Source organism: Novosphingobium resinovorum (genome assembly GCF_027922145.1).
Lineage (GTDB): Bacteria > Pseudomonadota > Alphaproteobacteria > Sphingomonadales > Sphingomonadaceae > Novosphingobium > Novosphingobium resinovorum.
In genome coordinates this window covers 1-55,815 of the sequence record NZ_BSFC01000006.1, presented here as the reverse complement: position 1 = coordinate 55,815, position 55,815 = coordinate 1, and the positions used below count along the sequence as shown (strand labels likewise).

The window sequence follows — 55,815 nt, the reverse complement described above, 5'->3', positions numbered from 1 at the left end:
TCATCGCCTGATCTAGTGAGATTGGCAGACCCAACGGTGGAGTTGAAAGAATTAGTATGAATTTGTTCGATAAGATCCTATCTTCTTCGAGCCTGCTGTCACTTGCATCTGCAAGCCGGGCTGCCAACAGGGTTGGATTACTAAAAGAGGTATAAAATGCTGATAAACCAGACGGTTATCGGCGAAGTTTGCCGGACACCCTCTCCGCCAGTCTTGCTGGCTTCCCGCTTATCGATTTTCTCGTCATCCTCTGCTTCCTCGACGTCGGTTCGTTGCCATAAATTTAGTGGAAATTAGGCTGCGACTGCTTGGTGCCAAGTATTGATGGAAGCGAGCCCCCGCAACCAAACTCCCTAAAAATCTTATAGAAATCAGAATCTTGCTGAGATGTCTATTTGGGCGGAAATTCCTCGTCTCAATAAAATCAATGACTTGGCTTATTGGGTTCAATCGGGGGCGCACCCCGCAACCAACTTCCGCTTCTCCTCGCGGAGATAGGTAAAATCTCGAAAAAAAATGATTTTTTGCATAGTTACTTCCAGAAGCGTCGGCCCTCGCCGCCGGACCCTTGATGCTCAAAGCGGCTCTCTACGCCCGCTACTCATCCGATCTGCAGAATGTGCATTCCATCGACGACCAGTTGCTGGTCTGTCGGGAACTTGCAGCACGCGAACGCTGGGAGATCGTCGCTTATTATCACGACGAGGCGCGAGCATGCGGGGCGAACAGGCCTGCTGCAGCTTCTGGCTGATACCAGGGCAGGGCAGTTCGACATGCTGTGTAGAAACCTCGATCGCATATCCCGCGATCAGGAAGACATCGCACACGTCGATAAGCTACTACGCTTTAACGGCATCACGCTGCACAAAGGGGACGATGAAAACTCAGGCGCATGCTCGGGCCGATTAAGGTGATGCCCGCTCTGGCACGAGCGCAATGGCCCTTGAGTGGAATGAAGAACCAAATCTGAGCCAGGCAACACGATAAAAATCCTGAAGCCGCTGGCAGCAGATGGGACTTTGTGCACGGTCTGCTTCCGAGCGCGAGGCAGGCGATTCCGGACGTCGGGTGATTATAGCATGATATTCACTGGGCTGTTCATACCAGCCTTTCGCGGCTCGGGATGTTCGAGATGAATGGGCCCATCGATATCACTGATGAAACGGTGACTCACAGCTTCTCGCGCGCCGTCTAGGAATTGGGGATTACGCACGGCGCCGTAAGCTAATGTATCCGTGACATCGAAGAACGGCAAGGAGCCTCCATGTTCGAACGCAGAGGCAATAGCATTAGGCCCATCGCCGCTGACCGCCAGATGCTGCCGGTGGTGCAGCAAATCGCTCGATTTGATTGCCAGCGTTTTCCACGCCCGCCGATGCTGGATGTTGCCGTGCCAGTCTATGGCATCGACTAGTGCGCGAGCTCAATTGCCCAGATACAAGGCTTCGAGATTTTCGCTCGACATCATAACGCCAGACGGACCCGTCGCCAGAATTCGTCCGCTTCTTAGAACATAGGCACGGCTGGAAAGGTTAAGTGCCAAATCGGCCATCTGATCGACGATGAGCATCGCCATGCCTTCATCTCGAAGCAGCGTTAATTGATCGAACAGGTCCGATGTCATCTGCGGGGACAGGCCCAGTGAAGGCTCGTCCAGTAGCAGGATATGGGGCGAGGACATGAGTGCCCGGCCGATCGCCAGCATTTGCTGCTCACCGCCAGAGAGCAGCCCCGCCCGGCGCTGCTGCATGTTGGCAAGGCGCGGGAAACGCTCCAGAATCGAGGACATGCGGGCCGCCGCATCCTTGGGTCGCACATAAGCACCCAGACGCAGATTGTCGAATACCGAAAGCTCGGGAAAGACCTGCCGCCCTTCCGGGACGAGTGCCAGCCCCTGACGCACGCGAGCGGGCGCATCCTGTGCCGTGATCTGCGTACCTTCCAGTCTGAGGTGCCCTGAACCCGGTTCCATCAGACCGGAGAGAATGCGCATCAGCGTGGACTTGCCAGCGCCGTTCGCGCCCAGCAGGGCTACGGCTTCGCCGGGACGTACCTCGATGTCGATGCCGTGCAGCACGTCGATGGCGCCGTAGCCTGCATTCAGCGCGTAGGCGGCAAGGCAGGGTTCGCCGCCTTTGGCGATGGCCACGGCCTGCCCGCCCATGCGCCTTTCGCCAAGGTAGGCCTCGCGCACCAGCGGGTCCGCCTGAACTTCGGCCGGGCTGCCCTGTGCGATAAGCTCGCCGGTGCGCAGGACCGCAACGCGGTCCGACACGCCCATTACAAGGCCCATGTCATGCTCCACCAGGCCGACACCGATACCTGCCTCGGCGATCTGCCGCAGCAGGTCGCCGAGCACCCGTTTCTCAGTCTGGGAAAGCCCAGCTGCCGGTTCGTCGAGGAGCAGGGCGTCCGGGTCCGTCGCGAGCGCGCGCGCGATTTCTACCAGCCTCCGGTCGACGTGTGCCAGAGCGCTGCAGCGGGTCGATGGCGGCCCGGCAAAGCCGCAGGCCCGCAGCAAGGTGCGCGCATGGTGCACATCCTTGGGGCTGCGGTTCAGGGCGGCCCCGTAAAGCATGCCGGGCTGTCCCTTGCGCATGGCGAGCAGGACGTTGTCCTCCACGCTCATGCTGTCGAACAGGGCAGAGGTCTGGTAGGTGCGCGCAATGCCGACCCGCGCCGAAAGCCACGGCTTGCCAGCGGCCAATGGAGTGTCTCCGACCAGACGCTCCCCTTCATCGGAGCGATAGAAGCCGCTCAGGATGTTGATGACAGTCGATTTCCCGGCACCGTTCGGGCCGATCAGCGCCGTCACGCTCCCAGCCGGGATTGCGATGTCGAGATCGCCGATCGCGCGCACGCCACCAAACCGGATACCGAGGCCGCGCCCCGACAGGGTATTGCGGCGGCGTTTCGCCAGAAGCGAGGCAATAGCAGCGGCATCCTCTTGGGGGGCAGCGCTGTCTGCCTCAGGCAGGCGCAGCATTCCGGCAATGCCGCCGGGAGCTATCCACAGCACCAGTAGTACCAGCGCCGCATAGGCAAGGATGCGATAGGCCTCGAAAGAAGACAGCAGTTCCGGCAGCACGCCGATGACGATCGCCCCAACCACCGGGCCGGGCCGCGATCCGATGCCGCCGATCACCACCGTCAGCACCAGCAGGATCGAGAAGTTGAGGCCGAAGGACTGCGGCGTCACGAAACTGTTGAGCGGCGCCGACAGCCCGCCCGCTAGCGCGCAGCACCCGGCCGAGACCATGAAGGCGACGATGCGTGTGCGCGTCGGAGAAATGCCGATGGAGGCGGCAGCGTTCTCGGAATCGCGAACCGCGCGCATCGCCTGCCCCCAGCCGTTGGCCGACAGCATGTGATAGGCCGCCATCACCAGCGTTGCCGCCGCGATGGCCGCGATCGCCATGGCCCGGTCGCCCAACACGATCCCGGCCAGCGACAGCGGCGGGATTTGCAGGATGCCGCTCTGGCCGCCGGTCAGGCTTTCGGCTTCCACCAGCGTCTGCTCCACCACCAGGCCGAAAGCGATGGTCACCATGGCAAGGTAGGGCCCTTTGACTCGCAAAGCGGGCAAGGCGAGGAGAGCGCCGATGCCGACCGCAATGGCTACGCCCAGCGGGCATGCCAGCCAGAACGGCAGATAGCCGTGAGAGGTGCAGATCGCCACCGCGTAGGCACCGATGGCGTAGAATGCGGCATGCCCGAAGCTGAACTGGCCGCTCAGCCCGATCAGCACGTTGAGGCCGATGCCGGCGATTGCCAGCAGCGCGATCTGGCCAATGACGAAGGCGTAATAGCCGTTGAGCAGCAGCGCTCCGGCGATGCTCGCCGACAGGCACACGCCCCACAGTGCAGGTGCGGCGATTCGATGGGATAGGGCGTTCATACCTTGCGCACCTGTGCTCGGCCGAGCAGCCCGTCGGGGCGTACGGCAAGGACGATGATGACCAGCATGAAGGTCACGATCTGGGTATAGCCCGAGCCGACGCCGAGCGTGACGAGGGCCTCCACCAGCCCGAACAGCAGCGCGGCCACCACGACGCCTCGCGCGTTGTCGAGGCCTCCCAGAATGGCGACAGCGAAGGCCTTGAGGCCCAGCGTCACGCCCATGCCGGTCTCGACATGGGAAAGCGGCGCCACCAGCATTCCCGCGATGCCGGCAAGGGCCGAGGACAAGCCGAAAGCAGCAGCAATGACCCGGCCCACCGGAATGCCCATGATCGCGGCGGCGTCGCGGTTCTGCGCCACGGCGAGCATGGCCACGCCGTGCAGGGTGCGGCGGCGGAACAGGTCGATCCCCCCCGCCAGTGCCAGCATCACCAGCGGGATCAGCAGGTGCAGCGGATAGATGCCAAGGTCGATGCCGCCCACCCGCACGGCGTCTTGCGCCAGCGGCGAGGGCAGCGAACGCGGCTCGGCGCCGAACACCAGCATCACGCCGTTATCGCAGACCAGCCCCAGCGCCACCGTTGCCATCAGCCAGGCATCGGACTTGCGCATCAGGAACGGGCGGATCGCCGCGCGCTCGACGATCAGGCCGTAGAGCGCGCAGGCGGTAACGGCGATCACCACCGCAGCGGGGACCGGCCATCCGGCCTGCGTCAGCATCCAAAGCAGCACCGCGCCCAGCATGGCGCTGGACCCTTGCGCGAAGTTCACTGCGCCGCAGACCGACGCGGTGATGTGAAAGCCCAGCGCGATCAGCCCGTAGATGGAGCCAAGCGCAAGGCCGGTGAGCAGGGCGGGAAGGACTTCCATAGCTCAGGCCGCCTTTGACGGCATGGTGCCGGGCAAGGGCAGCGGCACGATGCGCCCCCCGTCGAACTCGGCCCAGACGTAGTCATGCTCGTCCAGCGCGTCCTGGCCATGGGCGAAGGGAGCGTCATACGTCTTGATCAGGCCTTCATAGCGGCCAATCCGGATGAAGCCGCGCCGCACTGCCTCGCCGTCCTGCGACCCGGCGGCTGCGATCGCCAGTCCGGCCAGATGCATCGCATCATAGGCGTTGGCGACACCGACGGCCGGCGTCACGTCCTGCGGTCCGGTGATGTCGGGGTACTTCGCCTTGAGCGCAGCAAGAACGCGGGCTCTCACCGGGGTATCGGCGCCGAAGAAACTGTATGTCTGCACGAATTTCACCCTGTTCGCGTGCGAGCCAGCCAGTTCGGAGAAGCGCCCGCCGGCCGGTCCCCAGTGCGACACGATCGGCACGTCCCAGTCCATCTGGTCGAGCGACTTCACGACCTGCGCCGAAGGACCGACAGTGGCCACCATCAGCAGGCAATCCGCTCCGGCAGCGCGCAGGCGGCCAAGCTGCGGGGTAACGTCGAGGTCGGAATGCTCGAACTTCTCCGACCCCGCCAGCGGCAGCCCGGCTGCGGCGAGCGCCGCCTTCAGACCTTTTTCGTTGGACTGGCCCCATGCGGTGTTCAGCAGGATCAGGCCGGGGCGGCGCACGGCGTAAGTGCGCCGGGCAAAGGCGACCATCGCCTTGTCGACCAGTTCGTCCACCGCTGATACGCGGAACACGTAATTGGGATCGGTGCCATTATGGGTGATCACCGTGCCCGCCGCCCACGGCACCACGAAAGGCGTGCGCGCGGCAGTGGCGATCGGCACGATGGCGCGCGCGACGGGCGTATCCAGCCCGCCGAACAGTACCGCCACGCCTTCTTTGTAGAGCAATTCGCGGGCGGCGATCACACCTTTGGCGGGACTGCTTTCGTCATCGCGGCGGATCAGTTCCAGCTTGCGGTTCAGGAGGCCGCCTGCCGCGTTGATCTCATCGATGGCGATAGTGATCCCGCGCGAGATCGCCTCGCCGGACTTGGCCGACTGCGCGGTGAGGGCGGTGATGAGGCCCACGCCTATCCGATCGCTGCTGCGAGAGCATCCGCCAAGGGCCGCCGCGGCGCCGCCGATCATGCCGGCAAGGATGGTGCGCCTGGGAACGAGAATCGCCATGGTCCGCCTTCATTGAGGTTCGCAAGCTGGCTATCACGAAGACGAAACAATTCAATACAAAAATCGTCAACGATTTATATTATGGATCGTTTATGATTGTTCTTGCAAAATTCGACAAATCTGGTGCAAAGCGAATCCGGGGCATCCATCGCGTGTTTCAGAGTGGAGCTTCGGTGAGTAGGGTGGTTCCGGCTGGGCTGTGATGGCCGTGCGGGGTGTTGGAAGGTGGTTTTGGATCATGAAGCAGGGTTTCGCGATGTCGGACGATAATGCCAGTGCCGCTTCCGCCCCCCGCCGGGCGCGCAAGGCTGAGGCTGCGCCGGACCTGGGCGTGGCGGCGGCGGCCAGCGGGGTCGATGTCGAGCAGCACATCTACGAGACGGTGTTCGACAGCGTGCTTAACCAGCGGCTGACGCCCGGCACCAAGCTGCCCGAGCCGGCGCTGTGCGAGCTGTTCGGCGTGTCGCGCGCGGTGATCCGCAAGGTCCTGCAGCGGCTGGAACATGAGCGCATCGTCGAACTGCGGCCCAACAAGGGCGCCGTCATCGCCGCCCCGACACCCGAGGAAACCCGCCAGATCTTCGAGGCGCGCCGGGCGCTGGAAGTATCCATCGTCGAGATCGCCGCACGGCGCCACACCCCGCAGGACTTGGCCGATCTTCGCCGTCTGCTGGCGCACGAGCACGAGATTACGCATAACCCTTACCAGCCCGCCTGGGCCGCCTGCGCGCGCGAATTCCACCTGCGCATCGCGGCGGTCGCGGGCAACCCGATCCTGACCGCGTACCTGACCGAACTGATGACGCGCTGCTCGCTGATCGTCGCGCTCTACCAGCCCAGCGGCAACGCCGCGTGCGAGCATGCCGAGCACGGCCGCATCGTCGACTACATGGAGAAGGGCGACGTCGCCTCGGCCCGCGCCGAAATGGGCCGCCATCTGCGCGCGCTGGAGGACAATATCAGCCTCGATCGCGGGGCCTCGACGCAGACGCTTGCCCAGATGTTGAATCTGGGATGAGCGGTTCTGACGCCACCTCCGCCGAGACGACCCACGTCGATTTCGACGCGATCGGTGCCTATCAGCGCTACAAGTTGATGGCGAGCCTGATCGTCCCGCGCCCGATCGCGCTGGTCACCACGGTCAATGCGCAGGGGGTGGTCAACGCCGCGCCGTTCAGCATGTTCGCCATGCTGGGCGAGGATCCGCCGCTGGTGATGATATCCATCAACCGCTTGCAGGATGGTGCGCTCAAGGACACAGCCGCCAACGTTCTGGAATCGCGGGAATTCGTGGTCCACATGGCGGACGAGGCAATCGCCGCGCAGATGCACGACTGCGGCACCACGCTGCCGCCCGACCAGAGCGAGTTGGACCTCGTCGGCTTCACGTCGATCCCTTCCGCCGGTGTGAAACCGCCACGCATCGCCGAGGCGCCGATCGCCTTCGAATGCCTCCTGTGGGAGACGATCGAGACAGAGAGCCGGTACATCTTCCTCGGAAAGATCCTGCATCTTCATGCCCGCGAGGGGCTGGTCGACACCGACCTGTGGCGGGTGAACCTGCAGGACTATTTCCCCGTCGGCCGCTTCGGCGCCAGCTTCTACACCCGCACGCGCGATCGCTTCGCCTTGCAGGGCGAAGCGCGGGAAACCGCCATCGACCGGATCTGAGCGGCGGAGTTTTGGGGCGTATGAGGTTTCGCTGTGCGGCCCTGGATTGCTTCGCTGCGCTCGTAGTGACGACGGGAAATGGACGTGGCACCCACGGCTTGTCATTGCGAGCGTAGCGAAGCAATTCCTCGTCAGCGCTGTGTCGTTTCCGTCTAGCGCGTTTCGCCATTCCCCCTTCCTTCCCTCTTTCCTGCCTGCACAGCGCGACGGCAGGGAGATGAAGGTGGCGCGTCCCGCCGATGTTCGAGGCGCACACGACCGTGCACTGAACTGAACCTAGCGATACCCAAAAGAGCAAGAGCGCGCGTTGGCGCGCACTAAGGCGCATTCGCATGGCCCATTCCGATACCGGAACCATCGAAAATATCGTCAACGATTCGATTCCAAATTGCTGCGCGGCGCGATCGTCAACCTGCACTAAACTCTAACATACCGCGCCGCAGCATCCAAAAATCGCAGAAACACAACGTTCTCGAAAATTTATTATATCGTTGACGATTTAATGTTGGATCATCGACGAAGTTCGACATATGACTTGATTCGCAACGAGCGATCGGGTCGCCGGGTGTCGGCAGGACAAAAGTCCGCCGCACCCCTGCCGGTCGCCTTTTCGGACAACATGAGGGTGACAATCATGCGCTTTGCGAAACTGGCTGCCGGACTTTCTCTGGGTGCGATGGGGATCGCGCTCGCCGTTCCCAGCGCGATCCACGCGCAGGTCATCACCGGGGCCATCAATGGCCGCCTGACTGATCCGGACGGCAATCCGGTGAGCGGCGCTCCCGTCACCATCGTCCATGTCCCCTCGGGCACGACCACCACCGCGACGACCAGCGCCGACGGCGTCTACGCCGTGCGCAACCTGCGTCCCGGCGGCCCGTACCGTGTCACCGCGACTTCACCCGACCTCGGCACCAAGTCCGTGAACATTCCCGCGATCAACACCGGCGACGCGTTCCAGGCAAACTTCACGCTGGGCGAGATCAGCGAGATCGTGGTGAGCGGCACGACTTATGGCGGCGGCGACCTCAAGACCGGGCCGAGTTCCAACTTCTCCGCGCAGAAGATCGAGGCGGCGCCTTCGATCAGCCGCGATCTCAAGGATCTGGCGCGGATGAACCCCTTCGTGGCGGTCGATCCCAGCAACAGCGATGCGCTGGTCTGCGGCGGCGCCAACAACCGCACCAATTCGCTGACCATCGACGGGGTGCGCCAGAACGACGACTTCGGCCTGCAGGCCAACGGCTATCCCACGCAGCGCTCACCGATCTCGATCGACGTGGTTGAGACGCTGGGCGTGGAACTGGCGCCTTATGACGTGAACTACGGCGCGTTCGGCGGCTGCACGCTGAATGCCACCACCAAGTCGGGCGGCAACAGCTTTCACGGTCAGGTCTTCTATGAATATACCGGCGATGCGCTGCAGGGCGGCCGCTTCGGCTACACCGATTTCCAGGACGGATCGAAGCAGGACCGCCGCCTGACCGGCAAGTTCTCCGAAAAGACCTTCGGCGCGACGCTGACTGGCCCGATCATCAAGGACACGCTGTTCTTCACGCTGAACTACGAGAAGTTCGAGCGTTCGGAGCCGTCGCTGGTCGGCCCTTCGGGTTCGGACTTCGCCAATCAGGTGCCCGGCGTCAGCGTGGCACAGGCCAACGAAGTGCGCCAGATCCTGAAGGACCGCTACGGCTACGACCCGCTCGGCTACGAGGCGACCAAGCTGCCTTCGCGCGACGAGAAGTTCTTCGGCAAGCTGGACTGGAACATCGCGCCGGGCCACCGCGCCACGGTTTCGTACCAGCGCACGCGCGGCTCCTCGATCTCGGCCAACGGCAACACGCTGACCGGGTCGAGCACGTCGCTGGGGCTGCTGTCGCAGTGGGTGGAGCGGCAGAACAACCTCGACGTCTACAAGGCGCAGGTGTTCTCCGACTGGACCGACAATTTCAGCACCGAAATCAGCGCGTCCTACAAGAAGATGGACAACCCGGGCTTCCCGCTGGCGGGCAACGATTTCGCGCAGTTCCGCGTATACCTGAACGGGACGACGACCGGCCCGAGCGTCTATGCGGGCACCAATGCCTCGTATCAGGCGAATGAGCTGACGACCTATCTGCAGCAGTACCGCGCCAAGGCGACCTATACCGCCGGATCGCACCGCATCACCGCCGGGTACGAGCGCGAGGCGCTGAAGATCTGGGATCTGTTCGTGCAGAACGCCAACGGCTCCTACGTGTTTAACTCGCTGGACGATCTGCGCGCGGGCAATGCCTCCTCGGTCAGCTATGCCAATGCGGGCAGCAACCAGAAGGCGGATGCGGGCTTCACGCTGCACACCACGACCAACACGCTCTACCTGCAGGACGAATGGGCGGTGCTGCCCGAACTGACGATCAAGGCGGGCCTGCGTTACGACTTCTTCGAGCAGTCCGACCGGCCGGACGAAAACCCGGTGGTGATGGCGCGCTACGGGATTTCCAATACCGAGAACCTCGACGGCAAGCACCTGCTGCAGCCGCGTTTCGGGTTCAACTGGAAGCCCGACCCGACGCTGACGGTCTATGGCGGCGTCGGCCTGTTCGGCGGCGGCTCGCCCACGGTGTGGACGGCGAACACCTTCTACAGCACCGGGCAGATGTTGGGCAACGTAACCTGCAGCCGGAGTGCCACGGCGAGCGCGGCGTGCCTTGCGGGGCTGAGCAACGTGGACGGGTTCAACGTCAACCCGGCGCTGCAGGCGGCCAATACCGCCAGCGCGGCGCGCGGGCAGGGGCTCATCAATGCGCTGGACAAGAACTTCAAGCCGCAGTCGACGTGGAAGATGTCGATCGGGGCGCAGAAGGAGTTCGATCTGGGCGCGTTCGGCAACGGCTGGCGCGTGGCGGGTGAGTTCATCCACTCCGAAGTGCAGAACGCGGTGGCGTGGTACGAATTGTACGCAGGCGCCAATCGCGGGCCGGATGCGCCGGACGGGCGACCGACGTATCTGCCGGGGCGCGAGAACCGTAACGATATTCTCGTGACCAACACCAAGCAGGGCTATGCCAACCAGCTAGGTCTGGCGCTGGCGAAGACCTGGCGTGAAGGGCCGCTGGACGGGCTGGAGGCGATGTTCTCGCACACCTACATCCGTTCGAAGGACGTCAATCCCGGTATCACCACGGTGGCTGCGTCGAACTACAGCGGGGTGGCGACTTCGGACCCGAACGATCCGGCGCTGGCGACCTCGAACTATGAGTTCCGCCATCTGTCGAAGCTGTCGGTCAGCTATTCGCATGCCTTCTTCGGCGACAACCGCACGCGCCTGACGCTGTTCGGGCAGAGGCGCTCGGGGCAGGTGTTCAGCTATACTTTCGATGTGGGCGCCAACGCCAACATGGCGGCCGACATGCTGGTGGGCGAGAACGGCGCGCTGGCGACGCGCAACCGCCAGCTGCTCTATGTGCCGCAGACGAGCGGCGGGCAGGTGACGGCGACGAGCGATGCGATCGTTACTTATGCGCCGGGCTTTGACATCGCTGCGTTCAACGCCTTCCTGAAGCAGAACGGGCTGCTCAAGTACGCGGGCAAGATCGCGCCGCGCAATGCCTTCACCGCGCCTGCGCTGACGACGATCGACATGCGGATCAGCCAGGAAATCCCGGGCTTCTTCCCCGACGGGGCGAAGGCGGAAATCTATCTCGATATCGAGAACCTGGGCAATCTTCTCAACCGCAAGTGGGGCGTGCTGCAGCAGATCCCGTCGCCTTATGTGTCGGCGAACGTGGTGGCGCGCAATTGCCAGATCGCCGGGGCTTGCCCGACGCAGGGCAACTTCTACCAGTACGACAGCTTCGTCGGCCGTGCGGCGACCAGCTTCAACACGCAGTCGGTCTGGCAGATGAAGATCGGCGCGCGGTTCAAGTTCTAAGGCTTAGGGAAGGGACGACGATGATGGATCGCAATGACATGCAGCTTTCCCGCCGGGGTATTCTTGCCGCCGCCCTGGTGGCGGGGGCGGCCGGGGTCGCGGCTCCGGCAATGGCGGCGAAGACGAAGCCGGCCGGGGCGAAGGGCGCGAGCTTCCTGCTGCGCGGCGTGACGCTGGAGACAGGCTACCGGCGCGAGGGTTCGGAAGTGGTCGGCACCGAGACTGCGAAAGCCTCGGTGCTGGTGCGCGGCGGAAAGATCGCCGCGATCCTCCCCGCCGATGCGCCTGCACCGATGGGCGTGGCGGTGCGCGATGCGAAGGGCATGCTGCTGCTGCCCTCGTTCCGCGACATGCACATCCACCTCGACAAGACCTTCTACGGCGGCCCGTGGGTGCCCCCGCGCAAGCGGACCGAAGACATTCGCGGGCAGATCAAGCTGGAGCAGACGCTGCTGCCGCAGCTCCTCCCAACGCTGGAGGAGCGCGCGGGCAAGCTGGTCGATCTGCTGCAGTCCAACGGCACCACCTTTGCGCGCAGCCAGTGCAACGTCGATCCGGTGGTGGGGACCAAGCACGTCGAACTGCTCAAGCACGCGCTCGACGGCCGCGCCGACGGTTTCGGGCATGAGATCGTGGCGTTCCCGCAGCACGGTTTCGTCAGCGCCGACCTGATCCCGACGATGCGCGCGGCGATGGCGGCGGGCGCGACGCATGTGGGCGGCATCGATCCCACCGCGCTCGACGGCGGCATGGAGAAGTCGGTCGATGCGATGATGCAGGTTGCGCTCGACATGGACAAGGGCGTGGACATCCACCTGCACGAGCCCGGCGCCAGCGGCATCGCCGCGATCCGCCGGATCGCCGACACGGTGGAGCGCGAGCGCTCACTGAGTGGCAAGGTAACGCTTAGTCATGCGTTCTCGATGATGTCGATTTCCGAAGGCGAAATGGCCGAACTGGCCGCTCGGCTGGCTTCGCTTGATGTTTCGGTGGCATCCACCCTGCCGTTCGGCACGCGGATGATGCCGATCCCGATCCTGCTGGACAAGGGCGTGAAGGTCTACACCGGCACCGACAGCGTCGAGGATCACTGGTCAGTGTTCGGCAGCGGCGACGTGCTGGAGAAGGCAAAGCTCGCTTGCCAGCTCTACGGCTGGAGCGACGAATACGGGATCTCGCAGTCCCTGAAGATCGCCACCGGCGGGCCGACCCCGCTGGATGCGGCGGGCAAGCAGGTATGGCCAAAGGCCGGCGACGCCGCCGACATGGTGCTGGTCCCCGCCAGCTGCTCGGCCGAAACGGTCGCGCGCCAGACCCCGCGCAAGGCCGTGTTCCATGCCGGCAATCTGGTAGCGGGAGTGCTGGACGCCGCCTGATTGCACGGCCGGATTGTGGCGCGGCCATGCTGAAATGCTGATTGTTCCGGCGCGATACCCTCGCGCAGGAACTTTCGGTAATTCTGTTTCGATACCTCCCGGCATTTGGCCGCCGCCGCCATGAGGCGGCTTTGAAACCGGGCGACTCAGGGCCCGGCTTCTCCGTGATAGCCACCGCCCCGCTTCCCAGGGTATGGGGCGGCGACTTCGCTCGTTTGACAGTAAAATTCGAAGATACCGGGCCTGTCGGCGTGGTCCTGGTGGTGTGAGCGGCACGATCGGGCCGCTGCCAGCTTACTTTGCCTCCAGCTCCCGGATACCGGCCAGTCTGCACCCGGGAAGCGAAATTGCAGCGCTGAACGACCGGGAAGGGGCGGTCACCGTAGCGTTGCGATCAAGCCCAAACCGGGTGAGGTACTTGCGCAGGCGGTCGGCATCGTTGGTGCTGGCCCGGCGTTCGCGGGAGGCAGCAAAGAGGCGGCGACCGGCTTCGGAGAGGGAAGGACTTTCTCGGCAAACCCGTGCGACGTACGCGAGTTGGACGCGGTCGAAGGGATCGATCTCGGCCAGTTGCGCGGCGCTCAGGACCGTTTCGAGGCCGTCACTTCGATTGCTCCCGTCTGACCAGAGGCGCTCGAGCCGGACGACCTCGCCGTCCACCGTCGCCACGTCGATGCGGCCCTTGGGTGCGAAAGTCGCCATGCGGGTGATGCTGGCGGCTAGATCGCGGAAATTACCGTTCCAGGTTGCGCGCGGCGACGTGGCGAAATCAAGGAAGCGGGCGCGGGCCTCCTTGTTGAACGAGACGCGCATACCCTCGCGCTCGGCATGGCGATCGAGTTCGTAGTCGAGGTTGGGCGCAATGTCCTCGCGCCGGGCAGCAAGGCCGGGAAGCGCAAAGGTCCACAAGTTGAGGCGGGCGTAGAGGTCTTCGCGGAAGGTGCCTTCTGCGACGCAGCGTCCAAGGTCACGGTTGGTGCCGGCGATCAGCTGGAAGTCGCTCTTCACTTCGGCGTCCGCGCCTATCGGCAGGAAGCGCCGGTCCTCGATCGCGCGCAGGATCATCGCCTGCTCGTCGAGCCCGAGTTCGCCGATCTCGTCGAGGAACAGCATGCCGCCATCGGCGCTGCGCAGCAGGCCGGGACGGTCGGTGGCCGCGCCTGTGAAGGCGCCCTTGCGATGTCCGAACAGCGCTGACATCGCGCCGTCGCCGCGCAGGGTGGCGCAGTTGACCTCGACGAACGGCCCCGCGACCTGCCGCTTCACCTTCTTGAGATCGTGGATGCGCCGCGCCAGCTGGCTCTTGCCTGCACCGGTCGGTCCCATCAGCAGGATCGGCGCGCGGGTGCGCGAGGCGACCTGCTCGATCTCGTCGATCATGGCGTTGAAGGCGGGGTTGCGCGTCTCTATCCCGGACTTCAGGAACGAAGTGCCCTCGCGCTGGTCGGCGGCGAAGCGGGTGGCGATGGAATCGTAGCGCGACAGGTCGAGGTCGATGACGCTCCAACTGCCCGGCGCAGTGGCGTCGGCGCGGCGGATCGGCTGCGTCTGGGGCAGGCGGCCGGGCAGATAATGCGCCTCGGTCAGCAGGAACAGGCAGATCTGCGCGACGTGGGTGCCAGTGGTGATGTGGACCAGCACGTCCTCTGCCTCGGTGTCGAGCGGCAGGGTGCGCGTAAAGTCGAGCAGCTTGCCGTAGACTTCCTCGAAATCCCAGGCGCCCACGAAGTCTATGACATGGCGCTCGACCGTGGTTTCCGGGGAGACATCGGCGATGTCCTCGCTGACGTATTCGGCGAGGCGGCGATGCGCGGTGCCGTGAATCCGGGACATGGGAGATCCTTCGGTTCAGATCGACGATTGACGAGGCTCTGGTTGGCGGCGGAATAGCGCTCGCCCACCAGTTCGATGGCGGCGAGTGCCGAGCGGATACGGACCAGATCCGGCTCGCTCAGTTCGACCGCAGCAGCGCCGAGGTTTCTTCAAGCCGGGGATGTCCGCTTCAGGCCGGGTATTACGGCCGCGCTTTTGTTGGGCGTGACCCCTTCCATCTTTTCATTTGATTGAAATGATCTGGCGGGCATTCACTTCATGAAATTGTCCGCCAGATTGTATAGATATTCATTCAGAATCGAGCCCGCGCTGTTCGATCGGGAAAGGAAGGCTGTTCGTGACATTCCACACCATCACTGCAGGTGGGCTTGCCTTGGTACTGGCTGGACAGGCCGCATTGGCTCAGGCTCCGTCAGAACTTTCCGATCTCGTGGGCTCCCGTGCGCCCGGCGCTGAAACCCAGATGAAGGCGCGTGGCTACGACCTTGTGAATACGCAGAAAGGCGATGATCGCAGCTACACCATTTGGTGGAATGGCGACAAACGCCAGTGCGTTACCGTTGCGACGATGAATGGACGTTACGATTCGATCACCGATACGCTGCCTGCCGATTGCGGTCACAGTACCGGTCATACCCGATCGGATGCGCGCGACGGGGATCGCGACCGTGGGTATCATCCAGACATCGGTTATGCTCGGTCAACCGCCGGGCAGCGCGAGTCGCCAAGCTATGTCGAGGACCGGGCTCGCTTTCAGGTAAACGATCAGAATGTCGATCTGGGGCTCGTGTGCTTTGGAGACGGTCAGCGTAGTAGTGTTTCGACGACGTATGGCTGGTCATGGAATGCGCGGACCAATCGCTATGACTATGGCAACCGCACCGAGATGACCGGACAGCAGTTCGATGCCTCGCTGATGCTTCAGTTCTGGGAAGGTGGCGGGCGCATCCGACTGCCCAAGAAGCTGGTTCCCCCCATCAACAGCCGGGGTAATGACGGGTGGTGGGATCTTTATGATGTGGACATGGGGCCGGACGTGATCCGGGCCAAGTACCGTCTCAATGGTCTCAACAAGCCTTTGGTCACGATCAACCGCCGCAGTGGTCAGATCAGCGTCCAGGGCACCGCTTCTTATGCATTCCGTGGAACCTGCGACCTGATCGAGGGGCGGGAGCATCGGCGCTTTTAAGATCGCGCGCCCGGCCCTGCCTTCCCTCGCGTTACTTGGGTCGGGCAGCGGTGCGTCAGGCTGTAAGTAATCGTTCCGTCCTATCGGCTTTACATCCCGCCCCAACTCTATGGGAGCATTTCTATGGTTACGAGGCAGGCAATGTTGAGCGCGGCTGCGGCTATCGCAGTGTCCGTTCCCGCCGTTGCGCAGGCGCCCGTCCGCAGCGAGCGCGTGCAGTTCGCGCGGGGCGCAAGTTCGACACTCCTGCGCGGGACGATCAAGGGCTACCAGACCATCGACTACCTGCTCTCGGCCAGGGCCGGGCAGACGATGACGGCGTCGCTCAGCAGTTCCAATCGTTCCGCCTATTTCAACGTGCTCCCGCCGGGGTCGCGCGATGTGGCGATCTTCACCGGATCGACGAGTGGCAATCGCTTTGTCGGCCGCCTGCCGTCGAATGGCGACTATCGGCTGCGGGTCTATCTGATGCGGGGTGCGGCACGGCGCGGCGAGCGAGCGGACTTCGGCCTGTCTGTGGCGGTGACGACGCGGCCGGGGGCGGGAGCGCCGGGGCCGGGCCCTCGTCCCGGGACTGGCACCGGGCAGCCTGTCGCACCGGGCAACATGGCCGCTTACTGTCGCGGCGAGGCATCGGCGCAGTATGGCGTCAGGCCCGCCTACATCGCCACCGCGCGTCTGATCCGCGGGCGTAACGGCGGCAGCACGATCGACGGCACCGCCGATCAGGGGCGGAGTGGCATCAAGCGCTTTCGCTGCCGCTTCGATGCGCGCGGGCGTTTCATCGACGTAATGGCGCTCACCCGCGATGGCGAGTGAGCCCGGACGATCGGGATTCAGCCGGTAACGTTGTATCCGGCATCGACGTAGATCGTCTGTCCGGTGATCGTCGGCGCGCGGGGTGAGAGGAGGAATGCGGCCATCTCGCCCACCTGCTCGATGGTGACTAGCTGGTGCATCGGCGCGGTCTCGGCGGCCTTCGCCATGAGATCGTCGAAGTGCGACAGGCCCGAGGCGGCGCGGGTCCGCACCGGGCCGGTGGAGAGCGCGTTGACGCGCACGCCCGAAGGGCCGAGTTCGGCGGCAAGGTAGCGCACGCTCGCCTCCAGCGCGGCCTTTACCGGCCCCATGATGCCGTAGCCGGGGATGACCTTTTCCGAGCCGTAGAAGCTCATTGTCAGGATCGAGCCGCCTTTCGTCATCATTGGCGCAGCGCGCGCGGCGAGGCGGATGAGCGAATGGCACGAGACGTCCATGGCCGCCGCGAAACCCTCGGCCGAGCAATCCAGCACGCGGCCCTGCAAGTCCTCCTTCGGCGCAAAGGCGATCGAATGGAGCAGGAAGTCGAGGCTTCCCCATTCCGCCGCGATAGCATCGAACAGGGCGTCGACCTCTTCGGGCCGCGTCACATCGAGAGGCAGGAAGATCGGCGCTTCCACTGCCTGCGCCAGTGGCTCGACATGCGGGCGCGCCTTGTCGTTGAGGTAAGTCAGCGCGAGCGTCGCGCCCTGAGCGCGCAGTGCCGAGGTGCAGCCCCAGGCGAGCGACTGGTCGTTGGCAAGACCGACGATGAGGCCTTTCATGGCATTGACTCCAACTGGGTCTCCAGCAAGGCACGGGCATGGATCGCCATCATGCGCTCCTCGTTGGCGGGGATGACGAGGCTCTCGACAGGTCCGAGGAAGGCCAGGCGTTCGAGGACGGCGCCGCGCAGGCCCGGTGCGTTCTCGCCGATGCCGCCGGTGAAGACGACCGCGTCGATCCCGCCCATCGCCACCGCCATCGCGCCGACATACTGCGCAACGCGGTACGTGAAGCAGTCGAGCGCGAAGGCGGCGCGCGGATCGTCGCTGGCGACGAGCGTGGCGACGTCGTTGGTCAGGCCCGACAAGCCCTTGAGACCGGACTCCTCGTAGAGCATGTGGTCGAGCGCGTCTGCGTCGAGGCCGAAGCGGCGCATCATGTATGTCACCGCGCCTGCATCCAGCGCGCCGCTGCGGCTGCCCATCGGCAGGCCGTCGAGCGCGCTCATGCCCATCGTGGTGTCGAGGCTGCGCCCGCCGCGAAGCGCGCAGAGGCTGGCGCCGTTGCCCAGATGGGCGGCGACGACGCGGCCTGCGGCAAGGTCCGGCCGCTGCTCGGCCAGCATGCGCGCGATCCATTCGCAGGAGATGCCGTGGAAGCCGTAGCGCCGTACGCCCGCCTCGCGCATCGCTTGCGGAAGGGCGAAGCTGTGGACCACCTCGGAATGTCCGGCATGGAAGGCGGTGTCGAAGCAGGCGATGTCCTGCGCATTGGGCGCGAGGCGGCCGGACGCGGCGATGCCGGCAAGGTTGTAGGGCTGGTGCAGCGGGGCCAGCGGGCAGAGCGTCTGCAGTTCGGCCATGACTTCGGGCGTGACGATGACGGGCGCGGTGAAGGTCGCGCCGCCGTGGACGATGCGATGGGCGAAGGCGTCGATGCGCCAGTCGTCGTCATGTGCATCGATGCAGGCGATCACGGCGGCGAGGGCGGCCTCCTGGTCGGCGCCGGGCAGTTCATGCGTGATCTGTGCGCCGGTCCCGGTGACTTTCGCGTTCATGCGGCAGTCGGTGCCGATGCCCGTGACTTTGCCGGCCATCAGCAGGTCGAGACTGGCACGCGCGAAGATACGGAACTTGAGGCTCGACGATCCGGTGTTGAGGGTGGCGATTGCGGGAGTAACCGGCGCCGCGATCACAGGATCGCGCCCGAGGTCCGCGCCTGCGCCAGCAGCACGGCGATGGCGCAGGAGAGCAGGCGTGCCCGCTCGCTGTCGGCGCGGCTGGCCAGCATGACCGGCACCCGCGCGCCCAGCACGATCCCGGCCGCTTCCGCCCCGCCGAGGAAGCTGAGTTGCTTGGCCAGCATGTTGCCCGCCTCGATGTCCGGCACGACGAGGATGTCGGCCTCGCCCGCGACCGGGGAGACGATGCCCTTCTCCCGCGCGGCCTCGGGCGAAACGGCATTGTCGAAGGCGAGCGGCCCGTCGATCACGCAGTCGGCGATCTGCCCGCGGTCGGCCATCTTGCACAGCGCGGCGGCGTCCAGCGTCGCCTGCATGCGCGGGTTCACTGTCTCGACGGCGGCGAGCACCGCGACCCTGGGCTTCGCCTGCGCGTCGAACAGCACCCGCCACAAGTCCACCGCGCTCTGTACGATGTCGGCCTTGGCGGGAAGGTCGGGTGCGATATTGACGGCGGCATCGGTGATGATGAACGGCTTGGGGTAACTCGCGATGCTCATGACGTAGGCATGCGACAGCCGCCGTTCGGTACGCAGGCCGGCCTCGGGTTTGAGGATCGCACCGAGCAGTTCGTCGGTGTGGAGGGAGCCTTTCATGATGGCAGCCACCTTGCCGGTTCCGGCAAGCATCGCGGCCTGTGTGGCGGCTTCGTGGCTGTGTTCGGTATCGATGATGGGCCATTGAGTGCCTTTGAGTGCCGCCTGGTGCACGGCTTCCTCGATGCGCGAACGCGGCCCGATCAGCACCGGAGCGATGAGCCCGCGCCGTGCCGCATCGGCCGCCGCCTCGATCGCGACGGCGGTGACGGGATGGACCACGGCGGTCGGAATCGGCGGAAATCCGCCACATCGGGCCAGCAACCGCTCGGTCGATTGGGTGATGGCGGCCTCAGTCATGCGCGAGAATCCAGCGCGCGATCTCCGGCCAGGCATCGGCCAGCGTGCGGTGCCCCATGAACAGCCCGATATGCCCGCCGGGAACCAGCCTGCTCTCGATCAGACCGGAGTCCGTGCCGAACAGGTCGCGGGCGCGGAAAACCTGCTCGGAGGTGGTGATATCGTCCTCTTCGCCCGCCAGCAGGTAGGTGGGGATGGTTATGTCCTTCAGGTCCAACGTCCGCCCGAGCGCGCTAAAAGTGCCGTTGGCGAGCCGGTTTTCCTTGAACAGCTGGCTGATCGCCTGGAGGTAGTAGCGGCCCGGCAGGTCCAGCGGGTTCTCGTACCAGCTGGCGAATTTCTCGGTGCGGGCGATGTAGTTGCGATCCTCGATGTTGCGGTAGAGCGCCTCGAACTTCTCGACGTACTGCTTGTCGGGATGCATGTTCTTCCAGCCCGTCAGCATGAAATCGCCGGGCATGTTGCCGCCGCCCGCGCCGACCATTTTTTCATAGACCGACATCGGCATGGCATGGGCAAGCTCGCGGATCGGTCCGTGTCCCGCGTCGGTATCGATGGGCGATCCGGCGAGGGTCAGGCTCTTCACCTTGCCCGGAAACCGCGCGGCCATCATCGTGCTGAGCCATCCACCCTGGCACAGCCCGATGAGATGGACCTTTCCGCCAAGATCATCGACTGCGACGTTGAGCTGTTCGAGGTAGGTGTCGATGTCGAAGTAGCGCATTTCCGCCGTTGCGGGCTTCCAGTCCGTCGCGAAGACGTTGGAGATGCCGCTTGCCATCAGCGTTTGCACGAGGCTCTGGCCATCGGCGTAGTCGGCGATTGTGGAACTGTGCCCGGCGAAGGGCGCGTCGATCAGGACCGGCGTTCCGCTGGCGCCTTCTCCACCGAACTCCCGCAACCGCATGGTCGCCAGATCGAGGCGCACGATGTTTGCCGTGGCCCATTCCGGCTCGGGCGGATGCTCGATGCGGCCCGCCTCGACCGCGAAGTCGAGGTTGCGCTGCATCGTCTCGACGGCCTGTTCGCCAAGCGTCAGCGCCGCTGCAAAGGGCCAGAAGAACGGGACGCTGTGTTCGTGATCGGCGGATGCTTCGACGGGCAAGGTCATGAATGCGTCATCCAGTCTTCACCTCAAGATGCGGGAACGGATAGCGGGCGGCAGGGTAATGGATGTGACAGTCGGTCACAAATCCTTTGCAGCCTGAGGCATCCGGGCGTCGTGAAGCCATAATTCGCGCTGAGGGTACGGAATGGAGATGCCGGCCTCGTCCAACGCCTTGATGATCGCGAAGTAGAGGTCGGATCGCACGGTCATGCGCTGGTTCACGTCGCCCAAGAAGCACAGCAGGTTGAGGTTGATCGCATTGTCGCCCAAGGTGTCGATCACGACGCGAGGAGGCGGATCGCCCAGTACCTTTTCGTGCGATACCGCTATGTCGGCGAGCAGCTTGCGCACCTTTTCCGGTTCGGAACCATAAGCGACGCCTACCGGCAGCACGATCCGTCCCTCGCTGTCGCCATAAGTCAGTTTCTTGAGGCTACCAGCCACCAGTTCGTTGTTGGAGATGCTACTTCGTGGTGATCGGCTGTTTCGATGTGCGTCGAGCGGAATGCGACCTTGCGGACATGGCCGGAATAGCCTGCGATCTCGATCCAGTCGCCTTCCTTGATCGGCCTTTCGATGAGCAGAACAATACCGCTGACGAAGTTCGCGACGACCGACTGCAGGCCAAAGCGCGCCGCCCCGCTGCCGAGGCCACCCGAAGAAGTGAAGGGCGATGTCATCGAACTGGTCGTTCCCAGTGATTTCTTCATGCGAAGATGACGCCCAATGTTCATAGGGGCTAGAGAAAGATATGACCGCCATGATCGATCAAGCTTGCTAAAGCAGATGGCCTGCTCCTGAGAGCGCTAAATTGACCTCTGAATGTCTCGTAAGGGTTGTCAATCTTTCAATCGAGCCAGCGCGACAGCACTTTTCAGGGATGAACCCGGAGGATCCGCAAGTGACGCGCCCACCCAGCCACCATCAACTTGAAGATCACACCCGGTAATGTAGCTGGCCCGTCGAGACACCAAAAAGGCTATTGCCTCTGATACTTCTTCGGAAGTTCCTGAACGAGGAATTGGTGCGGCCTTCAAGGCGTTTCGCGATGTTTCGCTGCGGCCCATCTCCAGACGCCCCATCGGCGTGTCAATGCATCCTGGCGAGATCGAGCAGATGCGGTGTCCCTGACGACCGAACGGTGTCGCAAACCGGCGTGCCATGCGCAGAATCCCGGCCTTGGAAAGCGCGTATGCCATCCCAGGCAATGCCGCTTCCGGACCAATGAGTTCACTCAACCGGGCGGCGAGATCTGGTTTTTCGGGCTGGTCGAGCAAAGCGGCAATGCGCGGGTCTTCAACCGGTGCCGTGTGGGCGGTCATCGAACTTATGAGGATCGCGGCTCCTTCAGCCCGCAGGCGCTGTCTCAGCAGTTCGACAGCGGCCGCGGTCGCCGTGAGATTCACGGCAAGTATGCGCTCGAAACTTCCCATACTTGGCGAGAGGCCCGCCGTCAGTACCAGCGCGTCGATCTCCGGCAGGCCGTTCGCAAAAAGCCCAAGCGCGTGCCTGTCTGCTATGTCCAGGGCAGCTACTTGCGCATTGAAGGCGATGCGCAGTGGCTCTAGTCCTTCGGTCGACAGGTCGGCGAGAATCAGGTCATAGCCTTCGCGGTGGAGGACTTCGGCGGTCGCCCGGCCGATCCCCGAACCGGCGCCGATGATGCAAGCGACAGGTCTGGTCATGTGTGCTCCGGTGCTTGCAGCTGAAGGTCGAGCCGCGTTTTTGAGTGATACCGCAGCGATAGCGCCATCAGCGCGAAGGCGACGGGTACGGCGATTGCGCCGATGATCGCCAGCGATGCCGACAGCGGATGCGCAAAGCCGGTCAGGCGATCGCTCATGTAGCCGGACAGAATCGGCCCCAGCCCCGTGCCGAGCAACGCGGCGGTCATCGCCATGATCGCCATCACCTGCGCGCGAAGGTGGCGCGGGGTGATGTACTGGAAGGTAAGCGAGGAAAGGCTCGTCACGCAGCTAATGAGGAACAGCGCCGCGCCCATCAGCGTCAGTTCGAGATAGAGCGAGGATGTCAGCAGCCCGAAGGCGGCGAGAGGCCAGACGAGTGCGAGTGCGCACAGGATGACTCGCAGAACCGTACCCGCCGGATCCTGTCTTGCGAGGCGGGATACCAGCATCCCGGCCGAAAGCGTCCCCGCCGCTCCGCATATGAGGTAGACGGGGCCGAACAATCGCCCGACTTCCGCCTCGTCGATTCCTTTGGAGCGCATGATCGCGGCGGGGAGCCAGCTGATGTAGCTCGCGAGCAGGATCATCACCGCGGCCATAGCCAGCTGGTAGAGCACGAAAATCTGCCAGTGCCGGCCGAACAGTGCGAAGACCTCGCCGAAGCCGGGCGAGGTTTCCTTCGGCGATGCAGCGGCCTTGCGGTCCACGATCAGGAGCAGCAGCGCTGCGGGTATCAGGCCGAGCGCGCCGACGATCAGGAACACCGCCTGCCATGCGTTGATGCTGCTCAGGATCGGCACCGAGCCGGGTTCGAGACCGTCCGCCCAGGCATAGATCGCCCCGCCTAGGCCGAGCGCAAAGCCGCCGCCGATGAAAGGCGCGAGCATGTAGAACGAGGTCGCTGTCGCCAGTTGGCGACGATTGAAGCGGTCGGACAGCGTTGCCAGCGCGGCGGGGGTGAGGCCTGCCTCGCCTACCGCCACGCCGATGCGCGCGGCCATCATCTGCCCGAATGTGCCCGCGAAACCGCAGGCCATCGTCATCACGCTCCAGGCCGCGACACATCCGCTCATCACCCGCGAACGGCGCGTGCGGTCGGCCAGCCAGGCCAACGGCAGCGTCGCGGCGACGTAAAAGAGCGAGAAGCTGACGCCCTGGAGCAGTCCGAACCGGGTGTCGTCGATATGCAGCGCCGCCTGGATCGGCGCGATCAGCAGGCTGATGACCTGCCGGTCGAGGTAGCCGATGGTGTAGCAGAACGCGAGCAAGCCAGCGACGAGCCAACTGCGAGCGCTGGCTGGCGGCAGGTCCGCAGGCGCTGGGGAGCCCTCAGGCATCGATGACATATTCTCTCCCGGATGACGCGGCTCGGCGCTTTTTTGGCTTGCTCGAAGTGATTCTATATTGAACAAATGAGCGATAATCAAACATTGATCGCGGCTGCCGGTCCGGCGGAGCGCAGCGGAGGAGAGAGTCCGGATGTTCCGAAGCGTCGCGGAAGCAAGGGAAATCGCGCGTCGGCGCCTGCCACCGGCGGTGTTCCACTACATCGACGGCGGCAAGGAGGACGAGGCCACCGTGCGCGCCAACGAGGCAGCGTTCGCCCGGTGGAATTTCCTGCCCGCCGCCTGCCCTACCGCGACCCGCCCCGATCTTGAGACGACCATTCTGGGCCGCAGATGCGCGATGCCCCTGGCCATCGCCCCAACCGGGTTCGTGCGCATCGTCCATGCCGACGGTGAACTCGGCGCGGCGCGGGCGGCGGCACGCCATGGCCTGCCTATCGCGATCAGCACGTGGGCGAGCGCGCCGGCCGGGGACGTGGTGGCAGCGAACCCGGACTGCTGGTTCCAGCTCTACATGATCGGCGGCCGCGACGGCGCAGGCTATTGCATCGACCTGGCGCGCGAGGCGGGGTGCCGCGTCCTCGTGGTGACGGCGGACATCGCCGGTGTATCGCCCGCAGACCGGATCGCACCGCCGCTGCCCGATCCGGGCGATCCGGCCTCGATCCTGCGCTTCGCTCCTTCGGCGCTGGGCAGGCCGCGCTGGCTATGGTCGCTCCTGCGCGGGGGCCTCGCCATGCCCGCGCCGAATGCGCCCCGGCGGGACGACGGCACGATGCTGCGTGTCGCCGATGCCGGGCGACTGCTGACCCGGACCCCGCTGGGCTGGGATGACTTGCGGTGGGTGCGCAAGCGCTGGTCGGGGCCGCTGGTGCTCAAGGGCGTGATGCGGCCGGGTGACGCGCTCAAGGCGCTGGAGTGCGGGGTCGACGGTATCGTTGTGTCCAACCACGGCGGCAAGGTGCTCGACGGATCGGCAGCGACGCTCGATGCCTTGCCCGCTATTGCCGAGGCGGTGGGCGGGCGCTGCGAAATCCTGCTCGACGGCGGCTTGCGGCGCGGCGCCGATCTCGTGCGTGCCCGCGCGTTTGGGGCGAATGCCGCGCTGATCGGCAGGCCGTGGCTCTGGGGTCTCGCAGCAGGCGGGGAGCATGGTGTCGCGCAAATCCTCGACCTGTTCCGTCGCAGCCTCTCGGCGACATTGGCCAACCTTGATCTGTCGCGGTTCGACGAGGTCGATGGCTCGGTCCTCCGGCTGAACGGCGGTGCGGCCATGCACGAAGCGGGTTGACAGGGAGGGCCCGAATGCTGTCAATGGTCGAATAAGAAACAATAGGGCGATTATCGCCCATATGGAGATAGGGATGGCGCAAGGCCCGGGCGATGACGTCGATCTCGATATCCACGCGGCCGATGCGTATGAGCGCGGCCCGTGCATCTGGAGCCGTCTGCGCGAACGCGACGGGCTCGTCCATTCGCCGCGCCATGGCGGGTTCTACGTCGCTGCCCGGCACGAGGATGCGCTGAAGGTGCTGATGACGCCCGCGGTCTTTGGATCGGGCAAGGGCATTACCCTGCCGCCGCCCGGCGGCATCCGCAGCTTTCACATCCCGGCCGAGATCGACCCGCCGCTTCATGGCGAATATCGTGCGCTGATGCAGCCGCTGCTCGACGGCCCGCATGCCCGCGCGCTGGAGCCCGCCATCGGCGAGATCGCGCGGGGCCTTATCGCACGCATTCCCGATGACGAGCCGTTCGATTTCGTGCGCGTCTTCGCGCGGCCGCTGCCGATCGTGGTCGCGCTCGACATCATGCGGATCGACCGCAGCCATGCCGGCGAACTGGAACAGATGGTCGAGGATCTCCACCACGAAGTCGCCACCGGCACCCCGACCGGTGCGGCCGAGCGGCTCAGGATTTTCGCGGAGGACGTGATCGCGCAGCGCCGCTGGACGCTGAGCGATGCGGATGACGATGTCGTCGCCTCGATCTTGCGCGGGCAGGTGGAGGGGCGGGCTCTTAGCGCGGCGGAGCAGATGTCGATGGTGCGCCAAATCCTCGTCGGCGGCTTCGACACGACCTCGATCGCGCTGGCGACGATGATGAAGTGGCTGGCCGAGAACCCGGACGAGGCCGCACGCTTGCGCGCCGATCCGGTCGCGATCGACGCCGTGAGCGAGGAGATCGTGCGCTTCGCCTCGCCCTCCACGTATTTGCGGCGGGAGGTCATGGTGCCGACCGAACTGGCTGGTACGCCGCTGCAGGTGGGGGACTCCGTGCTCGTCGCCTTCGCCGCAGCCAATCGCGATCCGGCGAAGTTCGCCTGCCCCGAAAGCATCGATGCCAGGCGCAAGCCCAACATGCATGTCGGTTTCGGGGCGGGGCGGCATCGCTGTGTCGGCTCGTTCGTTGCCAAGGCCCAGATGCGCGTGGCCTTTACCGAACTGCTCGACCGTTTCGAGGGCTTCGCTTTGGAGGCCGAGCCGCCGATCACCTATTCAAGCGGGCTGGGGCAGGGCATCATGTCGATGACGATGCGTTTCCACCGGCGCGCGGGTTGACGTCATTTTCGTAATTAGAAGGGAATTTTCGTGCCTGCCATCGATCCCAGCCAGTACCAGTGGATCAAGATCGACAAGAACGACGGCGTCTGCACGCTGACGCTCAACAATCCGCGCCGCAAGAACGCCGTCTCGCGCCCAATGCACCAGGAGATCGAGCGCATCTGGGACGATGTCGACCGCGATGATGACATCCGCGTGGTGATCCTGACCGGGGAGGGCGGCGCGTTCTGCGCGGGCACCGACCTGTCGATGCAGGACGGCGAGAACCAGACGGGCCGGAAGGGCCGCCCGCCGACGAAGAGTGCGCGCCGCCTGTTCTGGAACATGCTCGATGCCGAAAAGCCGATCATCGCCAAGGTGCGCGGGCCCGCTTACGGCGTGGGCGTCAACATCGCGCTCGCCTGCGACATGGTGATCGCGGCGGAAGGCGCGAAGTTCTGCGATTCCCACGTGCGCATGGGCATAGCGCCGGGCGATGGCGGGGTCGCCTTCTTCCCGCTGCTGCTCGGCTTCCACCGGGCGAAGGAGTACCTGATGCTGGGCGAGGCGATCGTCGCCGAGAAGGCGGCCGAGATCGGCCTCATCAACTACTGCGTGCCCGATGCCGAACTGGACGATTTCGTCGATGGCTATGCGCGCCGTCTGGCGGCGGGGCCGCCGCTGGCGATTTCCTACGGCAAAATGTCGGTCAACCTGCTGCTCAAGCAGATGACGGCAGGCGCGTTCGAGACCTCGCTCGCCTACGACCAGCTAACGCTGTTCACCGACGACCAAAAGGAAGGCGCACGCGCGTTCCTGGAAAAGCGCGATCCGGTGTTCAAGGGAAGCTAGGAGCCTTCCACATCGTCATTGCGAGCGTAGCGAAGCAATCCAGAGCCGAGCAATACGCCCTGGGTTGCTTCGCTACGCTCGCAATGACGAATTAGGGGCAGCCCTTCAGGGCAGGGTCTCCGCCAGATAGCGCTGGACGTCGAGCATGGCGGGGAGGATTTCCTCGACCATCCGCTCCTTGCTCCCGCGCGAAGCGTGGAAGCCGACGTTGATCGCGGCGATCGTGCTGCCGGTGCTGTTGATGACCGGCACGCCGATCGACAGCGAATTGGGCGCAACCTCCTGGTCGATGATCGAATAGCCCTGCTCGCGCACCCGCGCGATCTCGGCCATGATATCCTTCACCGAAGTCAGCGTGTGGCCGGTGAGGGGCTGGCGCACGCTGCTTTCGATGGTCTTCTTCGCCGCCTCCACCGGCAGCGCCGCCAGCAGCACTCGGCCGAGCGAAGTGCAGTAGGCGGGCAGGCGGCTGCCCGGATGCAGGCCGGTGCCGACGATGTGATGCTGCGTATCGCGCGCGATGTAGACGATCTCGTGATGGTCGAGTACGGCGGCCGAACAGCTCTCGCCGATGCGGTTGGCCAGTTGCGACAGTGCCGGGCGCAGCAGTTGCGGCAGCGAGGCCGAGAGGTAGGACTGGCCCAACTTCAGGATGCGGGGGGTCAGTTCGAAATAGCGGTCGTCGGCGACCGCATAGTCCAGCTCCACCAGCGTCAGCAGGCAGCGGCGGGCCGAAGCACGGTCGAGCCCGCTCAGGCGCGCGACTTCGGCGATCGTCAACCTGTCGCGCCCCTTGCCGAAGGCCTCGATCACGGCGAGACCCTTGGCGAAGCCGCCCATCCGATCGACGTCGCGTACCGGCTTCTTGCCCGTTCCCGCCTCGACCAGTTCTTCTGCGTTGGCGCCCGCCATGTACGTCACCCTTTACCAATCAACTGTGCGATTATTGTACGGTTGGAGGACTTTCGACAAGTCCCGCGTATCACTCTTCCCCACCCAGGATCAGGTCTGCGGCGCGCCAGCCGACGACCATCGCGGGCGCGTTGGTGTTGCCGGCAGGCATGAACGGGAAGATCGAGGTGTCAACCACGCGCAGTCCCTCGACGCCTCGCACCCGCAGCTGCGGGTCGATGGCAGAGGCAGCGTCGCGGCCCATCCGGCAAGTGCCGCAGGCGTGGTAATTGGTGTAACCGGTGGCGAGATAGGCCGCCTCGATCGCCTCCTCGCTGGCGTGCTCGGGGCCGGGACGGGTCTCGGCCTCGATATAGGCGGCGAGCGGTGCCTGCGCGACGAAGCGGCGGGCGGTCGCGAAGATCGTCGCCACCATCGCGCGGTCCTCGTCATGGGTGACGTAGCAGGGCGCGATATCGGGCAGTGCCTCGGGATCGCGCGAGGCGATGGCGAGACTCCCGCGCGACTTCGGGCGGATCGGGTAGACGCAGATATTGAGGCCGCCCTGATCTTCCACCCTGATCGGCACGGCGCTGAAATCAAAGGTGAACGGCGAGATCAGCAGTTGCATGTCCGGCCGCGCAAGGGCGGGGTCGGACTTGAGCCAGGCGCCCATGTCGTAGGCGCCGCCCGCCATCGGCCCCTTGCGCTTCAGGTAATAGCACAGGACGCTGCGCACGAGGCCGAGGGCTCTAAACTCGCGGTTCTGCGATACCGCATCGGGCACGCGCCACTGGAACACGACGCCGCGATGCTCGAACAGGTTTTCGCCCACGGCCGGATTGTCGTGGACCACCGGCACGCCGATCCGTTCGAGCAGGGCGGCAGGGCCGATGCCCGAGCGCTGCAGGATTGCCGGGCTGGCGAGCGCACCGGCGCTGAGGATCACCTCGCGCCCGGCAGCGAAGCGCAGTTCCTGCCCGTTCCGGCGCGCGATCACACCCACGGTGCGCTTGCCTTCGAACAGTACGCGATCGACGACGACGCCCGTTTCCACCGTCAGGTTCGGGCGGTTCAGCACCGGCAGCAGGAACGCGGTCGCGGCGCTCTGGCGGCGGCCTTTCCAGATCGTGCGCGGGGCATAGCCGATGCGCGGGACGTCGGCGGGATCGTTGACGTCTTCGACTTTGGCGAGGCCCATCGTCGCGCCCGCGTCCAGTACCGCTTCGGTCAGCGTGTTGTGCGTTTCCGGCATCGAGATGCGCAGCGGCCCGGCATCGCCGCGCGTCGCGTCGGGGCCGAGTTCATGGTTTTCCATCCGGCGATAGGCCTCGCCGATGTGGAGCCAGCTCCATTCCGGGCCGGTCAGCGCGGCGAGTTCGTCGAAGTCCGCCGCGCTTCCGCGATTGTAGACCATGCCGTTGACCGAACTCGATCCGCCCAGAACCCGGCCGCGTGCCCAGAATTCGGCGGTGTCGTTCGATCCGCGCTCGGGCCGGGTCATGAACGGCCAGATATAGCGCATGTTCGCCATGATCTTGGCGAGGCCGCGCGGCATGGCGATGAAGGGGTGCTTGTCGCTGCCGCCCGCCTCCAGCAGCAGCACGCGGACTTTCGGGTCTTCGCTCAGGCGGTTGGCGAGGACGCAGCCCGAAGAGCCTGCGCCGACGATGATGTAGTCGTAGCCGTCGAGCGTAGTCATGACGTGGTGATGGTCCTCTCGTGGCGTACTTCGTCGAACAGGGAGAGCATGTTCGCTTCGGAGCGCATGGTGTCCTTTCCTGCCGCGGCATCGCGCAGGAACTGCATGTGAAGGTCGAATGTAAGCGGCTGCGCGGCTGCACGGGTCATCATCGTCGTCGCCAGCGCCTCGGCGCGGGGCAGCAGAGCTTCGGGCGCGACCACTTCGTTGACGAGCCCCCAGGCGAGCGCGGTGGCAGCGTCGATCGGTTCTCCGGTCAGCATCATCTGTGCCGCGCGCTGAGTGCCAACGGCGCGCACCAGCAGCGATGCGCCGCCCCAGCGCGGGAAGAAGCCGACCTTGCAATGCGTATCGGCAAAGCACGCGGCTGGGGTGGCGATCGCCATAGTGCAGGACAGCGCCATTTCCAGCGCGCCGGTCAGGCAGGGCCCGTCGATCGCGGCGATCACAGGCTTGCCGAGCGAGCGCAACGCGGCGGCCGGGTCGGGCTTGACCGGAGCGGCGCCGTCCGGCCGGTCCTTGAGGTCCACTCCGGCACTGAAGCAGCCCTGCGCGCCGGTCAGGATGACGGCGCCGATTCCGGTGTCCTCGGCCGTCCGGGCCATCAGAGCGGCGAAATCGCGGCGCATCGCGCGCGTCATCGCGTTGCGCGCGGCTGGTCGGTTGAGTGTTATGCGACGGATGCCGTCGCGATCTTTGACCAGAATCGGCGCTTCGGGGTCAGGCATGCGCGGCCGCCTTGGCCATGTCGGGAAGCGCACAGGCTTCGGCATATTCGCGGCGCAGGCGTGTGACGAGGGTGGCGACATCGGGCACGTCGCCGATCAGGTCGATGCCCTGGCCTGCACTCCACAAGTCACGCCAGGGGCGGATGTCCTCGGGCAGATGCGCGTAGCTGCGCGTCGCGGGAGGGAGTGTCTCGGGCGCGATGCCCCGGTTTTCCAGAGAGGGACGCAGCCAGTTGGCGGGGACGCCGGTGATCGCAGGGGTATAGGCGAGGTCGGCCGAGGCATGCTCGACCAGCATCGCCTTGTACGCGGGCGGGGCGCTGGATTCCTGCGTGGCGATGAAACGCGTGCCGAGGTAGACGAGATCCGCGCCCAGCACTTCGGCGGCTCGGATCGCCGCGCCGGAGGAGACGGCGCCCGCGAACACGATCAGCCCGTCCCACATCGCCCGGACGCGCGGCAGGAAGGCCAGCGCGTTGAGCGTGCCCGAATGCCCGCCGCCGCCGCTGCCGATGCATACCAGCCCGTCGACGCCCGCCGCGATGGCCTTTTCGGCGAAGCGCAAGTTGGTGACGTCGTGCAGGATCGTGCCGCCGTGGTCGTGGATGGCCTTGGCGATCTCGGCGGGGTTGCCGAGGGCGGTGATGAAATGCGTGATTCCGCGCGCGATGCACAGGCGGATGTCGGGGAGCGTTTCCTCCAGGGGACGGCTGGCGATGATGTTGGCGGCGACCGGGCCGATGCGCGCTTCGGGATGGCGTTCGCGGTGGATGGAGAGGTCGCGGTGGAGGTCTTCCAGCCACTGCGCGAATTCTTCGCGGGTGCGGGCATTGTGGCGCGGCAATCCGGCCATTATCCCGGCCTTGGCGGCGGCGCCGACCAGTTCCGGTCCGGAGACCAGCATCATCGGCGCGCAGATTGCCGGCAGCACCAGGCGGGCACGGATGTCGGATGCCAGCGTCAAGACCCTCTCCTTGATTATCGTGCGTTATTCGCTCGATTGGTCACTTATTGCACCTTTTGTCGTCTTGAGGCAATCAGCGTCAAGCAGATCATCGACTTGGGAGACGACAATGAGCGCAGCGACGGCACAGACCGCGCACCTAACGGCACACAACGGCACCATAGCGGTACTTACGGTAGCCAATCCGCCGGTCAACGCGCTCAGCCACCATGTTCGCGTGGCGCTGTGCGAGGGCGTCGATCAGGTGCTTGCGAACGAATCGATCCGGGCGCTGATCATCCTGTGCGCGGGGCGGACGTTCTTCGCGGGGGCCGACGTCAAGGAACTGAACCGCCCGATCGAACCGCCGCTCTTGGGCGATGTCATGGCCGCGTTCGAGGCGTCCGGCAAACCGGTGATCGCGGCGATGCACGGCACGGCGCTGGGCGGCGGGTTCGAGCTGGCGCTGGCGGCGCATTTCCGCGTGGCGGTGCCCTCGACCACGGTGGGCCTGCCCGAAGTGGCGCTCGGCCTGCTGCCGGGGGCGGGGGGGACGCAGCGGGTGCCGCGGATCGTCGGCGTCGAGGCGGCGGTGGAGATGATCGCGCTGGGCCGCAAGGTCGGCGCGGCGGAGGCGCTCGAACTCGGCCTGATCGATGCGGTGGTGGAGGAGGGCAGGCTGGAGGAGCAGGCGGTCGCCTTCGCCGAGCAGGTGCTGCGCGAAGGCCGTCCGCTGCGGCGGGTGCGCGATGTAGCGATGAACGGCGATGCGGCTGAGATCGAAAGCATCTTCGCGGCCTTCCGTGCTCGCAACCCGGAATTGTTCGTGGGGCTGAAGGCGCCGGAGGGCGCGTTGCAGGCGATCGAGGCCGCTGCGACGCTGCCTTTCGAGGAAGGCATTGTGCGCGAACGCGATATTGCCCGCGCGCTGACGGCCAGCCCGGAATCGGCGGCCCAGCGCCACCTGTTCTTCGCCGAGCGCGCCGCCGCGAAGCTGCCGGGAGCGGAAGCCGTGAAGCCCCGCGCGCTGGCATGCGTCACGCTGCAGGGCGAGGTGGACGACCGCCTGCTGCGGCTCGGTCTGCCGGAGGGACAGGACGCGGTGATCCTGTGCGACGCGGCTGGACTCGACGCGCCGTCGGAACCTGACCTCTCGCACGTGGTCGGACTATCGATCGGCGAGGGGATGTGGGAGATTGCCGTCGCTGACCGGACCGCGCCGGAAGTAGCGCTGGGCGTCATGGCGATGCTGCGCAGCAAAGGCGTGCAGGCGATCTTCGTCACGCCCGGCGCGGAGCGTGTGGCCGATCGGCTTTCGGCGGCGCTGGCGCGGGCGGTCGATCGCCTGCTGGCCGAGGGGCAGGACATGGCCGACATCGTCGCCTCCGCGCGGGACTACGGCTTCGGACCCGAGGCGATCCCCGGCGAGGGCGGTGGCGCGGTGGACGCGGGAATCGTCGAGGCGCTGGTCACGGCTGGGGTGGCCGAAGCCCGGGCGCTCGTCGCCGAGGGGCGGGTGATGCGGGCCTCCGATATCGACGTTGCGGCGGTGAAGACCGGGCTCTGGCCGCTGTGGCGCGGCGGCCCTGCATTCGTCGGCGGGGTGTGAGGATCGGGATCGTCTCGGACGTCCATTGCCAGCACGATGCGCTGGCGATGGCGGCCGCGCGGATGGGCGCGATCGACCGGCTGATCTGCGCCGGGGACGTGATCGACCAGAGCCGGTTCTGCAGTCGCACCGTCGCTCTGCTGCAGGCGCTGGGCGCGGAGACGATCCTTGGCAACCACGACCTTGCCTTCCTTTCGGGCGAAGGTGCGCGCGGTCGTATCGATGCGGTGACGGGAGCGTGGCTGGCCGGGCGGCCGGAGGAACTGCGCCTCGATCTGGGCGGCCTGAGGGTACGTGTCGTTCATGCGACGCCGTGGGCGGGCGACTTTGCCTACGTCACCCCCGCGCACCCGCGCTTCGCCGGGTTCGAGGAGGAGGGAACCGACGTGCTGATCTACGGGCACACGCATGTGCCGGTGGTGCGGCGTCTGGGCGGAACGCTGGTGATAAACCCCGGCTCGGTCGGCGAGGGCCGCCCCGAGCCGCGCGGGTTCGTGCGTAGCTGCGCGGTGCTCGATACCGCGACGGGCGAGGCGCGGATCATCGATCTCGATTGATGGTGATGCCGCGCGTCCCTCGTCATTGCGAGCGCAGCGAAGCAATCCAGGGCAGTATGAGGCCGCTCTGGATTGCTTCGCTGCGCTCGCAATGACGAGGGGTGGGGACGGCGCACGCCGACGCCGCACGCTGCGGCGGCGACGCGGGTTGGAGGCGAGGGGGGCTTAACTGTGCCTGCGCCCCTACCGCAGCTTCTCCAGCACCTTGTGCCGCTCGGCGTATTTCGCGCGCACGGTGGTCTTGTCGATCTTGCCCGAGGGCAGGCGCGGGAACGGTTCGGGCTCGATGGCGACGTAGCGCGGCACCTTGTAGCTCGCCAGCGCCTCGCGGCAGTGGCGGATCACGGCGGCCGGTTCGATGCCCTCCGCCGCCGGGCCGTGGACGATGGCGAGCGGCGCCTCGCCGAAGTCGTCGTCGGGCACGGCCATGACGACCGCTTCCTCGACCTCGGCCATCTCGCAGATCGCGCCTTCGACTTCCATCGCCGAGACGTTGAGGCCGCCGGTGATGATGATGTCCTTGATCCGGTCGATGAAGGTGAGGTTGCCGCGCGCATCCAGCATGCCGCGATCGCCGGTGTGCAGCCAGCCGTCCCTGAAGGTGGCGGCGGTCTGCTCGGGATCGTTCCAGTAGCCGGTGGCGAGCGCGTCGCTTGCGATCAGGATCTCGCCGGCCTCGCCCGGATCGGCGGGCGAACCGTCCGCGCGCACGACCTTGAAGCGCGAGAACATCGCGCCAGGGCCGCACTTTTCGGGTGCGGCCACCACCGTCTCGTCCCGCGCGGCCCAGGCGCCGCCCGCTTCGGTGGAGCCGTAGGCCTGCCGCAGCACCACGCCTTTGTCGCGGTAGCGTTCGAGGAGGGCCGGGTTCACCCGCGCCCCGCTGATCTGCGCGAAGGCGATCGAGGACAAGTCCGCGCTTTCGAATTCCGGCAGCGCGGCGATGCGCTCGAAGAAGATGGTGGAGGCGAGGAACGTGGTGATCCGGTGATCGCGTAGCAGCCGTAGCGCGCTCTCGGGGGAGAAGCGGCTTTCGGAATAGACCGTCGCGCCCACGGCAAGGAACTGCAGCATGCACAGCGTGCCCGACGCGGAACTGTAGGGGCCGGTGACCAGCGCGCCGCCGCCGTGGCCGGTCGCGGGCTGCATCAGCACGAATTCGGCGGCGTAAGTCATCGTCGCACCGTGGCTGTAGATCACGCCCTTGGGAAAGCCGGTGGAGCCGCTGGTGCCGATGATGAACAGCGGGTCTTCGGCGCGCGCCTCGAAAGTGGGCGCGTGGGGTTCGGGCGCGCCGCGCAGTTCGCGCACGATGGCGAGGGGCACGTGGCGCATGCCCGGTGCCAGCGCTTCGCCGACCACGCCCGCCCGGTCGGCGTCGCTGAAGACGAGCGCCGGGTGGGTGATCCCGAACGACTTCGCCAGATCGCGCGCGCTGGCGCGGAAGCTGAGGGGCGCGGCGATCGCGCCCGACAGCACGGTGCCGACGATCAGCACCGCGTAGTCGAGCGCATTGTTCGCCACCATCGCGACGCGGTCGCCCGGCCGCACGCCCTGTTCGCCGAGGAACGCGGCGATGCGCGAGGCCCAGGCGTGGAGTTCGCCGAAGGTCAGCGTCTCGCCGTCGTAATGCAGCGCCAGCGCTTCTGGCTTGTCGCGGGCCCACCATTTGAGCGCGCGTTCGATCGTGACGGCCATCAGAGCGTCTCCTCGCTGCCGAGCAGGGCGGTGCTGCTCATGATGTCGCCGGGGCCGCCGGTGACGAGCGACAGCTTCGCATCCGGCACCGGGTTGGTCGAGGTGCCGCGGATCTGGCGCACCGCCTCGGGGATCAGGCCCATGCCGTGGATGAACCCTTCGCCGAGGTCGCCGCCCGAGGTGTTTATCGGCAGACGGCCGGTGGGCGCGATGAGGTTGTCGAGGGTGCAGAATTCGCCCGCTTCCTCGAAGCTGAAGAAGCCGTGGTCGATCATCGAGCCGATGCCCATCGCGTTCATGTTCATGTAGACCTGCGCGACGTCGACGTCCTTCGGGCCATAGCCCGATTCCCGCCACATGCGGTCGGCCAGTTCCTTCTGGCCCGCCGTGGCATAGTAGGGACGCCAGTTCTCCTCCAGCGCGCCGCCGCCCTCCATGGTGCCCATCGGTGCGGAGAGGACGTAGGCGGGCTTCTGCTTCAAGTCCTTCGCCCGCTCGGCCGAGACGAGGATGACGCAGGCGGCGCCGTCGTTCTCGCGCGAGCAGTCGAACAGGCGATAGGGTTCGGAGATCATCCGCGCATTGGCGTAGACCTCGTCGGTGATCTCGATGTTGCGGCCATAGGCGTGGGGGTTGTTGTGCGCGTGGTAGTAGGAGGCCTGCGTCGTCGCCAGCAGGGCGGATTGCGGGACGCCGTGGTACTCCATCAGCCGCTGCGCGCGCAGGGCAAGGATCTGCGCGGGGGAATCGAGGCCGTTCACCAGATACTGCGCCGAAGTGTCGTTCTGCGCCACCATCACCCGCAGGCGCTGGCTGCTGGTCTCGGCCATCGAGCGATAGACGGCGACGATCTCGGCCTGACCGGATAGGATTGCCATCGCGGCGAGGTTCAGCGTGGCGGGAAGGGCGCCGCCGTGGAACCAGACCAGCGAGGAGAAGGAGCACTCGCGCGTGCCCAGCGCCGGCATCAGCTTGGGCGCGTCGCTGCGTTCCGAGGCGTAGGAGACGAAGCCGTCGATGTCGCGCACGTCGATCCCGGCGTCCTCGGCGGCGGCGGTGATCGCCCGCAGCGCCAGCTTGAGTTCGGGTTCCGGCGAGGTGCCGCGCTTGTAATAGGGGGTCTGGCCGATCCCGACGATTGCCGCCGCGCCGCGCATCCTGCTCACGATTTGCTCTCCACGATTGTCCTCATGATCCGTCGCTCGAAGGGGCGCGCCTAGCGCACCAGTTCCCATTCGATGGCGGGGTAGTGCTTGGTCTTCGCGCTGGGCGGGCGGATGTGGCCGCGCACCTGCGCACCGATGGCAAGGCCGCTCTCGTCGCCGGTGAGGACGCCCATCACCCGCGCGCCGTCGGCACCGGGCAGTTCGACCACCAGCGTCACGTAAGGCACGTCGTCCTTGCGCTCCAGCACGCGGTCGAAGGCGTAGCGGCTGCGGGTGTAGGTGAAGACGGTGCCCTGCGGCTCGACGTCGGTCCAGGCGAAGTCCCACGATCCGCACTGGCCGCAGCGGTGGTGTGCGGGCCAGGTCCAGCCCTTGCAGCCGGTGCAGCGCGGCAGTTGCAGCTTGCCGTCTTCCAGCGCGCGCCAGAATCCGTCGTCGGCCTCGATCGCGCCGATGATCTTATGCTGCTCGAAACTGTACCCCATCCGTCTCTCCGTGGCCCGTCGCGGCTTGCGTAACGGCATGTCGATTTGTACGACTATGTAACAAGAGTGCGATTTACGACAAGGAGTCCGACTTGGCAATCCCCGCTGCACCTTCCGTCCTGCCCGATGATCGCCCGTGGCTGCCGACCGACAACGGCGGCCCCTTCACCGATCAAAGCGCCACCTTCTATTATGCATGGGAGGCCAATGGGGAGCGCGAGGACCGCACCGTTCCGCCGCGCTTCGGCTTCCGCGTCGAGCCGGTCCACTGCAATTTGCGCCCGACCTGCCACGGCGGGATGCTGGCGACGTTCGTGGACGTGGTCATGGCCAAGGCGATCATCCTTACCGGGCCGCCGCGCACTTCGGTGCCGACGGTCAATCTCTCCATCGACTACCTCGCGCCCGCCCCGCTGGGCGCGTGGGTCGAGGCCATTGTGCGCATCGACCGGCTGACGTCCACCCTCGCGTTCACCCACGTCACGCTCCATGTCGGCGAGACGATGATCCTGCGGGCGAGCGCGGTCTACCGGATTTATCCCTCGGAGCGCGCGCTGTGAAAATTTCCACAAGTGCTTTGCAATTGCTTGAATGAACGTTATTCGAGCATACGAGCGAATAACGCACTATCTATAATCTTGGGACGGGCTGAGCGGCAATGAGCGAAGCACAGCGAAGGGCGGCGGTTCTGGGCGCCTCCGAGGAAGGCGGCACCGGCTGGTGCATCGCCGAGACGCTGGCGGCGCAAGGCTGCCACGTCACGGTGGGCGCGCGGCGAATCGAGGGGCTGACGAAGCTGGCGGCGCAGATTTCCGGCACGCCCGCCCGGTGCGATGCCACCGTGGAGAACGAGGTCGAGGCCTTCGTCGCGACGGCAGCGGGCGAAGGGCAGCTCGACTGCGCGGTGCTGGTTGCCGGGGCGGGCATCCGGGGCACGATCGACACCATGAGGCCTGAGGACTTCGAGCACTGCATGAAGCTCAACTTCCATTCCGCCGTGCATTTCCTGCGCCATACCGCGCGGCGGATGAAGGAGGATGGCGCGATCGTACTGATGAGTTCGATCGCGGCGACCAATCCGTGGAAAGGCTACTTCGCCTATGGCGCCGCCAAGGCCGCATTGCAGACGCTGGTGAAATACGCCGCGATCGAGTTCGCCGACCGCCGTATCAGGGTGAACGCGGTGTGTCCGGGGCCGATCTCCACACCGGCGGCGCGCTACCTCGTCGATCATCCGCGCGCCGGGGCCGTGGTTGCGCATGAAGTGCCGCTCGGCCGCGTCGCCGGACCGCAGGACGTGGCCGACGCGGTCGCGTGGCTCTGTACCGCGCCGGGCTGGATCACCGGGGAGACCATCCACACCGATGGCGGCATGTCGCTGCGCCGACCGCCCGACATCGACGCCATCGCCGCGGCCTTCGCCGCACAGGACTGAACGAGAGAAGGAATGCCATGGAACTGAACGGACTGACCGCGGTGGTGACCGGCGGGGCGAGCGGCCTCGGCGAAGCCACCGCCCGCGCCCTGGCGGCGCAGGGCGCCCGGGTCGCGATCTTCGACCTCAACGCCGAGAAGGGCGAGGCACTGGCCGCCGAACTGGGCGGCGCGTTCGCACAAGTCGACATCACCAGCGACGAAAGCGTCGCCGCCGGCTTCGCCGCTTCGCGCGGCGCGCTGGGACAGGAGCGGGTGCTGGTCAACTGCGCCGGGCGCGGCAACACCTTCAAGACCGTGCAGCGCGCCCGCGACACCGGGGAGATCAGCACGTTCCCGATTGCCGAGTTCGAGCGCATCGTGATGCTCAACCTCGTCGGCACCTTCCGCTGCATCACCGCTTCGGCGGCGGGCATGCTGACGCTGGACCCGGCCAATGCCGACGGGGAGCGCGGGGTGATCGTCAACACCGCCTCGGTCGCGGCGACCGACGGGCAGGCGGGGCAGGCGGCCTATGCCTCTTCCAAGGCGGGGATCGTCGGGCTTACCTTGCCGATCGCGCGCGATCTTCGGCGCGAGGGCATCCGCGTGAACACCATCTTGCCGGGCATCATGGATACCCCGCTGTTCGCCACCGCCCGCCCCGAACTGCGCCAGCAGCTGGGCGACAGCGTGCCGTTCCCGCGCCGCATGGGCCTCCCGGCGGAATTCGCCAGCCTCGCGGTTGAGATGTGCCGCAACGCCTACTTCAACGGCGAGCACGTACGGCTCGACGGCGCGATACGGATGTAACGGAGAGAGATGATGACGGAAGCCTGGATCATCGATGCGGTGCGCACCCCGCGCGGGCTCGGCAAGACCGAAGGCGCGCTGGCCTCGCTGCACCCGCAGCAGCTCTACTCGCAGCTCCTGACCGCACTGGTCGAGCGCACCGGCATCGATCCGGCGGCGATCGACGACGTTATCGCCGGGGTCAACACCCAGCAGGGCAAGCAGGGCCTCAACCTCGCGCGGATGGCCGTGCTCGATGCAGGGTTTCCGGCGACGGTGCCGGGCTTCTCGCTCGACCGGTTCTGCGGCTCGGGCCTGACCGCGCTGACGCTGGCCGCCATGGGCGTGCAGTCCGGCGCGCAGCAGGTGGTGATCGGCGGCGGTGTCGAGCAGATGTCGCATGCCCGTACCCTGTCGCGCGAATTCATGCTCGATTCGGGCAACATGGGCCTGCGCAAGCGCATCCCGCAGCCGCACCAGGGCATCTGCGCCGACCTGATCGCCACGCTGGAAGGCTTCACCCGCGAGGAGCTCGACGCGGTCGCACTCGCCAGCCAGCAGCGCGCCGACCGGGCGATCCGCGAAGGCCGTTTCGACCGCTCGCTGATCGCAGTCCGGGGCGAGGATGGTGAAGTCCTGCTCGACCGCGAGCAGTACCCCCGCCCGCAGACCACCGCCGAGGGGCTGGCGAACCTCAAGGCCGCCTTCGAACCCTTCTTCGACCGCGCCATCGACGCCGAGGGCACGACTTACGGCGATCTCGTGCGCGGGGCCTATCCCGATGCCGCGATCCACTACATGCACACCGCCGCGACGAGTTCGGGCGTGGTGGACGGCGCGGGCGCGCTGCTCGTCGTCTCGCCGGACTATGCCAGAGCGCATGGCCTGAAGCCGCGCGCGCGCATTCGCGCCAGCGCGACAGTGGGCGACGATCCGACGCTGATGCTCAACGGCCCGGTCCCCGCCGCGCGCAAGGCGCTGGCGCTGGCGGGCATGGAAGTGGGCGATGTCGACCTGTTCGAAGTCAACGAAGCCTTCGCGGTCGTCCCGCTCAAGTTCACCCGCGACCTTGGCCTGGATCCGGAGGTCGTCAACGTCAACGGCGGCGCCATGGCGCTCGGCCATCCGATCGGCGCGACCGGCGCGATCCTTGCGGGCACGCTGCTCGACGAACTGGAGCGGCAGGACAAGACCGTCGGCCTCGTCACCATGTGCGCGGCGGGTGGACTTGCCCCGGCGGTCGTGATCGAGCGCATCTGATTTCCTCTCCGAGCTTGTCTCGGGGAGGTGGCGCCGCTGAAGGCGGTGACGAAGGGGGATTTGCCCGGCGTCTCCCCCTCCACCACCCGCTAGCGCGGGCGGTCCCCCTCCCCGAGACAAGCTCGGGGAGGAATTTGCCGGCAACCAAACTTCATCTTTCCTTCAGGCAGGATGGCGATGCCGTGCGCGCCGCGAAGTTACGTGGCAGCGCCTACCGGGTGTGCAGAGCAACCATATTGTGCGTAAATCGACCATAAGAACGATAAACGCACAATATTTGCCTTTTCAGGGTGCCTGTAGTTGACAGGCTCATGTAAGTGGCTCAATGGTTCTATATGGAACATCGGGGCGTTATTCGCACGATATGCCCTTGGCGCGAAGTGAAGCGAATGCGCTTCAATGCTTGCGCGGGGGTCTGGGGAGGACGTCGCAGCGCTCATGCTGGAAGAACTGCAAAGACTTGAGCCGTTCCGCGCCGAAGTGCGCGGCTGGCTGGCGGCGAACCTGCCGTCCGACTGGCGCCGCCGCATGCTCGGCGCCAGCGAGGCGGATCACGTCGCGTTCCAGGAATGGTGGTTCGGCAAGCTCATGGCGGCGGGCTACGGAGCGCCGCACTGGCCCGCAGAATGGGGCGGCAGCGGCTTCAGCTTCGCGCAGCAGATCGTCCTTTACGAAGAGATCGCCCGCGCGGGCGCGCCGCGCCTGATCCATTACTTCGTCGCGCTGCACCACGTCCCCGGCACGCTCCTGCACTGGGGCACGCACGCCCAGCGCGAGCGGCACCTGCCTGCCGTGCTCTCGGGCAAGGAAATCTGGTGCCAGGGCTTCTCCGAGCCGAACGCCGGTTCCGACCTCGCCTCGCTGCGCACCCGCGCGGTGCGCGACGGGGACCATTACGTCGTCAACGGGCAGAAGACCTGGTCGTCGAACGCGCACCACGCGCAGTTCTGCCTGCTGCTGGCGCGCACCGATCCGGCGGCGTCCAAGTCGCGCGGGATTTCGTACTTCATCCTCGACATGAAGACGCCGGGCATCACCTTGCGTCCGATCAAGCAGATGACCGGCGCGTCGCATTTCAACGAGATATTCCTCGACGACGTGCGCATCCCGGCCGAGAATCTCGTCGGGCCGGAGAACGAGGGCTGGAAAGTGGCGCAGTCCACGCTTTCGTCCGAGCGCGGGTTGTCGATCCTCGAACTGGCCGAGCGGATGAAGCAGGGCTTCGCGCTGCTGCTTGCCGATGCGCGGGTTCCCGGTCCTGACGGCGTACCTTACGACGACGCGGAGACCCGCCGCCGTCTCGTCGACATCCATGTGCGGATCGAGGCGCTGCGGGTGCTGGTCAACAACCAGCTCGGCGCGGTGCTGCGCGGCGAGGCGCTCGGCGTCGCGCCCTCGATCGTCAAGCTCTACTATTCGGACCTGCTGCGCGACTTCACCCGCTTGGGCGCCTCGATCCGCGGGATCGAGTCGCAGCATCTGGAGGACGTGCTCATGGGTGGCCCCAACGAGACCGGCTACTGGATGCAGGACTATCTCTATTCGTGGGCGTGGACGATCTCGGGCGGCAGCTCGGAGATCCAGCGCAACATCATCGCCGAACGCGGCCTGGGGCTTCCCCGGGAACCGGCGGCGGCCTGACCTGTACTCGAGAGGCGAAAGACACACACGCAGATGGAATTCGGATGGACCCCCGAGCAGGAAGACTACCGCCGCCGCGTGCGCCAGGCGCTGGACGAACTGCTGCCCGAGGACTGGGACGAGGTCTACGTGCCGCAGAGCTATGCGTCTGACCTCCAGGTCGATTTCTCGCGCGAGTTCTGCGCTGGCCTCGCCGAGCGCGGCCTGCTGGTGCCGCACTGGCCGCGCGAGTTCGGCGGCTCCGACAGTCCCGACTGGAACCACTTCATCCTCGGCGAGGAAATGAAGGCGGCGGGCGAGCCGCGCGGCGCGCAGTACATGAACGTCAACTGGATCGGCCCGACGCTGATGCGCTACGGCACCGAGGCGCAGAAGGAGCGCCACGTGAAGGGCATCGCCGGCGGCAAGGTGATCTGGTGCCAGGGCTTTTCCGAGCCGAACGCGGGCACCGACCTTGCCGCACTGCGCACCCGGGCGGAGCTTGACGGCGATCACTACGTCGTCAACGGCTCGAAGATCTGGACGTCCTATGCGCGGCGCGCGGACTGGTGCTTCCTGCTGACGCGGACCGGGCCGGGCAAGAAGGACATCACCATCCTGCTGGTGCCGATGGACACCCCAGGCATCTCCGTCACCAGCTATCCGGGCGTCATCAAGTTCGGGCACCTCAACGAAGTCTACTTCACCGACGTGCGCGTGCCGGTGGAGAACCGAGTCGGCGCCGAGGGGCAGGCGTGGGAGATCGTCAGCCACGCCCTCGCGTTCGAGCGTGTGGGCGTGCCGCGCTATCACACCGGGCTGGATGCGCTCGATCGGGTGGTGGAACGGCTCAAGGCCGAAGGGCGGTGGGACGACGATCCGGTGGTGCGGGCGCGGGCCGGGCGGCTGGTCGCCCAGTTCGAATCCGCGCGGATGCTGACCTATCTCGTCGTCGACCAGCGCGTGAAGCGGGCGCCGCCGAGCACCGATTCCAACCTCGCGCGGGTCATCGCGCTGGCGGCGGTGAACGAGATGATGGACTTCATCGCCGAATATGCGCCCGAAGCGCTGACCGGCGGCGACCTGCTGCTGGAGGATTACTACCGCATCAACATTCCGGCGGGGATCACCGGCGGCACCAACGAGATACAGATGGACCTCGTGGCCCAGCGCGGCCTCGGGCTCCCGCGGGGGTAGGCACAGGCATCATGGATTTTGAACTGTCGGAAGACCAGCACGCGCTGGTCTCGGCCTTGCAGGCCATTCTGGAGGACCATTCGCAGATCCCGCAGTCCGCGCGGTTCGACAGCCACTGGTGCGATACGGACCTGCAGGCGCAACTGGAGGACATGGGCTTCCTCGATGCGGCGCGCGAAATCGGCGGGCTGGAGGGCGCGCTGGTGGTCTACGAGACGGCGCGGGTGATCGGCGCGGTCGAGACGATCGGGCGCGGCCTCGTCGCCCCGATCGCCTGTCCGGGGCTGGAGCTTTCCGGCCCGGTGGCGCTGGCGCGGCGTGACGGGCTGCACCTCGCGATCCGCAACCTGCCGATCGCGCGCATGCTGCTGATCGAGGATGGCGCGGATGTGCTGGTTCTCGATCTGGCCGACGGCGTTGTAGAGCCGGTGGAGACGATCCTCGCCTATCCCTATGGCCGCTTCGCCGCGCCGCCCGTACTGGACGACGCGCGGCGCTTCGTCGGAGCGGGCGAGGCGATGCGCAAGTGGTGGCGCGTGGGCCTCGCCGCCGAGATCGCCGGGGCCGCGAGCGCCGCGATCGACTTCACCGTGGACTACGTGCGCACCCGCAAGGCTTTCGGACGGCCGATCGGCGCGTTCCAGTCGGTCCAGCACCGGCTTGTGCAGCGCCACGGCTATGCCAAGGCAGCGTATTACCTTGCGATGCGCGCGGCGTGGAGCGGGACGGCCAGCGATGCGCAAGTCGCCGCCTGCCACGCGCAGTCGGGGCTGAAGGAACTGCTGTTCGACCTCCACCAGTTCAACGGCGGCATGGGCATGACCAACGAGCATCTGCTGCACTTCTGGATCTACCGCGCCCGCGCGCTTCAGGCCGAGGCGGGCGGTCCGACCCGGGCGGCGCTGGCCATCGCGGCGGCGCGGTGGGATGATGGATTGAGCGAACCTGAGGAACGGCATCTGAGCATGGCCCGGTCATGAGCGACACCATCGAACCGAACGAACTGCGCGACAGCGTCCGCGAAGTCCTTGCCGACCATCGCGGCGACAGCTGGGCGATCCCCGGCGAGGAAGGGCGTGGGCTGGACCATGCGCTGTGGGCGCAGATGGCGCAGCTTGGCTGGCTGGCGCTCGGCGTGCCGGAGGACGACGGCGGGCTGGGCCTCGGTATCGCGCATCTGGCGGTGCTCTACGAGGAACTGGGACGCGAGCTGGCCTCGGTCCCGGCGCTCTCCACGCTGGCAGTGGCGGGCCTGCTGGGGGCGCATCCTGACGCAGCGGATCGTGAGGGCCACCTTGCTGCCATCGCTGAGGGCACCTGCCTTGCCGCACTGGCGCTGCCCGCATCGCATAGCGCGCTGACGCAGGAGGGGGGCAAGGTCTCCGGCTCGCTGCGGAACGTACCGTTCGCCGATGTCGCCGATCTGCTCGCGGTGCCGGTGCGTGCCGGGCCTGACCTCGTGCTCGCCTTGATCCCGGTAGTGGCCGAGGGCGTGCATGTCGCCGCGCGGCCGCTGGTGGACCTCACCCGCAGCAGCGCCGAGGTGGAATTCGCCGCCGTCTCTCTGGTGGGCTGCACTGTGCTGCCTCTTTCCGCCGTCGAATGGTCGGCGCTGGAGGACCACGCCGCCATCGCGACCGCGGCCGATGCGGTGGGGCTTGCCGGCGGGCTGTTCGAGATCACGCTGGACTACCTCAAGACGCGCGAGCAGTTCGGGCGGGCGATCGGCTCGTTCCAGGCGCTCAAGGCGCGGATGGCGGACTGGAAGGCGAAGCTGGAAGCCGCCACCGCGCTGGTGCGCCACGCCGCCGCGCAGGTGGAGGCGGGTGACGCTGGCGCCGCCGCCTCGGGCGCGCGGGCCTATGCCGTCGAGATCGCCGCCGGGTTCGCCGAGGATGCGGTGCAACTGCATGGCGGCATCGGCTTCACCTGGGAGCACCCCTGCCACCTGTTCCTCAAGCGCGCCAAGCTGAACGAACAGCTTTACGGCAGCCCCACCTATCACAAGGAGCGCGTCGCCCGCCTCGCATTCGCGCCGCACGACGCTCCCGCCCGCGCCGAACCGGCGCCTCTGTTGCAAGCCTGAGAGACCTGACATGAGCGAAACCCAGACCCAGGAACCGCAAGTGGCCGGACGGATCACCGACGGCCAGTTCCGCCTGCTCTCGGCCATGCCCGCGCTGTCCGACTGCAAGTACCCTGAAGTGCGCGACACCATCCCCGCCGATGTCTACATCGACCCGGCGCGCTACGAGGCGGAAGTGCGGCGCATCTTCCGCGCCGGGCCGACCATCGCCGCGCCGTCTGCGTTGCTCTCGGGGCCAGGCACCTTCCACCAGCTGACGCTGGCGGGCATGCCGGTGCTGCTGACGCGCAACAAGGCGGGAGAGGTCAAGGCCTTTGCCAACGTGTGCCGCCACCGCGGCATGAAGCTGTGCACTGTCGAGGGCACGCAGAAGGCGCCGCGCCTGGTGTGTCCGTACCACGCCTGGACCTACAACCTCGACGGCGCGCTGATCGGCCTGCCGCGTTCGGAGACGTTCCCGGGGCTGTCGAAGGCCGATCTCGGTCTGCTAGAACTACCTTCGGTCGAGGCGGGCGGGCTGATCTGGGTGGGGCTGGACGCGGATAATGCGCCGGACTTCTCGGGCGTGACCGGTGAACTGGCGCAGGATCTCGACGCGCTGGAGATGGGCGGGGCCTACCTCTACGACTACGCGACGTTCCCGGTGAAGGCGAACTGGAAGCTGGTCATGGATTCCATGCTCGACAGCTACCACGTCACCCGCCTTCACAAGGATTCGCTGGCGCAGTTCTCGGTCGATTCCGAGAACCAGATCGACCGCATCGGCCTGCACATCCGCAACGCCGCGCATCGCAGCAACTTCGATCCCGCGCTCGTCTCGCGCAGCCATGACGAGATGCGGCGGATGATGGTGTTCAGCTACATCGGCTTTCCCAACGGCATCATCGTCGTCAGCCCCGGCTACATCAGCCTTGGCGTGGTGCGCCCGATCGCGGTCGGCGAAAGCGCCGTCGACTATTACATGCTGGCGATCGAAAAGCCTGAGACCGAGAAGGCGGAAGGCCGCCTGCGCCGCTCGATGGAGCTGATGGCGCGCGTGTTCGGCGAGGAGGACTACTGGGCTGCCGCGATGTGCCACGAAGGCATTGCCTCGGGCGCGATCAAGGAGGTCAACCTCGGCGGTATGGAAGTGCAGATCCGCATGTTCCAGGATGCGGTTTCGGAGCGGCTGGGGGAGGGGTAAAGCTTCCTGTCCACCTTTCGTCATTGCGAGCGAAGCGAAGCAACCCAGGGCGGCGTAGTGCTGCCCTGGGTTGCTTCGCTTCGCTCGCAATGACGAGGTGGGCGGCGGTGGGCATGCCCACCGCTCGCCCTCACGCGATTACCATTCCCCCGTCCACCGGCATCGAAATGCCGGTCACGAAGCTGCCGCCCGGCCCCACGAGAAACACCGCCGCCGCTGCGATCTCGGACGGTTCGGCCATGCGCTCCATCGGCCGCGTGCGGGTCTTGGCGAGCGCCGGGTTGGCGTTGCTCGAACTCATCGCCAGCGGCGTGATCGTGGCGCCCGGGAGCACCGCGTTGATGCGCACGTTGTGCTCCGCGCAGTCCATCGCCGCGCCGCGCACCAGTCCGTCGATTCCCGCCTTGGACGAACAGTAGTCCGAACTCCACGGCAGCCCCTTGAGCGCCGCCGCCGACGACACCGCCACGATCGAACCGTCGCGGTAAGGCAGCATGGCGGCGACCTGATGCTTGATGCACAGGAACATGCCGCGCAAATTGATCGCGAGGATGCGGTCGTAGTCCTCGACCGCGATCTCATGCACCGGCTTCGACATGCCGACCACGCCCGCGCAGTTGATCGCGCCGTGAAGCTGTCCGTAAGCCCCGGTCGCCGCCGCAAGGAGGGCACGCACGTCCTCCTCGCGCGAGACGTCTGTGGCGACGAACTGCGCGGTGCCTCCGGCCGCGCGGATCGCCTCGACCTGCGCTTCACCATCGGGGTTGCGGTCGGCGATGGTCACCGCCCAGCCTTGCGCTATCAACTGGTGCACGCAGGCCTTGCCGATGCCGCTCGCACCGCCCGTCACGATTGCCGAACGCCTTTCGCCCACACGTCTCTCCATTCGCTTGATCTATCCTGTGGCTTTGGTAGTTTAGGCGATAATAGAACGCAAGGGCGATAATCGACCTTATTTATCTAGAGGAAGGCCTGAAATGACGCGACTTTCACCCCCGCTGGAGCACCCCGGCAAGCTCTACATCGACGGCGCCTGGGTCGATGCTTCGGGCAGCGAGATGATCGACGTCGTCTCTCCCGCGACCGAAGACCTCTACATGCGCGTCGCCAGCGCGCAGGCGAACGATGTCGACCGCGCCGTCGCCGCCGCGCGCGAGGCGTTCGATAATGGGCCGTGGCCGCGCATGAGCCATGCCGAGCGCGCCGGGTACATGAACGCGATGGCCGCCGAACTGAAGCGCCGCGCCGCCGACATCGCCGCGATCTGGCCAAGCGAGATGGGCATCCTGCATTCGCTCGCCAGTGCTTATGCGCCGGGCGCGGGGCATGTCTTCAAATATTATGCGGGGCTGGCCGAGACCTACCCGTTCGAGGAGGAGCACCGCACCTTCTCGGGCGCCAAGGTGGGCCTGCTGGTGCGCGAGCCGGTGGGCGTGGTGGGTGCGATCGTGCCGTGGAACGGGCCGATTATGATTACCGCCTTCAAGGTCGCCCCGGCGCTGATCGCGGGTTGCACGGTGGTCATCAAGGGATCGCCCGAGGCGCCCGGCCATGCGCTGCTGATGGCGGAAGTCGCCGCTGCCGCCGGGCTGCCGAAGGGCGTCATCAACGTCGTCATCGCCGATCGCGTCGCATCGGAGGCGCTGGTGCGCAATCCGGACGTGGACAAGATCAGCTTCACCGGGTCCAGCGCCACGGGCCGCAACATCGCCGGAATCCTTGGCGGGCGCATGGCGCGCTATACGATGGAACTGGGCGGCAAGTCGGCCGCGATCGTGCTCGACGACTACGACATCGAGACCGCCGCCAATGCGCTGGCCGAACGCATGGTGGACATGAGCGGGCAGGTCTGCGCCGCGCTGACCCGCATCGTCGTGCCCGGCAACCGCGCGGACGCCATGGCCGACGCGCTGGGCGCGGCGTTCTCGAAGGTCGTCGTCGGCGATCCCTTCGATCCGGCCAGCGGCATGGGCCCCGTTGCCACGCGCGTGCAGCGCGACCGGGTGGAGGGCTACATCGCGCAGGGCAAGGCCGCCGGTTTCCGCGTTGCCGCCGGGGGAGGGCGCCCGGCGCATCTCAACCTGGGCTTCTTCATCGAGCCGACCGTGTTCGCGGGCGTAGATAACCAGTCGACCATTGCGCAGGAGGAGATCTTCGGGCCGGTCGTCTCGGTGATCCCGGCGCGCGACGAGGCGGATGCAGTGCGCATCGCCAACGATTCCAGGTTCGGTCTCAACGGTGCGGTGTTCACCAACGATGTCGACCGCGCTTATGCGGTGGCGCGGCAGGTGCGGACCGGGACGGTCGGGCACAACGGCCATCTCGTCGATTTCATGATGGCGTTCGGCGGCTTCAAGCAGTCCGGCGTCGGGCGCGAGGGCGGCGTCGAGGGGCTGCACCCGTTCCTCGAAACCAAGACCATCCTGCTGGCCGACCGGCCGAGCCATCTTCCGGCGGCCTGATATAGGGGTGGGCGGCTGACTGCCCACCCCGCTGCTAATAAACCACCGTTCGTCATTGCGAGCGCAGCGAAGGAATCCACGCGGTTTACGCGGCGCTGGATTGCTTCGCTGCGCTCGCAATGACGATTTGAGGCTAGTCGTTCACGCTGTGAACGCAAAAAAGGCCGGGCGGATGGACCGCCCGGCCTTTGCATGTCCTCTGATGAGCGATCAATAACGATAGGTGACCGAGCCGCCGAAGGTCGCCGGATCACCGAAGCGCGCACGCGCAGACGAGGGGTCGATGAAGCTGGCGACGAAGTACTTCTCGTTGAACACGTTCTTCCCGAAGATCGAGAAGTCCACATGGTCCGACGGATCGGTCCAGGTCGCCTTGAGGTTGACCAGCGTATAGGCAGGCTGATCCAGCTGGTGCGCCGGGTCGTAGTAGTACTTGCCCGAGTGGAACACGTTGCCGTTCAGCACGAGGCGCCCGCCCGCAAGGTCGAAGCCGTAGTTGGCGGAGAAGCTGCCCGCGAACTTGGGCGTGCGTTCCACCCGGAAGCCGGATGCGTCGACGTTGAACGCTTCGAGCGTGTCGAAGTCGCGGCCCAGCGCGTTCGGGAAGTCCTTGTACTTGGCGTCGGTCCAGGTGCCTGCGAGCGTGACCGAGAAGTCCGGCGTGATAGTGTAAGTCACGTCGGCGTCGATGCCGTAGATGCGCGCCTTGGCGGCGTTCACCGTCAGCGACTGGCCGCCCGCGCCGTAGCTGGTGACCTGGATGTCCTTGTAATCATAGTAGAAGCCCGCGACGTTGAAGCGCAGCGGCCCCTCGGCGGTCTTGTAGCCCACTTCCCAGGCATTGATCGTCTCGGGCTGGACCGGGACGGTCGAGAAGGCCGAGCCGGGCAGGCCGCCTGAACGGTAGCCCTGCGAGAACGAGGCATAGACGTTCGAGCGCGGCGTCAACTGATACCGCGCGACGGCGCGGAACGAGGTGTTGTCGAACTTGGCGTCGCCGGCACCGGTGAGGCCATAGGCCTGCAGGTTGTAGGCCACCTGCGGCTTGTCCTTGGTGTAGCGCACGCCGCCGGTGAGGAACAGCTTCTCCACCGGCTGATAGGTGACTTCGGCAAACCCTGCGTAGGATTCGGTCTTGTTGCGCGACTGGAACACGTCGACGCCCTGTTCGAGCGCGTAGACGTAAGTGTTGTAGTCGTAGGCGTCCTTGTAGTTCAGGTAGAACGCACCGACGACCCAGTTGAGCGGACCCGAACCGCCCGACGCCAGGTTGACTTCCTGCGTGAAGGTCTTGTCGCGCACGCTCCAGTACGAGAAGTTGTTGGGCGCGGACGAGGCATCGTAGTCGAGGCCCTGATCGACACCGTCCTTGCGGTACTGGGTGTACGAGGTCAGCGTGGCGAAGCCGAGGTCGAATTCGCTCTTCAGGCTGAACGAGTCCTGCTTGAAGCGCGCATAGCCCGGCATGTCGAGCGCGACGCGCTTGGGGCTGTCGTAGCTGAACACGGTGCCCGGATAGGCATTGCCCGCCGAGACACCGTCCCGCGCCACGACCATCTGCGAGATGGGGTCGTTCGAATAGCTGTGCTGGTAGGCAGCCACGAACTTGATGCCGTCGGTCGGCTCGAACAGCGCCTTCGTACGCACCGAGTACTTGTGGTACTTGGCCACCTTGTCGTCGTCGGTGACGATGTTGGTGACGTAACCGTCGCTGTATTCATAGTTCGCCGCGACGTTGACCGCGAACTTGTCGCCGATCCCGGTGGTGGCGTAGACCGCGCTGGAGACGGTGTTGTACGAGCCGTAGCCGAAGCGGATCAGCGCCGAAGGCTTGTACTCGGGGTCGCGGGTGTTGATCTGGATCGCGCCGCCGGTGGCGTTGGCGCCGAACAGCGTGCCTTGCGGGCCCTTGAGGACGTTGACGCTTTCCACGCTGACAAGGTCGAAGTTGCTCGAACTGGGCGTCGGCACATAGTAGCCGTCCACGTACGTCGCGATGTTCTGCGTCAGGCCGGGCAGGGCGACGACCGAGCCGACGCCGCGAATGGTCGGCAGCACGAACGTACCCGCATAGTTGACGCGCAGCGACGGCACTGCCTGCGGCAGATCGAGCACCTGCTCGATGCCGCTCTGCGCCAGTTGCTGGCTGGTGACCGCCGCGATCGAGATCGGCACGTCCTGCAGCGCCTCGGCGCGCTTCTGCGCGGTGACGACGATCTCGTTGGGGCTGGTCTGCGATGCGGCGTCCTGCGGCTGCGCAGCGGCGTCCTGAGCCCATGCGGCCTGCGGCACTGCCACGAGCGTCCCGCCGATCGCGGTGCCGACGACCAGCGCGGCGCGCAGGCGCGACGACCCACGGGTAATCGATTGATGTGACACTGAACTCTCCCCTCTCAAATCTTATGTTCGATAAACGACCATGTGTTCGTTAAATCAACATTACGAAAGGGCATTGGCGCTGTCAATCAGCTTGCGACTGGTGGCTGGAGAAGATTTCATGAGGGTCTGGTCCCGCGCGCCGGTGCATATCGGCCTGCGGGAAAGAGATTGACCGCTCTGGTTTATGTGCTTAATTGATACATATGTGCGAATAACGGACGAAATGGTGGTCCGGCAGGAACCGTGCCGCTCAGGCGCGAACGCCGGGCGACCGCCTTTGGAGAGGTTGGAAATGGTCGATACCCAGTTGCTGGCGTCGGTTCCCGCGCATGTCCGCGCGGATCAGGTGTTCGATTACGATTACACCGGCGACAGCCGCATCCTGAGTCGGCAGGACATGGGGCTCGGTCTGCATGAACTGCACCAGACCGCGCCGGACGTGTTCTATTCCCCGCGCAACGGCGGCTTCTGGATGGTGACCCGCCTCGACATGATGTCGAAGGTGCTGTCGGACACCGAGCACTTCTCCAACCGCGTGCTGGAGATTCCGCGCATCTACAGCGACAACGTGATGATCCCGCTCAACCTCGATCCGCCGCAGCACCTTCCGTTCCGGATGGTGCTGATGCGCCATTTCGGCCCCGCGCAGATCCGTGCGATGGAGCCGGGCATCCGCGAATGGGCGAACCGCCTGATCGACGAGGTGATCGACCGGGGCGAATGCGAATTCGGCGAGGAAGTGGGCGCGGCCTTCCCGGTCTCGGTGTTCATGCAGCTGGTCGGCTGGCCGCTCGAACGCTTCGAGGAATTCCGCGCCATCGTCCACGAATTCTTCCGCCCCGACATCGTCGCGGCGGACCGCGTCAAGGTGCAGGAGCAGATCATCGGCATCGTCGCCGAGTACTTCGAACTGCGCCGCACCCAGCCAGGCGACGATCTGTTCAGCAAGCTGCTCCAGGAAGAAGTGCGCGGCCGCAAGCTGACCACCGACGAACTGCACTCGATCGGCTTCCTGCTGTTCATCGCCGGGCTCGACACCGTGGCCAACACGCTGGGCTTCGCGTTCAACAACCTGGCGCAGCGCCCCGACGTGCAGGAGCGTCTCCATGCCAACCCGGGCGATGTTACCAGCTTCGTCGAGGAATCGCTGCGCCGTTTCTCGATCGTGCAGCAGCCGCGCATCGTGAAGAAGGACGTCGAGATGTTCGGCGCGCAGTTCATGGTGGAGGACATGGTGGTATGCTCGCTCCCGGCCGCCGGGATGGACGAGCGCGTCAATGCCTCTCCCGAGACTTTCGACGTCGACCGCGAGGGGCGCAAGCACATCGCCTTCTCGACCGGGCCGCATACCTGTGTCGGCAACTTCCTCGCCCGCACCGAGATGCGTATCCTCGTCGAGGAATGGACGCGCCGCATTCCGCGCTTCCGCCGCAAGCCGGGAACCGAGCCGCAGATTCGCACCGGTGGTGTGGCTGCGCTCTCCGACATCCGGTTGGAATGGGATTGAGCGCAGTGTCTATGCAGCTCTACTAAAGCCCCGCTGCAGCACTCGAAAGGCTGTTGTTTGACGGGATGACCATCATGTCAGGCGGGTTTGGCCTTTCGGGGAACCCGGACAGCCTGATCCCGGAAATACGCAAGGCGGGCGTTAAGGATCCAACTGCAGGCGCGGCTGGCTTCGGCCTGTGGATGCTGCTGGAGAGCCGCCAAGTGCGCAAGATGATCTCTTCTTACGTGGGAGAGAACAAGCTGTTCGAGCACCAATACCTTTCGGGCGAACTGGCACTGAATCTAAATCCGCAGGGTACGCTGATGGAACGCATTCGTGCGGGCGGAGGCAAGCCCGTCGAGGTCTTCGAGGGCGAGGAACACGTGCGCGAAACTGGCTGCGCTCTGACCTGTCGATCGTGAAGGCATGGCGCGCTGATCGTGGGCATCGGCATCGTGCCGGCGGTCTGCCCGCTTGTCGTAGCGGGTGCATCGGGCGCGAACGGCGTGGACGTGCACGAATTGTACCGCACTTCGCTGCCGGACATCTATGCCATCGGCGACTGCGCCGCCTTCGCCTGCGATTATGCGCGCGGCACGGTGGTGCGGGTGGAATCGGTTCAGAACGCCAACGACATGGCGACCTGGGTGGCCAAAGCGATCCGCGGTGACGAGAAGCCCTACAAGGCGTTTTCGTGGTTCTGGTCGAACCACTACGATCTCAAGCTGCAGACGGCGGGGATCAACATGGGCAATGGCGGAACTGAGAGGTGTATCCTTGGAAGATTTTGTGTTCCCCAGCCCTACTGATCACGCATGACCAGCGGTCTTCCCTGACCGTCGCAGACGGCATGGAGCTTCGAGTTCAGACTGCCTTTGGTGCGTCCGATACGTCCGGGAACAACCCCTTTTTGAGCACGCTAGCTGCCGTATGATGCGCCTTGAGATGGGTCGCGTCGATCATCGACTGGTCGGGCTTGCCGCCTTTGGCCGAAAGAGCCGCGAGAATCTTGTCGAATACGCCAAGCCTGCTCCACCGGATGAAGCGGTTATAGATCGTCTTGGGAGGTCCATAGTCAGCGGGCACATCGCGCCACCGCAGGCCATTCCTGATCACGAAGATAATGCCACTGATGATCCGACGATCATCGACCCGTGGCACGCCGTGCGACAGCGGGAAATACGGCTCGATCCGGCGCTTCTGCGCCTCCGACAGTCAGAGCAGATCACTCATGGCGACGTCTCTCACGCAACCATTGAACCAACCTATCCCATCCTCGCAACCAATTTAGTAGGCCCTGAGCCTAGAGTGGCTGTTATGGGTAGGGCTTGAAACACTGTCCTCCGTCAACTTTTGAACGGCTTGTCGGAGATAGCAGACACTAGATGCGCAAACATTTTCTTGTGCATACGCCTTCTCCGATTATTAGAAATATGATTCTAATAATCGGAGAAGGCGTATGGAATCCCGCCGCGATGCGATCAAATTGGCACTTGCAGGCACCGTCCTATCGTCAAGCATAAGTAGCGCGAGGGCTGCAATACCTACTGATGAGGGCATGCCCTGCGAGGCCGCCGTTCCGCAGTGGCGGCCCGGCATTGAAGGTCAGCGCAAGGCGGATCTCGGAGACGGCCGGTTCCTCAACCCTGTGCTGGCGGGTGACTATCCCGACCCGTCGATCCTCAAGGACGGGGACAACTACTACATGACGCACTCGTCATTCGATGCTGCACCGGGCCTGCTGATCTGGCATTCGCGCGACTTAGTGAACTGGCGTCCGCTGGGCCCCGCGCTCCACCGCCCCATCGGTACCGTCTTCGCAGTAGACATCGCGAAGCACGGCGACCGCTACTTCATTTACATTCCTTTCATGAAGGCGACTTGGTCGCCACCGCTTGCTAGCTTCGCGAACATCTACGTCATCTATGCAAGTTCCATGGAAGGGCCTTGGAGTGAGCCCATCGATCTCGGCATCGGCGGGCTGATCGATCCGGGTCACGTTGTCGGCGAAGACGGGCACCGATACCTTTTCTTCAATGAAGGAAAACGCGTCCGTCTTGCTGCAAACGGTCTTGCAACGGCGGGCCCCGTCGAGACAGCCTACGAAGCCTGGCACTATCCAGATAACTGGATTACCGAAGCCTGGTCGCCTGAAGGACCTAAACTGTTCCGGCGCAGCGACTGGTTTTATCTCGTCAACGCGGTGGGTGGAACCAGCGGCCCTGCCACTGGACACATGATCGTTGTCGCCCGCTCACGCTCGATCCATGGCCCTTGGGAGCATTGCCCGCACAATCCAATCGTACGCACGCAATCCGAGGACGAACCTTGGTGGTCACGGGGCCACGCCACCTGCATCGAAGGGCGCGGCAGGGATTGGTTTATGGTCTACCACGGTTACGAGGACGGATACCACACGCTCGGGCGCCAGACATTGCTCGAACCGATTGAATGGACGCAGGACGGTTGGTTCCAGGCAACCGGGGGAGACCTCTCGAAACCGCTGCCGAAGCCAGTCGGACCAGTGCAAGTTCACGGCATGGCGCACTCCGACCCGTTCAAGACGGGGTCCCTAGGTCGTCTGTGGAGCCTCTATGCCAGCGCACCCGATGAGGCGGAACGGGTGCGCATAGCTGACGGCCAGTTGACACTCGCTGGCAAAGGCACGGGTCCCGCCGACAGTTCTCCGCTCACGCAACAGGTCGGTGACCGCGCCTACGAGATCCAAGTCGAACTGGAATTATCCGGCGAGGCGCAAGGAGGCCTGCTGTTGTTCTTTGATGACCGCCTGTTCCTCGGCATGGGCATCGACGGCAAGCGCATGACGACCTATCGCGGGGGCAAGGCGTCCTACTGGTCCGAACCCGCGCCTTCAGCGCGGCGCATACATATGCGCATTACCAACCAGAATCAGGTCGTAACTTTCTACTACAGTCTCGATGGCAAGTAACCGCTGATCCTGTCCCACGCATTGGTGGTGGCGGGATTTATGTCAGGCCG

General features: G+C 65.5%; 45 protein-coding genes and 4 pseudogenes. 27 read left to right on the top strand and 22 right to left on the bottom strand.

The window, feature by feature from the left end; translation table 11 throughout:
• The first annotated feature begins 571 nt into the window (after positions 1-571).
• Positions 572-914 (top strand): annotated as a pseudogene (locus PKE80_RS25300) (recombinase family protein).
• A gap of 350 nt (positions 915-1,264) precedes the next feature.
• Entirely contained in the window at positions 1,265-1,414 is a 150-nt protein-coding gene (locus tag PKE80_RS03770) for a hypothetical protein (protein ID WP_271181345.1), read from the top strand.
• 9 nt (positions 1,415-1,423) lie between these two features.
• Here PKE80_RS03770 and PKE80_RS03765 read toward each other — a convergent pair whose 3' ends face one another.
• The 3 genes from PKE80_RS03765 to PKE80_RS03755 are packed head-to-tail and all read right to left on the bottom strand — an operon-like array spanning position 1,424 to position 5,976.
• Positions 1,424-3,898, bottom strand: a complete 2,475-nt coding sequence (locus tag PKE80_RS03765) for a branched-chain amino acid ABC transporter ATP-binding protein/permease (protein ID WP_271181344.1) — start codon at positions 3,896-3,898, stop codon at positions 1,424-1,426.
• Entirely contained in the window at positions 3,895-4,770 is an 876-nt protein-coding gene (locus PKE80_RS03760; RefSeq protein WP_271181343.1) for a branched-chain amino acid ABC transporter permease, read from the bottom strand. Before PKE80_RS03760 ends, PKE80_RS03765 begins: the two co-directional genes overlap by 4 nt.
• 3 nt (positions 4,771-4,773) lie before the next feature.
• Positions 4,774-5,976, bottom strand: coding sequence for an ABC transporter substrate-binding protein (locus tag PKE80_RS03755; protein ID WP_271181342.1), 1,203 nt, complete (start codon positions 5,974-5,976; stop codon positions 4,774-4,776).
• 238 nt (positions 5,977-6,214) lie between these two features.
• Between PKE80_RS03755 and PKE80_RS03750 the strand changes: the two genes are divergently transcribed.
• The 4 genes from PKE80_RS03750 to PKE80_RS03735 all read left to right on the top strand — a co-directional run bounded on the left by PKE80_RS03750 (position 6,215) and on the right by PKE80_RS03735 (position 12,936).
• Positions 6,215-6,994, top strand: coding sequence for a GntR family transcriptional regulator (locus tag PKE80_RS03750; protein WP_271181341.1), 780 nt, complete (start codon positions 6,215-6,217; stop codon positions 6,992-6,994).
• Positions 6,991-7,647 (top strand): flavin reductase family protein, encoded by a 657-nt coding sequence (locus PKE80_RS03745; RefSeq protein WP_271181340.1) that lies wholly within the window; start codon positions 6,991-6,993, stop codon positions 7,645-7,647. The genes PKE80_RS03750 and PKE80_RS03745 overlap by 4 nt, the downstream gene beginning before the upstream one ends.
• 634 nt (positions 7,648-8,281) lie before the next feature.
• Positions 8,282-11,560 carry a TonB-dependent receptor gene (locus PKE80_RS03740; protein WP_271181339.1) on the top strand — a complete coding sequence of 1,093 codons (3,279 nt, stop codon included), beginning with the start codon at positions 8,282-8,284 and terminating at the stop codon, positions 11,558-11,560.
• Between the two features lie 20 nt (positions 11,561-11,580).
• The gene (locus tag PKE80_RS03735; RefSeq protein WP_271181338.1) at positions 11,581-12,936 is read left to right on the top strand and encodes an amidohydrolase; all 1,356 of its coding nucleotides are present in this window, start codon (positions 11,581-11,583) and stop codon (positions 12,934-12,936) included.
• Positions 12,937-13,230: 294 nt separating this feature from the next.
• On the opposite strand, the gene rtcR is transcribed toward PKE80_RS03735, so the two are convergent.
• The gene (gene rtcR / locus PKE80_RS03730; protein ID WP_271181337.1) at positions 13,231-14,769 is read right to left on the bottom strand and encodes an RNA repair transcriptional activator RtcR; all 1,539 of its coding nucleotides are present in this window, start codon (positions 14,767-14,769) and stop codon (positions 13,231-13,233) included.
• A gap of 337 nt (positions 14,770-15,106) precedes the next feature.
• Here rtcR and PKE80_RS03725 point away from each other — a divergent pair, with 337 nt between their 5' ends.
• Together PKE80_RS03725 and PKE80_RS03720 are read left to right on the top strand one after the other, a co-directional pair.
• Positions 15,107-15,958 carry a hypothetical protein gene (locus PKE80_RS03725; RefSeq protein ID WP_271181336.1) on the top strand — a complete coding sequence of 284 codons (852 nt, stop codon included), beginning with the start codon at positions 15,107-15,109 and terminating at the stop codon, positions 15,956-15,958.
• A gap of 168 nt (positions 15,959-16,126) precedes the next feature.
• Complete coding sequence (locus PKE80_RS03720; RefSeq protein ID WP_271181335.1) at positions 16,127-16,777, top strand: hypothetical protein; 651 nt, start codon at positions 16,127-16,129, stop codon at positions 16,775-16,777.
• A 17-nt stretch (positions 16,778-16,794) separates the two neighbouring features.
• Here PKE80_RS03720 and fabI read toward each other — a convergent pair whose 3' ends face one another.
• The 8 genes from fabI to PKE80_RS03685 all read right to left on the bottom strand — a co-directional run bounded on the left by fabI (position 16,795) and on the right by PKE80_RS03685 (position 23,751).
• Complete coding sequence (gene fabI / locus PKE80_RS03715) at positions 16,795-17,541, bottom strand: enoyl-ACP reductase FabI (protein WP_271181334.1); 747 nt, start codon at positions 17,539-17,541, stop codon at positions 16,795-16,797.
• A complete protein-coding gene (locus PKE80_RS03710; protein ID WP_271181333.1) occupies positions 17,538-18,677 on the bottom strand; it encodes an acetate/propionate family kinase in 1,140 nt (379 codons plus the stop codon). The genes fabI and PKE80_RS03710 overlap by 4 nt, the downstream gene beginning before the upstream one ends.
• Positions 18,674-19,618: a bifunctional enoyl-CoA hydratase/phosphate acetyltransferase gene (locus PKE80_RS03705; RefSeq protein WP_430098927.1), complete on the bottom strand. Its 945-nt coding sequence runs from the start codon at positions 19,616-19,618 to the stop codon at positions 18,674-18,676. The genes PKE80_RS03710 and PKE80_RS03705 overlap by 4 nt, the downstream gene beginning before the upstream one ends.
• Entirely contained in the window at positions 19,611-20,729 is a 1,119-nt protein-coding gene (locus tag PKE80_RS03700) for an alpha/beta fold hydrolase (protein ID WP_271181332.1), read from the bottom strand. Before PKE80_RS03700 ends, PKE80_RS03705 begins: the two co-directional genes overlap by 8 nt.
• A gap of 75 nt (positions 20,730-20,804) precedes the next feature.
• Positions 20,805-21,170 (bottom strand): mechanosensitive ion channel family protein, encoded by a 366-nt coding sequence (locus tag PKE80_RS25295; protein ID WP_370424473.1) that lies wholly within the window; start codon positions 21,168-21,170, stop codon positions 20,805-20,807.
• Positions 21,146-21,436: a mechanosensitive ion channel domain-containing protein gene (locus PKE80_RS25290; RefSeq protein WP_370424474.1), complete on the bottom strand. Its 291-nt coding sequence runs from the start codon at positions 21,434-21,436 to the stop codon at positions 21,146-21,148. Before PKE80_RS25290 ends, PKE80_RS25295 begins: the two co-directional genes overlap by 25 nt.
• A 129-nt stretch (positions 21,437-21,565) precedes the next feature.
• Complete coding sequence (locus tag PKE80_RS03690) at positions 21,566-22,411, bottom strand: SDR family NAD(P)-dependent oxidoreductase (RefSeq protein WP_271181331.1); 846 nt, start codon at positions 22,409-22,411, stop codon at positions 21,566-21,568.
• Positions 22,408-23,751, bottom strand: a complete 1,344-nt coding sequence (locus PKE80_RS03685) for an MFS transporter (protein WP_271181330.1) — start codon at positions 23,749-23,751, stop codon at positions 22,408-22,410. Before PKE80_RS03685 ends, PKE80_RS03690 begins: the two co-directional genes overlap by 4 nt.
• A gap of 142 nt (positions 23,752-23,893) precedes the next feature.
• On the opposite strand from PKE80_RS03685, the gene PKE80_RS03680 reads away from it, so the two are divergent.
• The 3 genes from PKE80_RS03680 (at position 23,894) to PKE80_RS03670 (ending at position 27,155) form a co-directional block, all read left to right on the top strand.
• On the top strand, positions 23,894-25,051 hold the full coding sequence (locus PKE80_RS03680; protein ID WP_271181329.1) for an alpha-hydroxy acid oxidase: 1,158 nt from the start codon (positions 23,894-23,896) through the stop codon (positions 25,049-25,051).
• A 73-nt stretch (positions 25,052-25,124) separates the two neighbouring features.
• Complete coding sequence (locus PKE80_RS03675; protein ID WP_271181328.1) at positions 25,125-26,321, top strand: cytochrome P450; 1,197 nt, start codon at positions 25,125-25,127, stop codon at positions 26,319-26,321.
• A 30-nt stretch (positions 26,322-26,351) separates the two neighbouring features.
• Positions 26,352-27,155 (top strand): enoyl-CoA hydratase/isomerase family protein, encoded by an 804-nt coding sequence (locus PKE80_RS03670; RefSeq protein WP_271181327.1) that lies wholly within the window; start codon positions 26,352-26,354, stop codon positions 27,153-27,155.
• A 105-nt stretch (positions 27,156-27,260) separates the two neighbouring features.
• Here the strand turns inward: PKE80_RS03670 and PKE80_RS03665 are convergent, their stop codons facing one another.
• The 4 genes from PKE80_RS03665 to PKE80_RS03650 all read right to left on the bottom strand — a co-directional run bounded on the left by PKE80_RS03665 (position 27,261) and on the right by PKE80_RS03650 (position 31,440).
• Positions 27,261-28,067: an IclR family transcriptional regulator domain-containing protein gene (locus PKE80_RS03665; protein WP_271181326.1), complete on the bottom strand. Its 807-nt coding sequence runs from the start codon at positions 28,065-28,067 to the stop codon at positions 27,261-27,263.
• Between the two features lie 70 nt (positions 28,068-28,137).
• Positions 28,138-29,748 carry a GMC family oxidoreductase gene (locus PKE80_RS03660; protein ID WP_271181325.1) on the bottom strand — a complete coding sequence of 537 codons (1,611 nt, stop codon included), beginning with the start codon at positions 29,746-29,748 and terminating at the stop codon, positions 28,138-28,140.
• Entirely contained in the window at positions 29,745-30,476 is a 732-nt protein-coding gene (locus tag PKE80_RS03655; RefSeq protein WP_271181324.1) for an enoyl-CoA hydratase/isomerase family protein, read from the bottom strand. The genes PKE80_RS03660 and PKE80_RS03655 overlap by 4 nt, the downstream gene beginning before the upstream one ends.
• Complete coding sequence (locus PKE80_RS03650) at positions 30,469-31,440, bottom strand: NAD(P)H-dependent flavin oxidoreductase (RefSeq protein WP_271181323.1); 972 nt, start codon at positions 31,438-31,440, stop codon at positions 30,469-30,471. The genes PKE80_RS03655 and PKE80_RS03650 overlap by 8 nt, the downstream gene beginning before the upstream one ends.
• A 109-nt stretch (positions 31,441-31,549) precedes the next feature.
• On the opposite strand from PKE80_RS03650, the gene PKE80_RS03645 reads away from it, so the two are divergent.
• Both PKE80_RS03645 and PKE80_RS03640 read left to right on the top strand, forming a co-directional pair.
• Complete coding sequence (locus tag PKE80_RS03645) at positions 31,550-33,028, top strand: enoyl-CoA hydratase/isomerase family protein (protein ID WP_271181322.1); 1,479 nt, start codon at positions 31,550-31,552, stop codon at positions 33,026-33,028.
• Positions 33,025-33,585, top strand: coding sequence for a metallophosphoesterase family protein (locus tag PKE80_RS03640; protein ID WP_271181321.1), 561 nt, complete (start codon positions 33,025-33,027; stop codon positions 33,583-33,585). The genes PKE80_RS03645 and PKE80_RS03640 overlap by 4 nt, the downstream gene beginning before the upstream one ends.
• Positions 33,586-33,768: 183 nt before the next feature.
• Here PKE80_RS03640 and PKE80_RS03635 read toward each other — a convergent pair whose 3' ends face one another.
• The 3 genes from PKE80_RS03635 to PKE80_RS03625 are packed head-to-tail and all read right to left on the bottom strand — an operon-like array spanning position 33,769 to position 36,934.
• Positions 33,769-35,283: a class I adenylate-forming enzyme family protein gene (locus PKE80_RS03635; RefSeq protein ID WP_271181320.1), complete on the bottom strand. Its 1,515-nt coding sequence runs from the start codon at positions 35,281-35,283 to the stop codon at positions 33,769-33,771.
• Positions 35,283-36,440, bottom strand: a complete 1,158-nt coding sequence (locus PKE80_RS03630) for a thiolase C-terminal domain-containing protein (protein WP_271181347.1) — start codon at positions 36,438-36,440, stop codon at positions 35,283-35,285. The genes PKE80_RS03635 and PKE80_RS03630 overlap by 1 nt, the downstream gene beginning before the upstream one ends.
• Positions 36,441-36,499: 59 nt before the next feature.
• Positions 36,500-36,934: a Zn-ribbon domain-containing OB-fold protein gene (locus PKE80_RS03625; RefSeq protein ID WP_271181319.1), complete on the bottom strand. Its 435-nt coding sequence runs from the start codon at positions 36,932-36,934 to the stop codon at positions 36,500-36,502.
• 92 nt (positions 36,935-37,026) lie between these two features.
• On the opposite strand from PKE80_RS03625, the gene PKE80_RS03620 reads away from it, so the two are divergent.
• From PKE80_RS03620 to PKE80_RS03580, 9 genes are all read left to right on the top strand, one after another.
• Positions 37,027-37,494, top strand: coding sequence for a PaaI family thioesterase (locus PKE80_RS03620; protein WP_271181318.1), 468 nt, complete (start codon positions 37,027-37,029; stop codon positions 37,492-37,494).
• 98 nt (positions 37,495-37,592) lie between these two features.
• Positions 37,593-38,369: an SDR family oxidoreductase gene (locus tag PKE80_RS03615; RefSeq protein WP_271181317.1), complete on the top strand. Its 777-nt coding sequence runs from the start codon at positions 37,593-37,595 to the stop codon at positions 38,367-38,369.
• A 17-nt stretch (positions 38,370-38,386) separates the two neighbouring features.
• Complete coding sequence (locus tag PKE80_RS03610; RefSeq protein WP_271181316.1) at positions 38,387-39,160, top strand: SDR family NAD(P)-dependent oxidoreductase; 774 nt, start codon at positions 38,387-38,389, stop codon at positions 39,158-39,160.
• A gap of 12 nt (positions 39,161-39,172) precedes the next feature.
• On the top strand, positions 39,173-40,399 hold the full coding sequence (locus PKE80_RS03605) for an acetyl-CoA C-acetyltransferase (protein WP_271181315.1): 1,227 nt from the start codon (positions 39,173-39,175) through the stop codon (positions 40,397-40,399).
• Positions 40,400-40,837: 438 nt separating this feature from the next.
• Positions 40,838-42,040, top strand: a complete 1,203-nt coding sequence (locus tag PKE80_RS03600) for an acyl-CoA dehydrogenase family protein (RefSeq protein WP_271181314.1) — start codon at positions 40,838-40,840, stop codon at positions 42,038-42,040.
• Between the two features lie 33 nt (positions 42,041-42,073).
• Positions 42,074-43,216, top strand: coding sequence for an acyl-CoA dehydrogenase family protein (locus PKE80_RS03595; RefSeq protein ID WP_271181313.1), 1,143 nt, complete (start codon positions 42,074-42,076; stop codon positions 43,214-43,216).
• An 11-nt stretch (positions 43,217-43,227) separates the two neighbouring features.
• Positions 43,228-44,196, top strand: coding sequence for an acyl-CoA dehydrogenase family protein (locus PKE80_RS03590; RefSeq protein WP_271181312.1), 969 nt, complete (start codon positions 43,228-43,230; stop codon positions 44,194-44,196).
• A complete protein-coding gene (locus PKE80_RS03585; protein ID WP_271181311.1) occupies positions 44,193-45,302 on the top strand; it encodes an acyl-CoA dehydrogenase family protein in 1,110 nt (369 codons plus the stop codon). Before PKE80_RS03590 ends, PKE80_RS03585 begins: the two co-directional genes overlap by 4 nt.
• A gap of 10 nt (positions 45,303-45,312) precedes the next feature.
• Positions 45,313-46,485: an aromatic ring-hydroxylating oxygenase subunit alpha gene (locus tag PKE80_RS03580; protein WP_271181310.1), complete on the top strand. Its 1,173-nt coding sequence runs from the start codon at positions 45,313-45,315 to the stop codon at positions 46,483-46,485.
• 130 nt (positions 46,486-46,615) lie between these two features.
• On the opposite strand, the gene PKE80_RS03575 is transcribed toward PKE80_RS03580, so the two are convergent.
• Positions 46,616-47,371: an SDR family NAD(P)-dependent oxidoreductase gene (locus PKE80_RS03575; protein ID WP_271181309.1), complete on the bottom strand. Its 756-nt coding sequence runs from the start codon at positions 47,369-47,371 to the stop codon at positions 46,616-46,618.
• A 91-nt stretch (positions 47,372-47,462) separates the two neighbouring features.
• Between PKE80_RS03575 and PKE80_RS03570 the strand changes: the two genes are divergently transcribed.
• Positions 47,463-48,947, top strand: a complete 1,485-nt coding sequence (locus PKE80_RS03570; RefSeq protein ID WP_271181308.1) for an aldehyde dehydrogenase — start codon at positions 47,463-47,465, stop codon at positions 48,945-48,947.
• A gap of 210 nt (positions 48,948-49,157) precedes the next feature.
• On the opposite strand, the gene PKE80_RS03565 is transcribed toward PKE80_RS03570, so the two are convergent.
• Positions 49,158-51,326, bottom strand: a complete 2,169-nt coding sequence (locus tag PKE80_RS03565; RefSeq protein ID WP_271181307.1) for a TonB-dependent receptor — start codon at positions 51,324-51,326, stop codon at positions 49,158-49,160.
• Between the two features lie 292 nt (positions 51,327-51,618).
• Between PKE80_RS03565 and PKE80_RS03560 the strand changes: the two genes are divergently transcribed.
• The 3 genes and pseudogenes from PKE80_RS03560 to PKE80_RS03550 form a co-directional block, all read left to right on the top strand.
• On the top strand, positions 51,619-52,833 hold the full coding sequence (locus PKE80_RS03560; protein ID WP_271181306.1) for a cytochrome P450: 1,215 nt from the start codon (positions 51,619-51,621) through the stop codon (positions 52,831-52,833).
• 65 nt (positions 52,834-52,898) lie between these two features.
• Positions 52,899-53,254, top strand: a pseudogene (locus PKE80_RS03555) (CoA transferase subunit A); the annotation flags it as partial.
• Positions 53,247-53,567, top strand: a pseudogene (locus PKE80_RS03550) (FAD-dependent oxidoreductase); the annotation flags it as partial. The pseudogenes PKE80_RS03555 and PKE80_RS03550, both read left to right, overlap by 8 nt.
• A 68-nt stretch (positions 53,568-53,635) precedes the next feature.
• On the opposite strand, the pseudogene PKE80_RS03545 reads toward PKE80_RS03550, so the two are convergent.
• Positions 53,636-54,030, bottom strand: a pseudogene (locus PKE80_RS03545) (IS5 family transposase); the annotation flags it as partial.
• A gap of 244 nt (positions 54,031-54,274) precedes the next feature.
• Between PKE80_RS03545 and PKE80_RS03540 the strand changes: the two are divergent.
• Positions 54,275-55,765 carry a family 43 glycosylhydrolase gene (locus PKE80_RS03540; protein WP_271181305.1) on the top strand — a complete coding sequence of 497 codons (1,491 nt, stop codon included), beginning with the start codon at positions 54,275-54,277 and terminating at the stop codon, positions 55,763-55,765.
• The last annotated feature ends 50 nt before the right edge of the window (positions 55,766-55,815 follow it).

Excerpts from the sequence above, each read along its gene's own strand:
- PKE80_RS03765 (WP_271181344.1), bottom strand. The coding sequence starts at position 3,898 with ATGAACGCCCTATCCCATCGAATCGCCGCACCTGCACTGTGGGGCGTG.
- PKE80_RS25290 (WP_370424474.1), bottom strand. The coding sequence starts at position 21,436 with ATGAAGAAATCACTGGGAACGACCAGTTCGATGACATCGCCCTTCACT.
- PKE80_RS03610 (WP_271181316.1), top strand. The coding sequence starts at position 38,387 with ATGGAACTGAACGGACTGACCGCGGTGGTGACCGGCGGGGCGAGCGGC.
- PKE80_RS03735 (WP_271181338.1), top strand. The coding sequence starts at position 11,581 with ATGATGGATCGCAATGACATGCAGCTTTCCCGCCGGGGTATTCTTGCC.
- PKE80_RS03595 (WP_271181313.1), top strand. The coding sequence starts at position 42,074 with ATGGAATTCGGATGGACCCCCGAGCAGGAAGACTACCGCCGCCGCGTG.
- PKE80_RS03585 (WP_271181311.1), top strand. The coding sequence starts at position 44,193 with ATGAGCGACACCATCGAACCGAACGAACTGCGCGACAGCGTCCGCGAA.
- PKE80_RS03560 (WP_271181306.1), top strand. The coding sequence starts at position 51,619 with ATGGTCGATACCCAGTTGCTGGCGTCGGTTCCCGCGCATGTCCGCGCG.
- fabI (WP_271181334.1), bottom strand. The coding sequence starts at position 17,541 with ATGAAAGGCCTCATCGTCGGTCTTGCCAACGACCAGTCGCTCGCCTGG.
- PKE80_RS03615 (WP_271181317.1), top strand. The coding sequence starts at position 37,593 with ATGAGCGAAGCACAGCGAAGGGCGGCGGTTCTGGGCGCCTCCGAGGAA.
- PKE80_RS03575 (WP_271181309.1), bottom strand. The coding sequence starts at position 47,371 with ATGGAGAGACGTGTGGGCGAAAGGCGTTCGGCAATCGTGACGGGCGGT.
- PKE80_RS03660 (WP_271181325.1), bottom strand. The coding sequence starts at position 29,748 with ATGACTACGCTCGACGGCTACGACTACATCATCGTCGGCGCAGGCTCT.
- PKE80_RS03540 (WP_271181305.1), top strand. The coding sequence starts at position 54,275 with ATGGAATCCCGCCGCGATGCGATCAAATTGGCACTTGCAGGCACCGTC.
- PKE80_RS03605 (WP_271181315.1), top strand. The coding sequence starts at position 39,173 with ATGACGGAAGCCTGGATCATCGATGCGGTGCGCACCCCGCGCGGGCTC.
- PKE80_RS03655 (WP_271181324.1), bottom strand. The coding sequence starts at position 30,476 with ATGCCTGACCCCGAAGCGCCGATTCTGGTCAAAGATCGCGACGGCATC.
- PKE80_RS03750 (WP_271181341.1), top strand. The coding sequence starts at position 6,215 with ATGAAGCAGGGTTTCGCGATGTCGGACGATAATGCCAGTGCCGCTTCC.
- PKE80_RS03690 (WP_271181331.1), bottom strand. The coding sequence starts at position 22,411 with ATGACCAGACCTGTCGCTTGCATCATCGGCGCCGGTTCGGGGATCGGC.
- PKE80_RS03760 (WP_271181343.1), bottom strand. The coding sequence starts at position 4,770 with ATGGAAGTCCTTCCCGCCCTGCTCACCGGCCTTGCGCTTGGCTCCATC.
- PKE80_RS03770 (WP_271181345.1), top strand. The coding sequence starts at position 1,265 with ATGTTCGAACGCAGAGGCAATAGCATTAGGCCCATCGCCGCTGACCGC.
- PKE80_RS03635 (WP_271181320.1), bottom strand. The coding sequence starts at position 35,283 with ATGGCCGTCACGATCGAACGCGCGCTCAAATGGTGGGCCCGCGACAAG.
- PKE80_RS03645 (WP_271181322.1), top strand. The coding sequence starts at position 31,550 with ATGAGCGCAGCGACGGCACAGACCGCGCACCTAACGGCACACAACGGC.
- PKE80_RS03700 (WP_271181332.1), bottom strand. The coding sequence starts at position 20,729 with ATGACCTTGCCCGTCGAAGCATCCGCCGATCACGAACACAGCGTCCCG.
- PKE80_RS03630 (WP_271181347.1), bottom strand. The coding sequence starts at position 36,440 with ATGCGCGGCGCGGCGGCAATCGTCGGGATCGGCCAGACCCCCTATTAC.
- PKE80_RS03675 (WP_271181328.1), top strand. The coding sequence starts at position 25,125 with ATGGCGCAAGGCCCGGGCGATGACGTCGATCTCGATATCCACGCGGCC.
- PKE80_RS03740 (WP_271181339.1), top strand. The coding sequence starts at position 8,282 with ATGCGCTTTGCGAAACTGGCTGCCGGACTTTCTCTGGGTGCGATGGGG.
- PKE80_RS03705 (WP_430098927.1), bottom strand. The coding sequence starts at position 19,618 with ATGACTGAGGCCGCCATCACCCAATCGACCGAGCGGTTGCTGGCCCGA.
- rtcR (WP_271181337.1), bottom strand. The coding sequence starts at position 14,769 with ATGTCCCGGATTCACGGCACCGCGCATCGCCGCCTCGCCGAATACGTC.
- PKE80_RS03685 (WP_271181330.1), bottom strand. The coding sequence starts at position 23,751 with ATGCCTGAGGGCTCCCCAGCGCCTGCGGACCTGCCGCCAGCCAGCGCT.
- PKE80_RS03590 (WP_271181312.1), top strand. The coding sequence starts at position 43,228 with ATGGATTTTGAACTGTCGGAAGACCAGCACGCGCTGGTCTCGGCCTTG.
- PKE80_RS03755 (WP_271181342.1), bottom strand. The coding sequence starts at position 5,976 with ATGGCGATTCTCGTTCCCAGGCGCACCATCCTTGCCGGCATGATCGGC.
- PKE80_RS03625 (WP_271181319.1), bottom strand. The coding sequence starts at position 36,934 with ATGGGGTACAGTTTCGAGCAGCATAAGATCATCGGCGCGATCGAGGCC.
- PKE80_RS03665 (WP_271181326.1), bottom strand. The coding sequence starts at position 28,067 with ATGGCGGGCGCCAACGCAGAAGAACTGGTCGAGGCGGGAACGGGCAAG.
- PKE80_RS03580 (WP_271181310.1), top strand. The coding sequence starts at position 45,313 with ATGAGCGAAACCCAGACCCAGGAACCGCAAGTGGCCGGACGGATCACC.
- PKE80_RS03570 (WP_271181308.1), top strand. The coding sequence starts at position 47,463 with ATGACGCGACTTTCACCCCCGCTGGAGCACCCCGGCAAGCTCTACATC.
- PKE80_RS03600 (WP_271181314.1), top strand. The coding sequence starts at position 40,838 with ATGCTGGAAGAACTGCAAAGACTTGAGCCGTTCCGCGCCGAAGTGCGC.
- PKE80_RS03680 (WP_271181329.1), top strand. The coding sequence starts at position 23,894 with ATGTTCCGAAGCGTCGCGGAAGCAAGGGAAATCGCGCGTCGGCGCCTG.
- PKE80_RS03745 (WP_271181340.1), top strand. The coding sequence starts at position 6,991 with ATGAGCGGTTCTGACGCCACCTCCGCCGAGACGACCCACGTCGATTTC.